This is a genomic window from Pseudomonas sp. TJI-51 (assembly GCF_000190455.2).
Lineage (GTDB): Bacteria > Pseudomonadota > Gammaproteobacteria > Pseudomonadales > Pseudomonadaceae > Aquipseudomonas > Aquipseudomonas juntendi.
On sequence record NZ_AEWE02000062.1, the window covers coordinates 1 to 43723 of the forward strand.

At 59.9% G+C, this 43723-nt stretch carries 48 protein-coding genes, 6 tRNA genes and 1 pseudogene; 31 read left to right on the plus strand and 24 right to left on the minus strand.

What is annotated here, in order from left to right:
- Nucleotides 1-335: 335 nt before the first annotated feature.
- From ltrA to G1E_RS13920, 8 genes and pseudogenes are all read right to left on the minus strand, one after another.
- Nucleotides 336-1886, minus strand: coding sequence for a group II intron reverse transcriptase/maturase (gene ltrA / locus G1E_RS13890; RefSeq protein WP_342782918.1), 1551 nt, complete (start codon nt 1884-1886; stop codon nt 336-338).
- A gap of 349 nt (nt 1887-2235) precedes the next feature.
- Nucleotides 2236-3771, minus strand: a complete 1536-nt coding sequence (locus G1E_RS13895) for an IS66 family transposase (RefSeq protein WP_009682539.1) — start codon at nt 3769-3771, stop codon at nt 2236-2238.
- A 153-nt stretch (nt 3772-3924) separates the two neighbouring features.
- A complete protein-coding gene (tnpB, locus tag G1E_RS13900; protein WP_009681691.1) occupies nt 3925-4149 on the minus strand; it encodes an IS66 family insertion sequence element accessory protein TnpB in 225 nt (74 codons plus the stop codon).
- Nucleotides 4150-4428: 279 nt separating this feature from the next.
- Complete coding sequence (locus tag G1E_RS28320) at nt 4429-5268, minus strand: hypothetical protein (RefSeq protein WP_141744302.1); 840 nt, start codon at nt 5266-5268, stop codon at nt 4429-4431.
- Nucleotides 5265-6572, minus strand: a complete 1308-nt coding sequence (locus tag G1E_RS13905) for an AAA family ATPase (protein WP_009681514.1) — start codon at nt 6570-6572, stop codon at nt 5265-5267. Before G1E_RS13905 ends, G1E_RS28320 begins: the two co-directional genes overlap by 4 nt.
- A 274-nt stretch (nt 6573-6846) precedes the next feature.
- Entirely contained in the window at nt 6847-7122 is a 276-nt protein-coding gene (locus G1E_RS13910) for a hypothetical protein (RefSeq protein WP_009682971.1), read from the minus strand.
- The gene (locus G1E_RS13915; RefSeq protein WP_033690440.1) at nt 7119-8099 is read right to left on the minus strand and encodes an integrase domain-containing protein; all 981 of its coding nucleotides are present in this window, start codon (nt 8097-8099) and stop codon (nt 7119-7121) included. The genes G1E_RS13910 and G1E_RS13915 overlap by 4 nt, the downstream gene beginning before the upstream one ends.
- Before the next feature lie 901 nt (nt 8100-9000).
- Nucleotides 9001-10330 (minus strand): annotated as a pseudogene (locus G1E_RS13920) (tyrosine-type recombinase/integrase).
- 515 nt (nt 10331-10845) lie between these two features.
- Between G1E_RS13920 and G1E_RS13925 the strand changes: the two are divergent.
- On the plus strand, nt 10846-12054 hold the full coding sequence (locus G1E_RS13925; RefSeq protein ID WP_009682974.1) for a site-specific integrase: 1209 nt from the start codon (nt 10846-10848) through the stop codon (nt 12052-12054).
- Here the strand turns inward: G1E_RS13925 and G1E_RS13930 are convergent.
- Nucleotides 12051-12539 carry a hypothetical protein gene (locus G1E_RS13930; RefSeq protein WP_009682975.1) on the minus strand — a complete coding sequence of 163 codons (489 nt, stop codon included), beginning with the start codon at nt 12537-12539 and terminating at the stop codon, nt 12051-12053. The two genes, G1E_RS13925 and G1E_RS13930, sit on opposite strands and share 4 nt — an antisense overlap.
- A gap of 184 nt (nt 12540-12723) precedes the next feature.
- Here G1E_RS13930 and G1E_RS13935 point away from each other — a divergent pair, with 184 nt between their 5' ends.
- From G1E_RS13935 to G1E_RS13950, 4 genes are all read left to right on the plus strand, one after another.
- Nucleotides 12724-12924 carry a helix-turn-helix domain-containing protein gene (locus G1E_RS13935; protein WP_009682977.1) on the plus strand — a complete coding sequence of 67 codons (201 nt, stop codon included), beginning with the start codon at nt 12724-12726 and terminating at the stop codon, nt 12922-12924.
- Nucleotides 12924-13295: a hypothetical protein gene (locus tag G1E_RS13940; RefSeq protein ID WP_009682978.1), complete on the plus strand. Its 372-nt coding sequence runs from the start codon at nt 12924-12926 to the stop codon at nt 13293-13295. The genes G1E_RS13935 and G1E_RS13940 overlap by 1 nt, the downstream gene beginning before the upstream one ends.
- An 83-nt stretch (nt 13296-13378) precedes the next feature.
- Nucleotides 13379-13648, plus strand: a complete 270-nt coding sequence (locus tag G1E_RS13945) for a helix-turn-helix domain-containing protein (RefSeq protein WP_009682979.1) — start codon at nt 13379-13381, stop codon at nt 13646-13648.
- Between the two features lie 59 nt (nt 13649-13707).
- Complete coding sequence (locus tag G1E_RS13950; RefSeq protein ID WP_009682980.1) at nt 13708-14109, plus strand: hypothetical protein; 402 nt, start codon at nt 13708-13710, stop codon at nt 14107-14109.
- 540 nt (nt 14110-14649) lie between these two features.
- Here G1E_RS13950 and G1E_RS13960 read toward each other — a convergent pair.
- From G1E_RS13960 to G1E_RS28695, 3 genes are all read right to left on the minus strand, one after another.
- Nucleotides 14650-15351 carry a hypothetical protein gene (locus G1E_RS13960; protein ID WP_009682982.1) on the minus strand — a complete coding sequence of 234 codons (702 nt, stop codon included), beginning with the start codon at nt 15349-15351 and terminating at the stop codon, nt 14650-14652.
- Nucleotides 15348-15698: a hypothetical protein gene (locus G1E_RS13965; RefSeq protein ID WP_009682983.1), complete on the minus strand. Its 351-nt coding sequence runs from the start codon at nt 15696-15698 to the stop codon at nt 15348-15350. The genes G1E_RS13960 and G1E_RS13965 overlap by 4 nt, the downstream gene beginning before the upstream one ends.
- Before the next feature lie 90 nt (nt 15699-15788).
- Nucleotides 15789-15965, minus strand: coding sequence for a hypothetical protein (locus G1E_RS28695; protein WP_009682984.1), 177 nt, complete (start codon nt 15963-15965; stop codon nt 15789-15791).
- Nucleotides 15966-17247: 1282 nt separating this feature from the next.
- Here G1E_RS28695 and G1E_RS28700 point away from each other — a divergent pair.
- From G1E_RS28700 to G1E_RS14015, 10 genes are all read left to right on the plus strand, one after another.
- Nucleotides 17248-17415, plus strand: a complete 168-nt coding sequence (locus G1E_RS28700) for a hypothetical protein (RefSeq protein WP_009682986.1) — start codon at nt 17248-17250, stop codon at nt 17413-17415.
- A gap of 19 nt (nt 17416-17434) precedes the next feature.
- Nucleotides 17435-18145 carry a hypothetical protein gene (locus tag G1E_RS13975; RefSeq protein WP_009682987.1) on the plus strand — a complete coding sequence of 237 codons (711 nt, stop codon included), beginning with the start codon at nt 17435-17437 and terminating at the stop codon, nt 18143-18145.
- A 10-nt stretch (nt 18146-18155) separates the two neighbouring features.
- Nucleotides 18156-18611, plus strand: coding sequence for a DUF5681 domain-containing protein (locus tag G1E_RS13980; protein WP_009682988.1), 456 nt, complete (start codon nt 18156-18158; stop codon nt 18609-18611).
- Complete coding sequence (locus tag G1E_RS13985) at nt 18608-19033, plus strand: hypothetical protein (RefSeq protein ID WP_009682989.1); 426 nt, start codon at nt 18608-18610, stop codon at nt 19031-19033. The genes G1E_RS13980 and G1E_RS13985 overlap by 4 nt, the downstream gene beginning before the upstream one ends.
- Nucleotides 19011-19223: a hypothetical protein gene (locus G1E_RS13990; protein ID WP_009682990.1), complete on the plus strand. Its 213-nt coding sequence runs from the start codon at nt 19011-19013 to the stop codon at nt 19221-19223. The genes G1E_RS13985 and G1E_RS13990 overlap by 23 nt, the downstream gene beginning before the upstream one ends.
- Nucleotides 19214-20059: a hypothetical protein gene (locus tag G1E_RS13995; protein ID WP_009682991.1), complete on the plus strand. Its 846-nt coding sequence runs from the start codon at nt 19214-19216 to the stop codon at nt 20057-20059. Before G1E_RS13990 ends, G1E_RS13995 begins: the two co-directional genes overlap by 10 nt.
- On the plus strand, nt 20059-20400 hold the full coding sequence (locus tag G1E_RS14000; RefSeq protein WP_009682992.1) for a hypothetical protein: 342 nt from the start codon (nt 20059-20061) through the stop codon (nt 20398-20400). Before G1E_RS13995 ends, G1E_RS14000 begins: the two co-directional genes overlap by 1 nt.
- Entirely contained in the window at nt 20400-20984 is a 585-nt protein-coding gene (locus G1E_RS14005; RefSeq protein WP_009682993.1) for a tail assembly protein, read from the plus strand. Before G1E_RS14000 ends, G1E_RS14005 begins: the two co-directional genes overlap by 1 nt.
- Before the next feature lie 97 nt (nt 20985-21081).
- Nucleotides 21082-21513 carry a hypothetical protein gene (locus G1E_RS14010; protein WP_009682994.1) on the plus strand — a complete coding sequence of 144 codons (432 nt, stop codon included), beginning with the start codon at nt 21082-21084 and terminating at the stop codon, nt 21511-21513.
- A 121-nt stretch (nt 21514-21634) separates the two neighbouring features.
- On the plus strand, nt 21635-22258 hold the full coding sequence (locus tag G1E_RS14015; RefSeq protein ID WP_009682995.1) for a recombinase family protein: 624 nt from the start codon (nt 21635-21637) through the stop codon (nt 22256-22258).
- Here the strand turns inward: G1E_RS14015 and G1E_RS14020 are convergent.
- The 3 genes from G1E_RS14020 to G1E_RS14030 all read right to left on the minus strand — a co-directional run bounded on the left by G1E_RS14020 (nt 22248) and on the right by G1E_RS14030 (nt 23836).
- Nucleotides 22248-23207 carry an FRG domain-containing protein gene (locus G1E_RS14020; protein ID WP_256220445.1) on the minus strand — a complete coding sequence of 320 codons (960 nt, stop codon included), beginning with the start codon at nt 23205-23207 and terminating at the stop codon, nt 22248-22250. The two genes, G1E_RS14015 and G1E_RS14020, sit on opposite strands and share 11 nt — an antisense overlap.
- A 71-nt stretch (nt 23208-23278) precedes the next feature.
- Nucleotides 23279-23354 (minus strand) — tRNA-Thr (locus G1E_RS14025).
- 71 nt (nt 23355-23425) lie between these two features.
- Nucleotides 23426-23836: a pilin gene (locus tag G1E_RS14030; protein WP_009682997.1), complete on the minus strand. Its 411-nt coding sequence runs from the start codon at nt 23834-23836 to the stop codon at nt 23426-23428.
- A gap of 215 nt (nt 23837-24051) precedes the next feature.
- Between G1E_RS14030 and G1E_RS14035 the strand changes: the two genes are divergently transcribed.
- From G1E_RS14035 to yacG, 4 genes are read left to right on the plus strand one after another with little or no spacing between them, the layout of a single operon-like run.
- The gene (locus tag G1E_RS14035) at nt 24052-25260 is read left to right on the plus strand and encodes a type II secretion system F family protein (RefSeq protein WP_009682998.1); all 1209 of its coding nucleotides are present in this window, start codon (nt 24052-24054) and stop codon (nt 25258-25260) included.
- 2 nt (nt 25261-25262) lie between these two features.
- Entirely contained in the window at nt 25263-26129 is an 867-nt protein-coding gene (locus G1E_RS14040) for an A24 family peptidase (RefSeq protein WP_033690441.1), read from the plus strand.
- A complete protein-coding gene (gene coaE / locus G1E_RS14045; RefSeq protein WP_009683000.1) occupies nt 26129-26752 on the plus strand; it encodes a dephospho-CoA kinase in 624 nt (207 codons plus the stop codon). Before G1E_RS14040 ends, coaE begins: the two co-directional genes overlap by 1 nt.
- Nucleotides 26749-26949 carry a DNA gyrase inhibitor YacG gene (yacG, locus tag G1E_RS14050; RefSeq protein WP_009683001.1) on the plus strand — a complete coding sequence of 67 codons (201 nt, stop codon included), beginning with the start codon at nt 26749-26751 and terminating at the stop codon, nt 26947-26949. The genes coaE and yacG overlap by 4 nt, the downstream gene beginning before the upstream one ends.
- Before the next feature lie 51 nt (nt 26950-27000).
- On the opposite strand, the gene G1E_RS14055 is transcribed toward yacG, so the two are convergent.
- Nucleotides 27001-27684, minus strand: coding sequence for an energy-coupling factor ABC transporter permease (locus G1E_RS14055; RefSeq protein ID WP_009683002.1), 684 nt, complete (start codon nt 27682-27684; stop codon nt 27001-27003).
- A 132-nt stretch (nt 27685-27816) separates the two neighbouring features.
- Here G1E_RS14055 and G1E_RS14060 point away from each other — a divergent pair, with 132 nt between their 5' ends.
- The 3 genes from G1E_RS14060 to G1E_RS14070 all read left to right on the plus strand — a co-directional run bounded on the left by G1E_RS14060 (nt 27817) and on the right by G1E_RS14070 (nt 30133).
- Nucleotides 27817-28446: a DUF1780 domain-containing protein gene (locus tag G1E_RS14060; protein WP_009683003.1), complete on the plus strand. Its 630-nt coding sequence runs from the start codon at nt 27817-27819 to the stop codon at nt 28444-28446.
- Nucleotides 28447-28579: 133 nt separating this feature from the next.
- Nucleotides 28580-28753 carry a DUF3094 family protein gene (locus tag G1E_RS14065; protein ID WP_033744188.1) on the plus strand — a complete coding sequence of 58 codons (174 nt, stop codon included), beginning with the start codon at nt 28580-28582 and terminating at the stop codon, nt 28751-28753.
- A gap of 84 nt (nt 28754-28837) precedes the next feature.
- Nucleotides 28838-30133, plus strand: a complete 1296-nt coding sequence (locus tag G1E_RS14070) for an NAD(P)/FAD-dependent oxidoreductase (RefSeq protein WP_009683004.1) — start codon at nt 28838-28840, stop codon at nt 30131-30133.
- 185 nt (nt 30134-30318) lie between these two features.
- On the opposite strand, the gene G1E_RS14075 is transcribed toward G1E_RS14070, so the two are convergent.
- From G1E_RS14075 to rluD, 8 genes are all read right to left on the minus strand, one after another.
- A tRNA-Lys gene (locus G1E_RS14075) sits at nt 30319-30394 on the minus strand.
- A 5-nt stretch (nt 30395-30399) separates the two neighbouring features.
- A tRNA-Pro gene (locus G1E_RS14080) sits at nt 30400-30476 on the minus strand.
- Nucleotides 30477-30523: 47 nt separating this feature from the next.
- Nucleotides 30524-30599 (minus strand) — tRNA-Lys (locus tag G1E_RS14085).
- A 6-nt stretch (nt 30600-30605) separates the two neighbouring features.
- Nucleotides 30606-30682, minus strand: a tRNA-Pro gene (locus G1E_RS14090).
- Nucleotides 30683-30685: 3 nt separating this feature from the next.
- Nucleotides 30686-30761 (minus strand) — tRNA-Asn (locus tag G1E_RS14095).
- A gap of 462 nt (nt 30762-31223) precedes the next feature.
- Entirely contained in the window at nt 31224-33788 is a 2565-nt protein-coding gene (gene clpB, locus G1E_RS14100) for an ATP-dependent chaperone ClpB (RefSeq protein WP_009683005.1), read from the minus strand.
- 172 nt (nt 33789-33960) lie between these two features.
- Nucleotides 33961-34701, minus strand: coding sequence for a peptidoglycan editing factor PgeF (pgeF, locus tag G1E_RS14105; RefSeq protein ID WP_009683006.1), 741 nt, complete (start codon nt 34699-34701; stop codon nt 33961-33963).
- Nucleotides 34698-35660 (minus strand): 23S rRNA pseudouridine(1911/1915/1917) synthase RluD, encoded by a 963-nt coding sequence (rluD, locus tag G1E_RS14110; protein ID WP_009683007.1) that lies wholly within the window; start codon nt 35658-35660, stop codon nt 34698-34700. Before rluD ends, pgeF begins: the two co-directional genes overlap by 4 nt.
- Nucleotides 35661-35807: 147 nt before the next feature.
- On the opposite strand from rluD, the gene G1E_RS14115 reads away from it, so the two are divergent.
- From G1E_RS14115 to G1E_RS14155, 9 genes are all read left to right on the plus strand, one after another.
- Nucleotides 35808-36827 (plus strand): outer membrane protein assembly factor BamD, encoded by a 1020-nt coding sequence (locus G1E_RS14115; protein WP_009683008.1) that lies wholly within the window; start codon nt 35808-35810, stop codon nt 36825-36827.
- Nucleotides 36828-36921: 94 nt separating this feature from the next.
- Nucleotides 36922-37152, plus strand: coding sequence for a PP0621 family protein (locus tag G1E_RS14120; protein WP_009683009.1), 231 nt, complete (start codon nt 36922-36924; stop codon nt 37150-37152).
- 183 nt (nt 37153-37335) lie between these two features.
- Nucleotides 37336-38100 carry a FadR/GntR family transcriptional regulator gene (locus G1E_RS14125; protein WP_009683010.1) on the plus strand — a complete coding sequence of 255 codons (765 nt, stop codon included), beginning with the start codon at nt 37336-37338 and terminating at the stop codon, nt 38098-38100.
- 90 nt (nt 38101-38190) lie between these two features.
- Nucleotides 38191-39393: an ABC transporter substrate-binding protein gene (locus G1E_RS14130; protein WP_009683011.1), complete on the plus strand. Its 1203-nt coding sequence runs from the start codon at nt 38191-38193 to the stop codon at nt 39391-39393.
- 65 nt (nt 39394-39458) lie between these two features.
- Nucleotides 39459-40319: a branched-chain amino acid ABC transporter permease gene (locus tag G1E_RS14135; RefSeq protein WP_029887332.1), complete on the plus strand. Its 861-nt coding sequence runs from the start codon at nt 39459-39461 to the stop codon at nt 40317-40319.
- 1 nt (nt 40320) lies between these two features.
- Nucleotides 40321-41340, plus strand: a complete 1020-nt coding sequence (locus tag G1E_RS14140; RefSeq protein ID WP_009683013.1) for a branched-chain amino acid ABC transporter permease — start codon at nt 40321-40323, stop codon at nt 41338-41340.
- Nucleotides 41340-42092 (plus strand): ABC transporter ATP-binding protein, encoded by a 753-nt coding sequence (locus G1E_RS14145; protein WP_009683014.1) that lies wholly within the window; start codon nt 41340-41342, stop codon nt 42090-42092. Before G1E_RS14140 ends, G1E_RS14145 begins: the two co-directional genes overlap by 1 nt.
- Entirely contained in the window at nt 42092-42787 is a 696-nt protein-coding gene (locus tag G1E_RS14150; RefSeq protein WP_009683015.1) for an ABC transporter ATP-binding protein, read from the plus strand. The genes G1E_RS14145 and G1E_RS14150 overlap by 1 nt, the downstream gene beginning before the upstream one ends.
- A 116-nt stretch (nt 42788-42903) precedes the next feature.
- Nucleotides 42904-43723 (plus strand): hydantoinase/carbamoylase family amidase (locus tag G1E_RS14155; protein ID WP_047149892.1); only part of this gene is annotated, 820 nt, incomplete at its 3' end.

The following is a 43723-nucleotide window of genomic DNA, read 5'->3' on the forward strand; positions in this document are numbered from 1 at the left end:
GTTGATCGGAGCATCCTTAGATCGCTCTAGCACATCATCTCGCTGCAGCTCTCTGGCTGAAGGACCGAAACCTGGAATCAATAACCTTGACAGTGCCATACCGGCTCCACCTCGATGACGATTGGCGGCCAGGATCCGAGCGCCCACGACTAAGAGTTGCTCAGCCAAGTGATTCCACTCATCTCCGAGAGCTAGCTCCATAGTAGCCAAAGCTGCGCTCTGCGCCTCCTTCCCTCGCTTCTGAGCATGTGCGATCTGAGCGTCGAGCGAGTCAATCGGTCGCGGTAGGAATGGCAGTCACCTGCCACCCCCCGCACAGATCCGTACGTGCAGAATTACCGCATACGGCTCCTGCCTTGGGTTTTGACGCCGAAACGGGTCATGGGATAAGGATGCATGGGTAGTTCTCGTGGATAGGGAATGAACAACCTTGCCAGTGCAATCATGCGTTCCCAGTTCAGGCGGTGTCTCTGACTCCGTCGTTTGAGGGCATGCCTCCATGCACCGATAACTTCACGGCGAAACGCATCAAGCCGCTTCGTGTTACCAGGTACGTGGTAGTAATTGCAGTAACCTGTGAACAGGCGATTCAGCCACTTTCCGATCACAGCAACCGGTTCGTGCCTACGCTTGTACAGTTGTCCGCGTATCTCTTGGAGTGTTGCTCTCATACGCTTGGCGATGGTCACCCGTCCGACCTCGAACATCCCATTCTTGGCTTGACTACAGAAATGCGTGAACCCGAGGAAGTCGAATGTTTCTGGTTTTCCTTCCCCACGCTTCTGGCGATCTTCCACCGCGAACCAGCCAAACCGCAGTAAACGAGTTTTCTCTGGATGTAGCGTCAGGTTGAATTGAGCGAGTCGAAACTCCAATGCATGGCGAAAACTCCATGCATCTTCACGCTTTTCAAAACCAATCACACTGTCGTCTGCATACCGCACGGCAATCATCTCACCCTTAGCGGTACGCCCACGCCATTGCCTGACCCATAAGTCCATCACGTAGTGCAGGTAGATATTGGCCAGCAACGGTGAAATGGGCGCACCTTGTGGTGTGCCCTGCTTTGCAGGAATTCGCTTTCCGTTTTCGAGAACACCTGTGCGCAGCCATCGTGCTATCAGTGCTAACACTCGTCTATCCGCAATTCGGTGTTGCAGGAAGCACATCATCCACTCGTGATCGATGGTGTCAAAGAACGCACGAATATCCACGTCCAATATCCACCGGATTCGAGCAGTCTGCACTCCTACCGATAAAGCATCCAATGCATCGTGTTGCCCTCGACCAGGGCGAAACCCATACGAGAGTCCAAGGAAGTTCGGCTCATAGATAGCGTTGAGCACTTGCACGACTGCGGCTTGGACGATCTTGTCCTCCAAAGCCGTTACACCCAGCGGACGCTCGCTGCCATCTGCCTTTGGGATAAATACCCGCCGAACAGGTTTGGCTCGATAGCAGCCACTGTGCACTTTGTCATGCAAGGCTTTCAGCTTCTCCTGAAGATCTTGCTCATACTCTCGCCACGATATTCCATCCACACCACAAGCCGCGTCTCGCTTGAGATTATGGAAACTCTCGCGCAATAGCTCGACCGTTACGTGGTGCAGCAGACTCGTGAACTTGACCCGGCGATCAAGCCGGGCTGCTTGACGTACAGCGAGCAACCCTGACAACGCACTTGTCCGGCTCTGCGTCCGGGATGCGGAAGGCTGTTCACTGTTCCCCTTGGCTAACTCCCTTTCCTCCATCACCTCCGCCGGGGCAAGCCCATTGTTCGGCAACTTCTCAGGTACTACGGAGCTATCCGACTTCTCATCCGCGTGGACGGCAGACTTTTGGCGTGTGGCCTTTCCTGCCCCGTCTGGCTTGTCACGACCAGACACGAATGAGATCTCCCAGCTTCCGTGCAGTTGACTTCCCAGCATGCTCAGGGTCTACGACCGCGCAGGGCATGATGCATGACTTGCGATTATCGTCATGTCCACTGTGGCCTTCCGCTTCGCATAATAGCGTCGGCGCCCCGGACTCATGTTTTCGCGGCTCAATGGCTGGCCTGCTGGTTTCCCCTGCCAACACTTCACCGTACACCTCACGGGGCACAGCGCATGACTCGGGGTCGAGGTGTTTCGCCATAACTTCTCTCGTAGGGACTTTCACCCTTTATCAACTGCCAGCTTTGCTGGCGTACTAAGCGCTCCATGAACCCCACCTATCACAGGATGGGGCAACCGGTTACCGTCGCATCTCTGGCGAGCAGTTCCACGGCAGCAGCGCTTCGTAGTCCTCTAACGACGAGGCATACGTCAACCGCTCCAAAACGTGGCGCAGCCACGTATAGGGCTCCTGGCCGTTGGCCTTCGCGGTCTCGACCAAGCTGTAGATCTGCGCACTGGCAGTCGCGGCCTTGGGCGTGTCGCTGAACATCCACGCCTTGCGCCCGATCACAAATGGCTTGATCGCACGCTCTGCCAAGTTATTGTCGATCGGTAAATGGCCGGCCTCGACGTAGCGTTCCAACCGGCTCCAGTTGTTTGCCAGATAGTGCACAGCCTTGCCCAGCACGCTTTGCGGTGTGACTTGTGACTGCGTCTTGTCCAGCCAGCTTTTCAACTGGCCGAGGACCGGCAGGCTTCTTTCCTGGCGACCGATGAACCGCTGCTCATCGCTGACATCCTTGAGTTCACGCTCAATGCCGTACAGCTTGTTAATCATCGCCAACGCCACATCGGCCCGTCCCGTCTTGCCCTTGGGCTGCACTTTCTGCGCTTCGACGAACTTACGCCGGGCATGCGCCATGCACGCCAACCGTTCAACGCCGGGCTGTAACGCCAATGCGTTGTAACCGGCGTAATCATCGGTCATGACATAACCGCGATAGCCCTCCAGCAGGCGCAACGGCACCTCCTGCGCACGGCTGGTGGTGTAGTCGAACAACACGACTTGTCGATCAGGTGGCCCACTGGCCTGCACCCACATCCAGGACTGGCTGGTCGGGTCACGATCCGGTTCCTTGAGCACCTGCACCCGCGTTTCATCGCAGTGAATCACGGGGTTTTCCAACAACCGCTCACGCATCAGGTTCAACAACGGCTGGAAGTGCTCGCTGCACTGGATCACCCTGCGGGCCAGGGTTTGTCGAGGGATCTCGATACCGTGCCGGGACAGCACGCTTTCAAAACGGTGTAGCGGCAAGCCATCGACGTACTTGGTAGTCAGCAGCATGGCCAGCACGCTGGGGCTGGCCATGCTTTTTTCGATCAACTGGGCCGGCTTGTCGGCGGTGACCGGCGCCGTTTCACAACCACGGCAACAGTAGACCTTGCGCACATGCTTGAGCACACGGATCTGCATCGGCACGATATCGAGCTGCTCGCTGGTTTCCTCGCCGATGACATGCTTGCGGCAACCGCAGGCGCAAGTCAGTTCGTGCTCGGGCAAGTCATGGATGACTTCGATACGTGGCAGATCAGCCGACAACGGTTTGCGTTTGCCACCATGTCTGACTGGGGTAACGACTTCTTCGTCCGAATCCTCAACCACAGCCAACAACAGCTCGCTTTCCGGTTCGTTGAACATTGCCAGTTGCGGTGTATTGGGATCGACCGTTTGCTCGGATTTGCGGTTGAACAGCCGATCACGCAACAGCTTGATCTGTTCTTTCAGGTCGACGATGTGGTCCTTGTCGACCGTGCGCTCGGCCAGCAACTGCGCAAGCAGTTGCTTGAGCACGGCAGGGTCATCAGGAAGATCATCGGGCGCTGGAATCATGGCCCGGATTATACCGGGTCAGGCGACGAAGCGGGGTGTCAGAACCTGATGTGGACGGTTGCGCCAGAGGTCGAAGCCGTCGAGTAACCAGTTAAGTTCCTGGACGGTCAGGACGATGGCTTCGTCGGTCGCGTCGGGGGAAGTTTTGAAACGTTAGGCTTCGAGGCGCTTGAGCCACAGGCAGAAGCCGTTGCGCTCCCAATAGAGGATCTTCACGCGATTGCGCGGCTTGTTGAGGAACACGAAAAGAACCGGGTCGAACACGGCCACCTTGATATCCAGTTCAACCAAGGCTGCGAGGCCATCGATGGATTTTCGGAAGTCGACGGGCTTGGGGTAGAGATAGACTTTTTCGACTTTGGCGTCGGGGCGCATCATCGTCGGCAGGCTCCAAAAAGAAATCGGGAGCACAGCATCGGGGATCAGGTAAGCGCTTTGAATGTGGGGTTTATGGAGCGATTACGCGGTGCACATCACCCGTCCACCTTCCAATAAGGAGACCTAAGGCGTAGTAACTGTTCGCTATGGGTCGGTAGTGCCTGTCACGACTGGCAAGCTGCCCTTCACCACGGGCAGCTAAGGCCTGAAGTAGCTACTCATCTGAGGCTGTATCCACCCCATGTCGGCTACTAATCCAGGCTAATAAAATACGTATTACTAGATCAGGCGCTGCCGCCTCATAGCCAATAATTCGGAATAACTCATCCCCAACTTTTCCTTTACAAAGCATCGCGCAACCGCTGCGTAAGGCTCTTTACTACGGCATTCGTCCAGCATGGATCTCAATGCATTATTTTGCGCGGCGATATTGTTGTGCTTTAAAGCAACGACAAACTCTTTGAATCTTCTGTGCAACTTAGCTCCCTTGGTGGCTCGCTGCACCTCTAAAGATTTACGGTCAAGTCCGCAGACATCGATTGTAGCAACACCTTGTGGTGTCAGCCCGCGAATTTGCCCAGTATGTGCATCGAACTCAAAGTGGCGCTCTGGGTTTAACTTAAAAGGATTGATAAGTAAGGCATTTTCAGTAGACAGTTTAGCACTACGAGTCGCCCTTGTACCTGCCACAGGAAATTGGTTTTTCTTCCATATAGAATTGCACCGATTACAGCTCAGAAGATAATTGCTCCACTTATATGCCAGCCACCAATATCCTTCGGTCGCAGGTCCAACTTTGATCCTGCCCGGGGGCTGCCCTCCAAAGTCATCATGATTTTTCGCGGGGCTGAGCGATTGACAATACGCTTTGGGGCGGAAATGCTCTACATCACCAGGACTGCCGGAAATAGTAGGCGTTTCGCAGTAAGCACACTTTCCGTTGTACTGTGGCAAAATGAAATGGTGCTTGTATTTTCCCCAATGATTCGGAAAGTCTTCTTCTTTGTATATTGATACGGCTTTGGGTATGGCTCGCGCCAGGAGAGCCTTGACAGCGGTCTCACTTGATTTTACCAGGCAAGCTGGCTCCACTGGGTGCCGCCCCTTCAAGGCAATCATTTCTGTTTACTCATTTTTTTGAGACGCTTGCTCATCGCATCCGCTACCAGCTTTTTTTCTTCTGCTGGAGGTACAGAGTCAACCTGTGATGCGCGGCGCATGTCCAAGTCAGCTTGCGCTATGTCGTCGAGCTGAGATGGTAGGAAAGACTTTATGCGTTGGCGTACCTTAGGCTCCAATTCCTTAAGCAGTTTCTTATCGCCATGCTGAAAGGCCTTGCGATACCGATTTAGCAGTCTTTCGCTAGCGCTGTCTAGCGTAGAAGCCAAACCGAACCACTCGCCAAGAAGAAGTTCATTCGCTCCTCGACCATCCGGCGATGGCAATGCATCAGGAATTAACTCAGCGACTGCGTTATGCAGTCTAGTGGCAAAAAGCTCACCGGGTTTCGTATTGACTATCGCTAATGGTGAATGTGTGGTTGCAATGAACTGAATGTTTGGCAAGAGGCGTCGCAGGGTGGAAATAAGTGTTCTTTGCCATCTCGGATGTAAGTGCTCATCCATCTCGTCGAGCAACACGATGCCAGCCAACTTCTGCGAAGCGTTCCAGCGACCAGCTTTTACGCAGTTTCCCATGAGGTCAAGTAACCAGCTACCGGTTCCCCTATAGCCATCACCCAAAGCGTGAAATGGCATCCCACCCCAAGGCCCGTGGATAACCACCTGCTCAGCCGTAATGTCCAAAGCGTGATTTGGGTTGAGCCCCCATAACTTCCAGAGATAGCCTTTCATCTCTCTCAATGGGTCATCTGCACTTTCTTTTCTCTGTGCAGCCATCAAAGCAAAATCTCGAAGTATAGACTCCGGCTCCAATAACCCTGCTCTGTCATTGAATAGCGTCATTAGAGAATTTCGCAGAGCATACTGACTATGCATACGTCCGCCAATCCCTCGATTGGAACCGTAGCCGCAGACAAATATATCATTCCACTTAAAACCAGAGTCGCTTACATCTTTACTAATACTTACTCCACCGTGCTCGTCCGGTTTCAGCTCGGTGGTGATAGTAATCTGTTTCGAACTGCTATCCCGCAAAGTGATAATGATCTTGCTTGACGGTGCGTAAATCCCTCTTTTGTTCATTCGGATAAATTTTCCGGGTAACAGCGCCAAGAGCTCGCTAGAGGTCACCTCATCACCTAGCCCAAGTGCTATCGCCCGGAGTATCGTGGTCTTACCGTGTCCATTGTCGCCGATGAAAACGGTCCACTGTCGGTGCTTCTTTCCTTCCTCAAAGGACAGCGAAAAGTCTTTGAAGCCCCGAATATTGCTGAACTGAATGCTGGAGAGGTATAGGGCCACGAAAGCTCCTTTAGGTGGTGCACTGTGGTTCGTCAAAGACGAAATTTCGCGCAGCGAAGTTTACTGGCATCATGGGTGTAAACGCCATACAAACACATTTCTTCTCGACACATCGACAAAGTGCTTCCTACTTATCACTTTAGACTGAACCGACCACCAAGCCACATAGGTGGGCCTCTGGTTGAGTGTTCGCTTCTGGCCGTCAGCTACCCTCCGCCAACGGCAGCTTCGGGTCGATTGCTGCCAGTCGTGCATATCAAGAGCAGTACCTCGCTCAGAGGTTGAACACCCATGCTTTTTGCAAACGACGGACGAGCAGCCGCACAGTCAGCAGATAGTAATACCGTATCGCCTCGCTGCGTAGATTTAGGCGATGCTCAAAAAACCAATCCACATGCTTATTCTGCCAAGCCCAAGGCGTCTGTCGCTGCCAACGCTCTGAGATTTCTGCTTGGATGACTCTCGCTTGCCGCAAATGGCGTTGTTGTGTGGAGTGCGATCCGGTCAGCACCGCAGCCAAGAACAGCTCCATATCGAATACCTTATTCATCTGCGACCTCCTACATAGGCAGCGACAACGTCGATCCGACCGTGCCCCAGCTCATAGCTGATTTGCCGCCGAGCCTTGCGATCAAGGTGCTGATTTATCTGGCAGCATTGGCCGCCGTTGATGGGCGCACGGTGCTGGGTGATTTGCTCGTAGCGCTCACATGCGTACGCCGCTCGTAGCTCATGGAAGCCTCTGAGGTTGTGTGCATGCAGGATGGCCCGCGCAGGGCGAATGGCTACTTGCAGAACATTCAGATAGCTTTCGTGTGGCGCAATTAGGTTGCGGCTAGCTGCAGGCGACACTTGCCGTGCGAATCCAAGTGCACCTCGAACATGGTCGTCCACCGCAATCCAACGTGGTGCCGAGGCGCCGGCGCGGCCGCCTTTGGTGCCATCCTGAATGTTGATCCTGCCTAGGTCCGCAGCCTCACGGCTCAGCCGTGGCAGGTCAGCCAAGATGGCCTCACGTAAGCGCATGCCGGTGGCTCGCGCCAACAGAACGACCGCGGCGGCCCGCAGTTGATGATGGCGGCAGAGCACATCGACGATCTGTTTAACTTGTTCGCGGCCTTGGCCCTGCGGCACCGTCTGGCGAACCCCAGTGCGCTGCATACTCAACGCCTTGCTCGGACTTGGTAACTTCACGTATTGATCACCGCGAAGCGCCGCCATGGTCCTGTTAACGCTGGATAGCCGGTTTTGCGCGGTGCTGACGGCGAGATTGCCGCGCTTAACAATGTCGCGCAGATACGCCGCGTAGTCGGCCAATACCTTCCGATCAATCTCCCGCGCATCATTGATACCGGACCCTTGTTCGGAGCGGCACCACTTTACGAATGCCAACCACCGGTCACAGCGCGCCTTGACCGTGCCGTAGTGGCCGCCGCCGAACATGTCTTTCAGCGCTTGTGGACCTGCATAGCTCAGTTGCCTGCCGTACCCAAAATTGCGGCCATCCCGCCTACCTACCAATGCCATGTCGATCACCTCATCTGCTGTTCTCCGATCCTCGCCCCACGTTATCCCGCCAAGAATGTTGAGTGTTATCAGGGATCAAGGCCCCTGCGACCTGTGGGGAATATCCTCTACGCGGGACTGGCGGCTCCTTACGTCCGGGAGCAAGGGCATCTCATGATCTGGCCTCCTGAACACCGTTGCCGGTGGGCGGGTGGAGGCAGTGCTGGCTGACTAAACCAGCGCCTGAAGATCCTGAGCCGGGTGAACGCAGCAATGCGATGACCGGGGCATGCCTGACTGTCAGTTAGGTGCAGTCCATCCCTTGGTCTGCGGCACCATCATCTACAAGGCTGTTGCTGGTGACATCTGCGTTTGTCACGCCGATTGTCACGAGGGGGAATGCCGCAAAGCCTTGTGCGATCAGGGCTGCAGCAGTGGTAGAAGTGCCCGTCTCTTTCCAGAAGAAAGAGACGGGCACAAGTTGGCGCAATATTCGGCCAAGCGGATAGGTTGCTGCAGGGCAGCGAGGTACGAGGTGTTGTCTGGCGCACAAGGGCCATGATCAGAAGTAGGCATCCATCACCGGGGAGGTGACCGGGCGAGCTGCCGGACGCGAATCGCCATTTGGGGGAGAACCACCGCGGGAGCGGAGTGACCTTGAAGGTTCGGGTCACCTGGGGTGCTGTCATCGACAGCGCTTGCACGGCCAGTTCTACGCCTGTGGGTAAACCCGGTCAAGGGTCGTAATTCATCGTTAATAGGGATGTGAAAAGCGGTTATCCACCGGTGGAATTCCGTGGCAACCCCCGGACAACGTCGTAGCTTTTAGCTTTGCAAAATGAGGTCCATCCAAACAGGGCGGCTTTGCAGCCCTGTTTGGATGGACCCGCGTGAAAGAATAGCCAGCGCCGATCTTGCAGGCTCACCCGCGATTGAATGCGCCATGATCATTTGGCAAGGCGGTGACGTTGTCGCCTACCGGATGGGCAAACTCATGCGGGGTGATATGGCCCGATCTGTTGGCATCGATGTAGTTACTCCACCACGCCATGATCAACCGACGCTGCTCCAGAAATTGGGCCTTGTGGATATACGCGGCGCGCACGCGGTTACGCTCCTGATGGCTCATCTGCCGCTCAATCGCCGCGTCCGTCCACAGCCCTGACTCGAGCAAGGCACTGCAAGCCATGGCCCTGAATCCATGCCCGCACACATCCTTGGTGGTGTCGTACCCCATATTGCGCAGCACCTGGTTAACCGTGTTCTCCGACAAGGGCTTCCAGTACCTGTGATCACCGGGCAACACCAGTTCAGAGAAGCGATTCAAGCTGCGCAGCCGTTCAAGTATCTCGATGACTTGAGGCGACAGCGGCACTATCTGAATGTCACCACTCATCTTGGTCCCGCGTGTGGAATAGCGGACGCCTTCAATCGGCTTGCGGGTATCGGGGATCTCCCACATCGCCCGTTGCAGGTCGAATTCATCCCACCGGGCGAAGCGCAATTCACTGGACCGCACGAACACATGCAGCGTCAGCAGCACTGCGAGCCGAGTCAGTTCGCGACCGGTGTAGTTGTCGATTCGATCCAACAGTTCAGGAAGGCGGTTTAGCGAAAGTGCAGGACGGTGCACGGTACGCGGCGCTTGAATCGAGCCGGCCAGATCGAGCGCCGGGTTTTGAGTGATCTGCCGCGCCCGCTTCGCTCCCCGCATGATCGTGGATAGATAGTTCTGCACACGCAGCGCAACATCCATCGTGCCGCGATCCTTAATTCGCTGGGTGACCTCAAGCAGATCATGGGTATCGAGTTCAGCGATAGGCCGCTGGCCGATCAGTGGAAATACATGCGTGCGCAACCTGCTAAGCACCGTCTTGGCATGGCTCTCAGTCCACCGTCGGGACATTTCGACGTGCCACTCCAGGGCAACGGTTTCAAAGAGAAGGCTCGCCCGCTGGGCAGCAATCTTGGCCTTCTGCTTTTCTTCCATCGGATCAAGGTTGTCGAGCAACAGAGCCTTGGCCTCATCGCGCTTGGCCCTCGCGACGACCAATGAAACGATGGGGTACTTGCCGATGATCAGCGTGCCTTCCTTGCCGTTGGGTTTGAAATACCGCAGCCGCCAAGTCTTCGAACCACTGGGTGCGACTTAAAGGTACATGCCCCCCGCCGTCGAACAGTTTGTAGGCCCGATCACGCGGTTTGGCCGTGCGGCATTTGAGGTCGCTGAGCGGGATGGATAGGCGTGCCATAGGGGCACGTTCTCCACTCAGGAAAGACGCTGTACCCCAAAAAACACCCTCGGTTATTGGGGATTTAGTTGGTTCCCGACGGAGGGTCTTGGAGACGAAAAACCGGCCAGAAGGGTAATGCCTGTCAGTTGAGCGTTACTGGGGCTGCTTTGCAGCCCTTCGCGGGCATGCCCGCTCCCACACGTTTGGCGGTGAACGCAAGAAATGCGCGACCCCTGTGGGAGCGGGCGTGCCCGCGAAGGGTCGCAAAGCGGCCCCAAATTACTTAACTGACTGGCATTAGCCATAAGGCCGGTTTAGAGGGCTTCCAAAGCATTCAGCGCAATGCAGTGGAGCTGGATGTGGTGCCGGAGACAGGAATCGAACCTGCGACCTTCGCGTTACGAGTGCGTTATGACGCCCAGCAATTACAGGGCAAACCCAGCATTCATTGGGGCATATCGTCCAGTTGAGTCCGCCGAGACAGGTCCGTATAGTCATTTTTGCTGTCACCCTGCTGTCACGGACGCCAACCCATGAAAACCAAGATCACCGCCAAAGTCCTCTCCAGCATCCAGCCCCAGGAGAAGGCCTACCGCATCCACGACACCGCTCAGCCAGGCCTGTCGATCAGAGTTCTGCCCAGTGGCCACGCCAGCTATATGGTGACCTGGGGCCGGAACCAGGCCGCCACCCTGGGCCGGGTTGGAATGATGACCTTGGACCAGGCGCGCACCGAGGCTGCTCGCTGGCTTGCTGAGGCCCACGCCCACGGCGCGCCGCTGGTGGCAGCCAAGAGCAAGCGCCGCGCCGCTCACACTCTCCAGAGCTATCTAGAGGAAAGCTACTACCCGTGGCTGGAGACCCACCACAAGGCCCACCAGAAGACGCGACACGCAATAGAGTACAGCTTCGGCGCATTGATGCGTAAACCGCTGGCAGAAATCACCCAGCGCGATCTGGAGGCTATGCGCGTGAAGTGGCTGGCTGCCGGCCTGAGGGATGCCACCGCCAACAGGAAGCTAGCGGCGCTGCGCGGCGCGCTTTCCAAGGCTGTCGAGTGGGGCGCGCTCGAGCAGCACCCGATGACCAAACTGAAGCCGATGCGGCTCGACACCCGCGCCCGGGTTCGATTCCTATCCTCGGAAGAGAACCGGCGACTGCGCCAGGCGCTGGACGACCGTGAGGAGCGCATCAGGGACGAGCGTGACAGCGCCAACCGGTGGCGTAGGGAACGGAAAAAGGCCGAACTGCCGGACCTGCGAAAGGTGGCGTTTGCTGATCACCTGAAGCCAATGGCCATCATCAGCCTCAATACCGGCCTGCGCCGAGGCGAGTTATTTAATTTAACTTGGGCTGATATCGATCTTGGGCAGAAGACACTGACAGTGGTTGGCGAGGGTGCCAAGTCCGACCAAACTAGGCACATTCCACTGAACAAGGAAGCTCTACAAGTTATCAAAGGGTGGAAGGCCCAGTCTAATGGCCTCCCCCTGCTCTTCCCAAGCCAAACCGGGGGAGTAATGGATAACGTCAAAAAGTCTTGGGATGGAGTACTGAAAGAATCGAAAATAAGTTCATTCCGATGGCACGATCTACGCCACACCTTCGCGTCCAATCTGGCTATGAAGGGCGTGCCGCTGAATACGATCAGGGATCTGCTGGGGCACGCCGATCTCAAAATGACGCTGCGCTATGCCCATCTTGCTCCGGATAGCAAGGCGGCGGCAGTGGAATTGATCTAAAATACTACGTCCAGATCTTTGGTTCCCATGGGCACAATCGTAGATGCCCCTTTGTGTTTCTCTACGAACCGTAAAAGTTCATCCCACATAAATCTCAGATTATCCGAATGAATCATCTTAGGGTCATCACCAAATGATCCATCTGGATACAGATTCCAGAACATTTCACTGACTTTAATAGTTTCCCAAATACGAAGCTCGTCGTAAGTAAGCGCTTCAGGCAAGTATTGCGCCATATTTACTAATCTAATCGAGTCATCTGTTGACCAGATCGCGTCAAGTGCCGTACCAAGATCGAGGGCCTTAGAGTCGATTTTTTGATTCGCTATCGCCTGAGAGATCGACCACTCGATAACGGCGGTAAGGGACCTCTTCTGAAGTCTCCCCATAATATCCAAAGCAAACTTAATTTTAGGGTCAATTCGAATCCCCACACTTACGGTCGTACTTGTCTCGCCAGTGCGCTTGCTTGTCTTGGTTGCCATTCCACACCTAAACCCTATCGATTTTGGTCAGATCAGCTGACCTGATGACCATAGCTTGCGTGACGCGAAATTCCATGTCAATCCGAGCGAATTTGCAATCGTCTAGCATTTGCTTGCACGTTAGAATTAAGCGATGTAGCCTAGCGATACCTGGCAGCAGCCAGCTAGCACCTTGGAGACAGGTATGGAACAAGCACAACAGGTTGCCCCGCTCTCAGTGGGAGTGGAGGAAGCTGGTCGAATCCTGGGGATTTCCCGATCGGCAACTTATGAGTTCATCGCATCAGGCGAGCTCAAGACTTTCAAGATCGGTCGCCGCCGCCTGGCGCTGATGTCCGAGCTGAAAGCGTTCATTGAGCGCGCGGCAAAGGAAGGTGAGCGCTGATGGCTCGGGACAAGCAAACGCCAAAACTGGCGCTAGTGAAGAATGGTGCCGAGCCAGTGTTAGAGGCACTGGCCCAGCGTGCCGCAAAGCAATTTGGAAACCACTCGCAGCGCCTCGATTCTACCCATCCGCCCGCATCGGGCGCCACCCCTTACCGACCCACCTATGACGACTTGCGCGAAGCCGTAGACGAAGCTCACGCAATGCTCAGCCTTTTGGCTGCGGGTATGCGGATGATCGCCAGCGGTTACGGCAGTGCGCAGGAAGTCAGAAAGTTGGCCGGCTCAACGGCGAAGGCAGCAGCTACCAGCCAGCATTACTTGGGGCGCCTGCTTGAGGGTATTGCCGCATCTGAAGGGAACGCCAGTTAGGCGGAGGGAGAGCGGGGATATCAAGTAATGGCCCAAGGCGGTGCACCACCACCACCTGGGCCCAACCCCTAAAAGGAGTCGATATGACGACCGAAACTATCGCAGATGCAGATCTGCCTGACAATCACTCTACGGCGGCTCAGGCCAAGCGGATGATCGCCGCCTTGCGCCAAGGCCCTGTCTCGTCCATCGAGGCGGCTCAGAAGCTGGATATAGTCCACCCCCCGTCGACGATCCGGCATCTGCGCCGCAAGAGTTGGGGCATCCTGACCCAGTGGTGCTACCAAGCAGCAGGCCCGGGGCTACCACCTCACCGGGTTGGGCAATACGTCCTGACCAAAGAAATCGACTAACCCAATAGCCCGGGGCGCGGATAAGCACCGCGCCTCGGCGCTTGTGCGTGAGCTTGTGAATGGCCAAGAAGAAGACAAGGCGCGACTCCGACTGGGGAGGGCGTGGCGCGTACATGATCCCCAGGCTGCTCGGGGAGCACTCGGACTGGATGACCATGACAGGCTCCGAGTATCGCGTCATGTTCCTGCTGATAGCGCAATACCGAGGTAACAACAACGGCGACCTGGCCGCCACCGAGAGCATGATGGAAGCCCGCGGAGGAATGGCGAAGAACACGCTGCGCGCCGCTCTTGAGGGACTGCAGGAGCGGAATTTGATCATCAAGACGCGTAACAACTACCGAGGCGAAAGCGGCATGAACCCTTCTCTTTACGCCCTAACGTGGATACGTATTCATGAGTGCCCCGGAAAGCATCTTGAGATTGGCCCGACTGAACGACCGCTGAGGAGCCTGGCGTGAATTCGATTTTGGCACGGTCAATTTTTGATCCGTGTAGGGTCAATTTTTGAACCCTTTATTTCCGGTTTCATCCGGTTGTGTTTCAGGATTTCTTGGAAGGGATCAGTTTTTGATCCGTTCCCCAGTGTTTCGACCACTTGAACGGGTCAATAACTGATCCCCTTTATAACTATTACCACCACCAGGAAACAGAATGAGCCAGATCAGCACAGCACTCGTACGGTGCCGGTGGCAGGCTGACCACCAATGCAAGAAGGCTGGAGGGTACGCATTCTTAGTCTTCGACTGGCTTCCATGGACCACGAAGGGTATGTGTCGCGAGTGCGCCAGGTTCGCCGCACCGCAGCTCATCACCCAGGCGGCGTTTCGCGTGCAGGGCGCCCTGCAGCTGGTGATAGACAACAGTCAGAGAGCAGCCTGATGATCCAGATCTGGACCATCTTCCCCACAACGAAAAGGGCACCACCCCGGATCAGGGTAGTGCCCGCAGCGACGATGATCACTGAGCTGAGGTTTCAGCCGAGCCTAAAGCTCTTTGGTCTACCTTGCGCGGACCCGACTGTCTCGACGGCGGATGCGTTGACGCTCGATCACTGCCGGTGACACGTTTGGCCCGACGAATGCTGCCAAGTCAACGCTGCACAGCATAGACGCCGGAATTGACGTGTATTGGCCACCGGGCAGAACTCGGGGAGACCTACGGATTCGCGGTGTGTGTTTGTTGAGCAGCTCCAGGTCAGCTTGCATCTCGTCCTGCATACGCTTGCCTGCCTCCCCCAATGGCACTGCCTCGCCTGGCCGCACCTGAGCCCAGGCATAACGGTCGGCCAACATCTCGTTGACGCGGGTGAACACTTGGTGGCACCGGTCGCGCACTTCTGGATCGGGGATGGCGAAGATGTCCCACACCCTAAAGTTGTCGAGGTGGTGCCCAATCTCATGGTGAAAGACGAACGAATAAATCTCGTCGTCTTCCAGGGCCGCCCAGTCCAGTTCGGGCCTGATCGCTGAGCGTAGTACTGCAGCGTTTATACTGGTGGCCAGCTTGATGACAATTCGCTCGTCATACGACTGCTGCTCAGCCGCGGCGGCATCGCGCACGATCGACTGCGCCCAGCAGCTGTACAAACCCCAGCTCTCGCCCATATTGGTGAAGGTGTCCAGCGCAAGGCCAACACCGTTCTGCTTGGCCTGCTCGGCGAACTGGCGATACTGCTTCCGAGTGATTCGCAAGATGCTCATACCACACCCCCGTCAACGGCAATTTCACCAACTACGCCGTGCGATGCGCCCAGGCGTCTGTGCGTCCAGCAATAGTTGCTGCTGAAGGTCTGGATTTGCTCAAGGTGTCGCGCAATATCGCTGGCCATTGGGTTTTGATAGCCACCCATAGCAGGGATCACGAATCGGAGCAGGATCTTTGCCAGCTTTGCGTGCTCCTGCCGGGCGAAGTTCATATAGGCCATATCGCGCGCATCTATGACCGCCTCGCCCAAGACCTCACCTTCAATCACTACCGACTTTGGGAGTCGGCTGGCATTCTGATGTTGGCCTTGTCGCGTGCTACTGGTATCTTGTTTACGTTGCATGACGTGTCCCTCAAAGGTCGTCGTGTGATAGGCCCTCCCGGTGTTCGAGCACCGGGTTGGCCACCTTCAAATGTGGGGAAATCCCACCCTTTACTGCTTGCCAGCCTCTTTCTCTTTGACCTCAAGCCCCGTCTGCACCAGGGCTTTCATGGCCGCCGTTCTGCTCACCTCTACCCCCGTCTGCTTGGCGACTCTTGCGGCGTATGCGTCTATCCGCTCGATCAACTCAGGGGGGAGCCTCATCGTTACCGTTGGCGTGTTGGCCATCTAGCACCTCTCTCGTTTCGTTGAGACAACTGTAAGACAGTGTCTTACACATGACAAGGGGTAGGGTGAAGTTTTTTTGCACCCCTCTCGATGGGGTGACCAAAGTGACGCAGCCTCACTCTGTCCGGGCGAGATAACCCAAAGGCTCGGGACACCTGCCCTACCGATCTGGGAGGCCAGGCAACGCCGGGCGACTCTTCCTCAAATTGAGGATGTATCCATTTCTGGATGGACCAGGCCGATGCGTCCAAAGCGGGACAGATCTCTGCGGGAGCGGGCCGCCGAGATGTGAGCAAAGGTCCGCGCATCTTCGTAGGAGCGAGGTATGGTGATAATCACCACACCTGCCGCGGTGAGTTGTGCTCAAACCTGAGCACATCCCCAGCCCGGCGAAATGCCCTCAGATTTCAGGACATTTCCCAAGGCTGGCCAACAACCTCCGCGAAACTACCAATATCGATCGACTCGACGAGCGCCAGTGTGTGGAAAGCGACACGCTGTGTAGAAATCGACACGGTGGCATTCGGCTGAAAATTCAGCCGATCCCCTTTCGTGACCTTCTCGTAAAAGACCTGGGCGGGAATTCCCGCTTTGAAGTCCGGTCCTCGGACCACCAGCCGAGGCAGACCATTTCGTCTGTTTCGGACCTCCAGGCCTGACTGGTGCTTCCTGCCCCTGACAGCAGGCTGGAGCAGGTAATTGTGACGGTGGATCACTTTTGAGCCATGGGGGTCATCGAAGTGCGACCCCCCTTTCAAGTCTGCTGCTGGGCAGAGTTGGCCGATGTATGGGTGGCGTTTCACCACCCCATAGGCCGATGTGAGGAAATCCCACTTCGCTGCAGCAGGCCGGGTGCGGGGCGCGATTTCAAATCGAACCCCTCCTGCTCGCCGGGTATTCCCCCGTTGGGGGTGAACGATTCGTTCACCTGGTGGCCGGGGGTGTCCTCAAAAATGAGGAGCCGATAACTACCCAGCTATTGGGTAGTTCGCGCGCCACAAAATGGAGAGGTTCGGTTTCGTGGCGCGATGTTTCCACCGGCGGTGTGAACCTGGCCATACCTCGAAAATTTCGTAGTTTGGCGGGTCGTATCACTTAGGGTTTGCGCAATATAGTGCAACGAAAATTGCCCTTTCAGAGGCCTGGAAATCAGGCTTGTTTGTCCCGTTCTGTCCCGTTGCGTGTATCACCCTAGGTGTACCCATAAAGCACTGGATAGAAAGCCAGATACGGCCTAATTTGACCTCTGCAAGGCTTTCAACAGCTATCAGAGGAATGCCCCATGACAGCCCCCACCAAGGCCCGCGGCCAGCAGATCAAGCCAACCATCGCCGAAGTGAATGCGGCCTGGGCACGCCTGCGCGCTGCCGCTGGGAAAGGTGACGTGCACGCCAATGCACTGCTGATCGCGCTCACTGAGCAGCGACCAGTAATGAGCCTCCCGGCCTGACCTCACCAAGGAGAACCATATGTTCGAGAAGATCACCACCATCGTGAACGGCAGGGACCGAATCCTAGCCATCTGGCAGGGCGACCAGACCAGCGAGCTCTACAACATCGCCAAGGCTGCAGGGCGCGAGGTTGAGCACACCGCCCTGCGCCTCGGCCGGATCACCAGCGACACCCGCCTGAGCGCCGAAGCGAAGCGCGATGACCGCAAATCAGCTGGCGTGGATAGCCTGCGCAGCCTGGCCAAGTTCTCGACGCGCCTGGAGGCGCTGCGAGGCGACTATCAGCAACGGATGAATCGCCTGCTGGCCGTGACCCCATATCGCGATGGCGACACTGCTACCCCGCTGATCGATATGGAAATTGCTCGCAAGCTGAGCTCCATGGACGACGCGAGCGCGCGCCGCTTGGTGCTGCTCACTGGCGAGCAGCCGCGACTCACCGATGCCGTTTTGCGCCTTCCTCCCTTCCTGTCTGGGCTGAGTGACGCTGAGCACCGCCGCATCGCCAACGTCACTCTGGAGCGTGCAAACCCAAAAGCGTTTGCCCTGATCACCCAGGAAGGCGAAGACCTCGACTCAGCAACCAAGGCAGTTAACAAGGCATTCCGCTTAGTCGTAGAGGTCACTGGTGCAGAACTAGTGGCACAGATCGAGGCAGCAGGTGATCGAGCTGAGTTCTTGGTCAACGCCGCTCCTGAGGTAATTCGCGGCCTGAGCGGCGCAGCGTAGGGAGCGCGCATTGAGCCAGAACGACGAAGGCCTGGACGCTCTGCCAAAGCCCGCGCGGCGCCGAGGAGACGGCACTTTCGCGCCAGGCCACAGCGGCAACCCAGGCGGCCGCTCAGGCCAGACACAAGCCATCCGGGCACGCCTCGCGGAGGGCGCTGAGGCGGTGACCAAGAAGGTGATGGCCGCTGCCAAGAAAGGTGATATGCAGGCGTGCCGGTTGATCCTTGAACGCCTGGTGCCGCCAATCAAAGCCATTGCTGAGCCCGTGCTGTTCGACCTGGATGACTCCGACCTGCCCAGCGCGGCGAAATCCATCCTGCGGGCCATCGCTTCCGGCGAGTTGCCGCCGGATCAAGGGCGGCACCTGATCGAAGCCCTCAGCTCCGTTGCCAAGGTGATTGAAGTGGAGGAGCTGCAGAAAGCCGTCGAAGAGCTGCGGGAGCAGATTGAGGAGATGCAGCGATGAATGCGCGCAGCCTTCGTTCCGAGGTGAAACGCCTGGCAGCAATCGTTGGAGCAGATGAGGAGCCGGTACACCTGGTGACGCTGACCGTTGTGGATGCATCCGCCGAGCAGATGGATTTCCCTGATGACACGGGCCACGTCCTGGCATATCGCGTCCAGGGGCGTCCCGCATCGTTCTTCTTCCCCTTCTCGGCGATGAGCAGCGCTCAGGCAGAGGAGCTAGCCCTGGCGATTGTCCAGCACGCCCGAAAGACCGAGCGGCTGGGTCGCAGGAGCCCGGCCGGACTTCTCGATATGACATTCCCCACACCTGGAGCAGTTACGGCCGAACAGCTCCCGGCAGGCGTCTCCATTCCCGATTACGCGGCAGCCCTCTATCAACAAGCCATCGAGGCACGACATGAGCACGCGCAAGCGCATTGATGGCCTGCGCAGGCAGGTCTCCACCCTGAGCGAGGACCAGACCGTGATGGAAATCAGCAAGATCATGGATGAGCTCAGCGCCGCGGCCGCCGGCGGAAGCGCCGCCAAGACGAACGACCTAGCAACCCTGTTCTCCGATCTGGAGGCAGAGCAGAAAGCCACCCCAAAAGGAATCGAACCATGCAACTGAATCACGCTGTAGGCACCCTCACCCGCATCGGCGGCGCGAGCGCCTTCGTAAACGACTTCGTCCAGTATCAAGGCCAGAACCTGCCAGGCACCAAGTGGGCGCTCTGGCCGAACGTCGGCCCACTCATGCGCCTACAGAACCTGATCATGGATCAGCACGGGACCGCGCTCGCCAAGGCTCAGCGAGTCCGGGAGAACGTCGATCTGACGACCGCGGCCAAGGCCCGCCAGTCGCTCGACGTATACACCCTCTTCGCCGACGCGGCTAAAGCGGCTCTGCCCAGCATCGCCGAAACAGCGACCAACCTTCACACCTTCGCATCCACCCAGTTGCTGCCCGTTCAGCCACTGGCGACGACTGACGCAGCGGGCGCGGCGATGGATGCCGAGTGCAGGGCCTATGTCTATGACCTGAACTCGAAGGACCGTAGTGACCTGATGGCCGAAATGCGCCAGGGCCGGGAGCAGCGCATCACCGCAGCAATCCTGCGCGGCCCCGCACGTCTCAGCGGTTTCTCCAATCAACAGCTGATCCAGCTCGGCGCCGCCGGCATTGCTGTCCATCACGCTGATGCCGTGCTGACGCTGGGCCGCCTGGCGGGTGGTATGCGCGACCTTCTGCACATGGTGCAGACCCTGGGCAATGACGTCATCCGGGCCGGGGTAGAGCTGGACAGCAAAACAGCAGAGATCGGCTCTCTGACCAGAATCAGCCAGGGCCTGGTGGACCTGATCGAATGGCTTAAGCCGATTCCGCTGGAACTGCCAAGCAATACCCCTCTTCCGCTTGAGATGGCTGAGCGGATGAAGCAGCAGGCCTCTGTGGAGGCGGCCTGATGAGCTACAAAGATCGATTCAGCGAAGCGTGTAAGATCGCCGACTTCGCCGTCAATCCCATAGCTGTGAGCGGCTATGACGTCTGGAATGTGCAATGCGTGCAGCGTGGTCGCCACGTCGACATAGACGGCCCATTTTTCACCGAAGAAGAGGCGCGCATCTCGGCCGACCTACTGCGCGGGTCTTACCGCGGGGTGAAGGCGGTATCGGCCTGCCACTGCGCCGCCTGGAACCCTGACCCTGCCCGTGAGAAGGCTATCCGCATCCAGGGCCTGCAGAGCCGCGAGATGCTAGCTCGCCGCCTGGGCGTCTGCTTACCAATGCCACAGGAGAACGTCTGATGGCTGCTATCGCGATCAACCCGATCAGAACGACAGTAGAAATGTCCGGCCCCTTGGGCAAACGGTTTCCAGGCGAGCGGCAGTACCAGCTGGACACCGGATCTACCAACGAGGTTTTCAGCGCGCTTCGGGCAACGCTCGACGGGTTTGCCGAGGAAATCAAGCGCCTCGATGCGCTTGGTATGAGGTTCGCAATCTACCGTAACGGCAAGAACATTGGCGAAGGCGAACTCGGAAGGGGCGGTACTCGCCGATTGCGGATCGTGCCAGTGATCGCTGGCAGCAAGCGCGCTGGACTGCTGCAAACCATCGTGGGTATCGCCCTGCTAATCGCTGGCCCGTTCACCGGCGGCGCCACGTATGGCCCAGGTATTGCGCTCGTCGCCGGCGGCGTCATCCAGATGCTCAGCCCCCAAGCCAAGGGCCTGTCTCAAAGCGCCGCCCCCGAGAACCTGTCGTCGTACGCCTTCGGTAGCGCCAAGAACACCACCGCCAGCGGCAACCCCGTCCCGATCTGCATCGGCGAGCGCCGCTGGGGTGGCGCGATCATTTCGGCCTCCATCGAGGCACAGGACAAGGCCTAGGGCCGATTCAGCTTACAGACCGCCTTCGGGCGGTTCTTTTTGCCCGCGAAATGCGGGATTGGTTCGTATAATGCCCTCTCCAGCAAGAGGACGAGAAATGCACAGGATCATGCTAGCGGTCGCCGCAACCGCGCTCATCACCGGATGCACCAGCGACCCCGTTGACCCGGCCAAAGCAAAGGTAGTTCCGCATCAACGGCTCTACTCCCACCAAGTCAAGGTTGAGTCAGGCGCCAAGCTGGTGATCACTCGGGATAGCGGCTACTGGGCATCTGGCGGATGTATCGCGCAAGTGCTCATCGATGGCAAGAAGGCGGCACGGATGGATACCGGAGAGGTTGCGACGTTTGAGGTCAGACCTGGCCGTCATTTCATCGGCATAGATGGTGACGATGAGGGTAGCGGCCTGTGCGCAATGCAGATCGGACAGCAGCTCAAGGAGATCACCACCGAGATTTCCGCCGGCGAGGTGCAGCGCTTTCGGATCACCGGCCAGAACGGTGTCGACATTAGGCCAAGCTCGATCTGACCTTATGGGTATGCCTAGGCTGATACGGGCAATTTGACCCTTTATCAGCCTTTTCGCTTGAAAAGTAACACCCAAAATGCAACAGTATTAGGACAACACCCTAACTGATACAGGTTGCACTATGTTCATCCGCGCCTACCTCCGAGCATCCACTGACGAGCAGGATGCCGGCCGCGCCCGGGCCTCCCTGGAAAAGTTCGCCAGCGACCATAACAAGGTCATCGCCTGCGAGTACCTGGAAAACGCCAGCGGCGCCGCTGCGGATCGACCTGAGCTGCTTCGCCTTCTGAAGGATGCCCGTAAGGGAGACGTGCTGCTGGTCGAATCCATCGACCGCCTCTCCCGCCTACCCGCTGATGACTGGGCAAAGCTCAAGGGGGCGATCGACGCCAAGGGCCTGCGAATCGTCGCGCTCGATCTGCCCACCAGCCATCAGGGTATGCGAGACACACAGGGCGACGAGTTCACCGGCCGGATGTTGGCCGCGATCAACTCGATGCTGGTGGAGATGATGGCGGCGATCGCCCGGAAGGACTACGAGCAGCGCCGTGAGCGCCAGGCCCAGGGTATCCAGAAGGCCAGGGCGGCAGGCAAGTACCAGGGCCGCCCGGTGGACGAGGAGTTGCATAAGCGGGTAAAGGAACTGCTTGGCGCCGGCCTGGGCATTCGGGCCACAGCTCGGCACGCGAACTGCTCCACCACTACGGTGCTACGAATCAGAGACGCGAAGCACATTATCGCATGACGATAGTTTCCGCATTCCATCGCTCGTATGCAGCATCGCGAAAAAGATCATCTACCACCGCGCGCCCGGCCCCATCGGCAGAAGGGTAGATATTCGCTGCGCTGAATCCCGCTTTGGCGCACAGTTGCATCAACCGCCCCGACTCGAGGACAGGGATAGTCAATTTCACGAGAGGGATGGTGGCTATATCTTCCAAAAATCCCTCCAGACCATTCGCAGCGTCTAGCGCTGGGCTCGCTGTATGCGGATGGACGGTAAAAAGTCCCTTCTGGGCAGCCAAGTTCGGGCTCACGGCTCCGGGCGAACGATGGATTACAATATTCGGATGCAAGCCAGCCTGGCTACGATTCAGCGCCCACACAGCCAGCCTGTCATCAGGGGACCAAGTCTTGTACAAAGCTAGCGCGCCGCTTGCGGCAAAATAGGCGGCGGTGAAGGCCTTTTGCGTCCAATCGAGAAGACGCGTTGGCACTCCATGATGCTGAGCGAGGGCCATGAGATCCAAGATCTCCGCTGAAGGCCACTTCGACGGGCAACGCCGGTACTCGGTAGCTGCTCCGGGATCTAGAACGACATTCCTAAGATATTGGGAATCTCCGCTGATCTGGATGCCTACGCTATCGCAATGGTTGGCGAAGCGACGAAGAATCGCAATTTCATGAAAGAGCAGATCCTTCCCAGTCTCCAAGGCATCGCTTGAACCCACCGGCGGATTAGCTCTAGATCGGAGCAAAGAAGGTATCAACATCCAGCTTGAATCAGCTTGCCCCCGATAAATGTAAGAACCATTGGGGAGTAAGGTGCTGGTAGGAGACAAGGCGAGCCACAGATCATCAGCAGTCTCAAGCTGAATCTCTCTGAACGAAGGGTGCTTCCTGCTCAATTGGTGATTCTCCCTCAGCAACTCACAGTGATCTGTAGGCCCTGAAAAAAGTGGAGAAACACCCATCACTTGCTGTCATCCTGCTGTCACAGCCTAAATGATGATGCTTCGAAAAGAGTGCAACCCCTTGATTTTACTGGTGCCGGAGACAGGAATCGAACCTGCGACCTTCGCGTTACGAGTGCGCTGCTCTACCGACTGAGCTACACCGGCGTGTAGCGCAACGTACCACTGCTCGCACCTGTTACGCAAACCCCTGTTTCCACTACTTTATTGCCCTGCCCTCAGACCCCCTTGCAGCCCTTCGGCGCCAGGTCTTCTTCGATGTCGGTGGTGCACGCCCAGCCCGTTGCCGAGCGGGTCAACGTCAGGGCCTTGCCCAGCACGGTGGCCGGTGCGTCCACCAGGGTGCACACCAGGCTGCCGCTGCTATCGGCCGCCTTGCCGTTGGCGGTGATCGCGCAATGGGCCGTTGCCGGCTGGCCGCCCAGTTCGGCTACGCCGGCTACATTCTTGCCGTCGTTCAGGCGCAGGTCCATCGCCGTTTTCAGGGCGCTGATTTCCAGCAAGCCAGCCGCAGCCTTGGAGCGGGCCTGGTGGTTGGTGTACATCGGTAAGGCGATGGTCGCCAGAATGCCGATGATCGCCACAACGATCATCAGTTCGATCAGGGTGATACCGCGTTGCCCTTTCATGAACAGTTTCCTTTTTGATACGCGTACTCGTTAGGGTCAATCTCGCCCCAAGCGACAGCGGCGCAGTAGGCCTGAACAGTCACCTTTTGTCACCCCTGCCTGCTTGGGCTTCATCATCGCTGAACTACTCTAGTGAGCATCATGGACGCGCGCCCTGGCATAGGCGCGGCAAGCTGTTTCCAGGCTTGTCGCACGGGCAACAAAAGGACCTTCGCATGACCACTACCACCCCCCTCTACAGCTGGCACGGCACCGACGCCAATGGCGCGCCGGTCAGTGGCCAAACGCCTGGGCCCAGCCCGGCCCATGTACGTGCCGGGTTGATTCGCCAAGGCATCAACGTGGCCAGTTTGCGGCCGGCCAGCGGGCTTGGCCTCAAGCTGCCAAAGCGCCGGGAAAAGGCCGACCCGGCAGGTTTCAGCCGGCAGTTGGCGACCTTGCTCAAGGCCGGGGTGCCGCTGTTGCAGGCGTTCGAGGTGATGGGGCGCAGTGGCTGTAGTGCCGCCCTGGCTGCGCTGCTGGTTAGATTGAAACAGGATGTAGCTGCGGGCCTGGGGCTGGCGAATGCATTGCAACGCCACCCGGGCTGGTTCGATGCGCTGTACTGCAACCTGGTACGGGTGGGCGAACAGTCGGGCACGCTGGACCGGCAACTGGAGCAGCTGGCAGGCATGCTGGAACAGCGGCGGGCGCTGCAGAAGAAGGTGCGCAAGGCGATGGTCTACCCGTTGCTGCTGTTGCTGACCGGGTTGGGCGTGTCGGCGGTGTTGTTGCTGGAGGTAATACCCAGGTTCGAGGACATGTTCGCAGGCATGGGCGCGCAATTGCCGGCATTTACCCAGTGGGTGATCGACTTGTCCACAGGGTTCGGCCGGTTTGCGCCGATGTTGCTGGCGCTGGGCCTGGTGCTAGGTTTTGCCGGGCGCCAGCTGTGCCGCCGGCATGCGCCTGCGCGGTTGTGGCTCGGGCGCCTGGTGTTGGGCTTGCCGGTATTCGGCACGCTGCTGGGGCAGGCGGCGTTGGCGCGCTTTGCGCGTAGCCTGGCAACCGCTTATGCGGCCGGGGTGCCCTTGCTGGATGCCCTGGGTACGGTGGCGCGGGTAACCGGGGGCCAGTTGCATGAACAGGCGGTGCTGCGCTTGCGCCAGGGTATGGCCAATGGGCAGGGGCTGAACCAGGCGATGGCGGGTGAGCCGCTGTTTCCACCCTTGCTGGTGCAACTGACGGCCATCGGTGAAGCCAGCGGCACGCTGGACACGATGCTGGACAAAGCCGCCAGCCATTATGAGGAACAGGTCAGCCAGGCGCTGGACCAGTTGACCAGCTTGCTGGAGCCGGCCATCGTGCTGGTCCTGGGCTTGCTGGTGGGTGGCCTGGTAGTGGCGATGTACCTGCCGATCTTCCAGTTGGGTAGCTTGATCTGAACATGACTTTATGGACCTTGCTGGCTGAACAGCCGGCGTACTTCTACACCCTGGCGAGCGTGCTCGGCCTGCTGGTAGGCAGCTTTCTGAATGTGCTGGTGTACCGCCTGCCGATCATGCTGGAGCGCCAATGGCAGCGTGAAGCGCAGCAGGTTCTGGGGCTGCCGACTACGCAGCACCCGCGCTTCGACCTGTGCCTGCCCGCTTCGCGCTGCCCGCAGTGCGCACACCCGATTCGCCCGTGGCAGAACATTCCAGTGCTCAGCTACCTGGCCTTGCGTGGGCGCTGCTCTGCCTGCAAGGCCCGCATCAGCCCGCGTTACCCACTGGTGGAAGTGGCCAGTGCGCTGCTGTCGCTGCTGGTGGCCTGGCGTTTTGGTGCGTCAGCCGAGGCATTGCTGGCATTGCCCTTGACCTGGTGCCTGCTGGCCCTGAGCCTGATCGATGCCGATCACCAGCTGTTGCCGGACGTACTGGTGCTGCCGATGCTGTGGCTGGGGCTGATCGTCAACGCCTTTGCCGTGTATGTGCCGCTGGGCAGTGCGGTATGGGGGGCGGTGGCGGGTTACCTCTGCCTGTGGTCGGTGTACTGGCTGTTCAAGCTGGTCACCGGCAAGGAAGGCATGGGTTATGGCGACTTCAAGCTGATGGCGCTGATCGGCGCCTGGGGTGGCTGGCAGGTGCTGCCGTTGACGCTGCTGTTGTCGTCGGTGGTCGGGGCGCTGGTTGGCCTGTGCTTGTTGCATTTGCACCGGCACGCACTAGGCGCGGCGATGCCGTTTGGCCCTTATCTGGCCATTGCGGGGTGGATTGCCGTGCTCTGGGGTGATGAAATATACGCCTCTTACCTGCAACTGCTGGGATACTGATGACCACTGCGGCGTTTACCCCCTGGATTCTCGGGCTGACTGGCGGCATTGGCAGCGGCAAAAGCGCCGCCGCCGAGCGCTTCGTCGAGCTTGGCGTGCACCTGGTCGACGCCGACCAGGCTGCGCGCTGGGTGGTCGAGCCCGGCCGCCCGGCCCTGGCCAGCATTGTCGAGCGCTTTGGCGCGGGGGTGCTGCAGGCCGATGGCCAGCTCGACCGTGCCGCGCTGCGCCAGCTGATTTTCGCCGACCCCGCGCAGCGCAAATGGTTGGAGCAACTGCTGCACCCGCTGATCGGGCAAGAGATTTTCAGCTACCTGGCCAAGGCAGAGTCGCCGTATGCGATCTACGTGTCGCCGCTGCTGATCGAGTCGGGGCAGCACCACAAGACCCAGCGCGTGCTGGTGATCGATGCGCCGCAGGCGCTGCAAGTGGCGCGTACCCTGGCCCGGGACAACACCAGTACCGAGCAGGTGCAGGCGATCCTGAAGGCCCAACTGGCCCGTGAGGAACGCTTGCGCCATGCCGACGATGTGCTGGTCAATGACGGCGACCTCGCCGCGCTGCATGAGCAGATTGACCGCCTGCACCACTTTTACCTGACTTTGAAAGGAGGCCAGCCATGAGCCAGCCATTGACCGTCGATTGCCCGACCTGTGGCGCACCTGTGGAATGGACCGAGAAAAGCGCGTTCCGGCCGTTCTGCTCAGACCGCTGCAAGCTGATCGACCTGGGTGCCTGGGCTGCGGAGGAACACAAGATTCCTGGGGCGCAGGAGTCCGAGGACGAGCTGTATTCAGGTGACCTGGAGTCGCGGCATTGAACTGATCCACCTGCCGGGCCAGGCGATGATGCACCGGCCTAGCCTGCGGGCTCAGTGCTCATCGTCCTTCCACGGCGCCTGCAAATACCGCGTGCGGTTGAAGGTTTCCAGCCAGTCCGGGCAAAACACCACCAGCGCACTGATCACCATGCCGTTGATGAACGCTTCGGGGAACATCATCAGCCACAGGTAACCAACAAAGTCGCCAAGCCACTCTGGCAGCGCAAAGCGCCCGTCCAGCCACAATAGCCCCAGCGCCACCGGCACGCAGACCAGCACCGTGAGTGCGGCAGGGAAAAACCCTGAGCAGAAGATGTAGACGAACAGGTTTCGCGGTTGTGCCCGCTCCACTACAAGGGCGCACACCTCGGTGATCAGCACCGGCAAACCCACCAGCAACAGACCATTGACCCCCAACGCCGCCAGGTCCTGGCGCCCCAGCACCAGCAGGCCCAGCTGGGCCATGAAACCGCCCAGCACGGCCAGTGGCCAGTCCAGCAACAGGGTAACCGCCGTCATGCCGATGAAGTGGTACGCCACGCCGGTATCGAAATCGCGCCTTACCAGCCACAACGCGAACAGGCAGAACACCGTGCCAAACAGCAGGTGCTGGCGGCGCCGGTCGGTAAGCAGTTCCACCCAGCGAACCTGGCTGGCGGCCCAGGCCAGCAGCGGCACGTAACCCAGCCAGCCAAGGCTCAGGGTGGTGCCAGACAACACCTGTGCGCTGATCACCTGAATAATGCCCCCTGCCGGCCTGTGGATAAGGGCAGTGTACACGCAAACTTCCCGGCCCCTTTGCGGCGGATGGCCTGCGGCCGCATGCGTGCCTCTTGCTGTCATCGATTAACGGCTAAGCTTGTGTGCATGGATGACTCCGACTACCTGCGCCTGCTGACCATTCAGGCCGAACAAGCCAATGCCTTCCTCTCCAACGCCCGCAAGTGGGAGCGGGAGCGGTGGGTGTGCCAGCGCCTGTTGCAGGGGCTGAACATTCCCTACCGCAGCGAAGACTTCACCCCGGCCGGGCAAGAGCCGCCCGACGTGCTGTTTCGCGACGCCGCCTTCGAGGTGTTTTTCGTGCTCGACGAGGGCCGCCGCCTGAATGATGAATGGCGCGAGGAGCTGCAGCGCCGGCGCAGTGCATTTTCCCTGGCGCAGCTGGTGCGCCGCGAAGCCCGCCCACGGCGCATCAGTGCCACCGAACTGCTCGGGCGGCTGGCGCCCACCTTGCGCAAGAAGGCGCGCAACTATCGCGAGCGCGGGCTGGAGCTGAACGAGCTGGACATCATTGCGTTTTCCAGCCTCAAGCGCGAGGTGCTGGACCTGAACACCCACTTCCCGCCGCCCACCGAATACCTGCGCCAGGGCTGGCGCTCGCTGTCGCTGGTCGGGCCAACCTTTGCCCGCGTGCTGTTCGCCCACCCCGATGCGCCGGATTTCCTGCGCAGCAACCTGGGGCGCAGCATCGTCTTCGACGTTGGCATCAGTCTTTGATCCAGTGCAGCGAGTGTTTGCGATGGCGTACACTCGGCGCCAGGGATAGAAAGCATTATCATTTGTTTCAAGCGCTTGCACGAACGCTGTAGCGTTTGTGCAGTCTCTTACGTCTACCTGACGAGGCCCTACCATGACCAGCCGCCTGAACCCGGAAGATCAGCGTCGTGTCGATGAGTATCTGCGAGCCCCTCAGCACCAAGTCGAGCGCCGGCCCTTCCGGCCATGGCTGCTCCTTGTGCTGGTGGTGGCCGTGACCATCGGGTTGGGCCTTGTCAGCCGCCTGCTGAGTGGACTGGTGCTATGAGCTGCCTTGCGCTCGCCCTCCCCTCGTGCAGTTTGCGGCCGCCCCCAAAGGGCAAGCATTCCGTAAACCTTATGAGATATCCCCATGACTCATCGCATCGTGATTGTCGGCGGCGGCGCCGGCGGCCTGGAACTGGCGACCCGCCTGGGTAAAACCCTGGGCAAGCGCAAGCAGGCCGATGTCACCCTGGTCGACACCAACCTCACGCACATCTGGAAGCCATTGCTGCACGAAGTGGCCGCCGGCTCGCTGAACTCCTCGGAAGACGAACTGAACTACGTGGCCCAGGCCAAGTGGAACCACTTCAACTTCCAGCTGGGGCGCATGAGCGGCCTGGACCGTGAAGGCAAGCAGATCCAACTGGCCGCCACCCTGGACGAAGAGGGCCGCGAGCTGTTGCCTGCACGTACCCTGGGTTACGACACTCTGGTCATTGCCGTGGGCTCCAATACCAACGACTTCGGCACCCTGGGCGCGGCGCAGCACTGCCTGTTCCTGGACACCCGCAAGCAAGCCGAGCGCTTCCACCAGCAACTGCTCAACCACTACCTGCGTGCCCACGCCGGCGACGTGGCCAGCGAGAAAATCAGCGTAGCCATTGTGGGTGCGGGCGCCACCGGTGTGGAGCTGGCGGCCGAGCTGCACCACGCGGCCCACGAGCTGGCGGCCTATGGCCTGGACCGCATCCAGCCCAAGGACATGCACATCACCATCATTGAGGCCGGCCCGCGCGTTCTGCCGGCGCTACCGGAGCGCATCAGCGTACCGGTGCACAAGACCCTGGAAAAACTCGGGGTCAAGGTAATGACCAATGCCGCTGTCAGCGAAGTCACCGAAGACGGCCTGAAAACCAAGGACGGCGAGGTGATCCAGGCCAGTTTGAAGGTGTGGGCGGCCGGTATCCGTGCGCCCGGTTTCCTCAAGGACATCGATGGCCTGGAAACCAACCGCATCAACCAGCTGGTGGTACGCCCTACCCTGCAAACCACCCGCGACGACAACATTTTCGCCTTTGGCGACTGTGCGGCGTGCCCGCAGCCAGACAGCGACCGCAATGTACCGCCACGCGCGCAAGCAGCGCACCAGCAGGCGTCGATGCTGGCGCAAAGCCTTAAAGCACGGCTGGAGAACAAGCCGCTGCCCACGTATGCCTACAAGGACTACGGCTCGCTGGTTTCACTGTCGCGTTTCTCGGCGGTGGGCAACCTGATGGGTAACCTGATGGGCAGCGTGAAGCTGGAAGGCTGGCTGGCGCGGATGTTCTATGTGTCGCTGTACCGCATGCACCAGATGGCGTTGTACGGGTTCTTCCGTACGGCATTGATGATGTTGGGCAGCAAGATTGGCCGGGGTACCGAGCCGCGGTTGAAGTTGCACTGACACACATGCAATAGAGGCTGCCTGTACAGGCCTCATCGCCGGCCAGCCCCCCCCAGAGGCTGCAACAGGCTCAAGGCCTTGATTTGCCCCTTGTTGGATCGGGTTTTACCCGCTCCAACAAGGCAAGGGTGCATTTTCCCGAGGCAAAGAAAAAGGGCATCTCGTAGGAGATGCCCTTTTTTGCATGGTGGGTCGTGTAGGATTCGAACCTACGACCAATTGGTTAAAAGCCAACTGCTCTACCAACTGAGCTAACGACCCAAAAATGGTCGGGGTGAGGGGATTCGAACTCCTGACATCCTGCTCCCAAAGCAGGCGCGCTACCGGACTGCGCTACACCCCGAGGTCTTTCAAAAAAAAGGGCATCTCTTTGAGATGCCCTTCTTTACATGGTGGGTCGTGTAGGATTCGAACCTACGACCAATTGGTTAAAAGCCAACTGCTCTACCAACTGAGCTAACGACCCGGAAAATGGTCGGGGTGAGGGGATTCGAACTCCTGACATCCTGCTCCCAAAGCAGGCGCGCTACCGGACTGCGCTACACCCCGAGATGGCTCCGCGACCTGGACTCGAACCAGGGACCCAATGATTAACAGTCATTTGCTCTACCGACTGAGCTATCGCGGAACTGAACTTCGGTACTACTTTCCGATTTGCTACTCCGAAGACCGTGTTCGCTTCGGACTCTTGAGCTTCGCTGCTTTCGCGTTGTAGCTGCTGAGGCCGGCTATTCTACATTCTTCGTTTTGCTTGTCAACCACTTTTTTTCATTCAACTTACTGATTTGTAAGTTGTTTTGCGGCCATCGTTACTGCTGATGATTCGCTTAGTGCCTGACAACGCGGCGTATATTAGGGGCACTCGTTTATTGATGCAAGCAAAAATTTCAAAAATTTCAGCGGGTTATCCAGACAGGCTGGGAAAGCCCGAATTTGCTGGGGCGGTGCCGGCTTCTTCGCGGGTGAACCCGCTCCTCCAGGGTTATGCGCAGGCTTCAAGGCTGCAGGTAAACGTATGACCCCCTAACAGGCCAGCGCAGGCAGCCAGGAAAAAAAAGCCCCGCAAACGCGGGGCTCATGGTGAAGCAGGTCAGCCAAAGACGATTTCGTCGCCTTCCACCTTGGCAGTGATCGCGGTCCCCGGCATGAACTTGCCTGCCAGGATCAATTGCGCCAGCGGGTTTTCGATCCAGCGCTGGATCGCCCGTTTCAGCGGGCGGGCACCGTAGACAGGGTCGTAACCCACGGCGATCAGCTTGTCCAACGCTTCCGGGCTCAGGCTCAGCGACAACTCGCGCTCCAGCAGGCGGCTGCGCAGGCGGCCCAGCTGTATCTCGGTAATGCCGGCGATCTGCTCGCGGCCCAGCGGCTCGAACACCACCACTTCGTCGATACGGTTGATGAACTCCGGACGGAAGTGCGCCCCTACTGCATCCATCACTGCCGCACGCTGTGCCTCGCGGTCGCCGACCAGCTCCTGGATCTGTGCCGAGCCCAGGTTGGAGGTCATCACGATCACCGTATTGCGGAAGTCCACGGTGCGCCCGTGGCTGTCGGTCAGGCGGCCGTCTTCCAGCACCTGCAGCAACACGTTGAACACATCCGGGTGGGCCTTCTCCACCTCGTCCAGCAGCACCACCGAGTAGGGCTTGCGCCGTACCGCCTCGGTCAGGTAACCGCCCTCTTCGTACCCTACGTACCCGGGTGGCGCACCAATCAGGCGAGCCACGGAGTGTTTCTCCATGAATTCGGACATGTCGATGCGGACCATGGCCTCTTCAGTGTCGAACAGGAACTCGGCCAGTGCCTTGCACAGCTCGGTCTTGCCCACACCGGTAGGGCCCAGGAACAGGAACGAACCACTTGGCCGGTTGGGGTCGGACAACCCGGCACGTGAGCGGCGCACAGCGTTGGCCACGGCGGTTACCGCTTCGCCCTGCCCGATCACGCGCTGGTGCAGCAACGCTTCCATTTTCAGCAGTTTTTCGCGCTCGCCCTCCAGCATCTTGGATACCGGAATACCGGTCCACTTCGACACCACCTCGGCAATCTCTTCCTCGGTCACCTTGTTGCGCAGCAACTGGTTCTCGGTCTTGCCGTGCTGGTCGACCATCTGCAGGCTGCGCTCCAGGTCCGGGATTACCCCGTACTGCAGCTCGGCCATGCGGCTCAGGTCGCCCTTGCGGCGGGCAGCTTCCAGCTCCTGGCGGGCCTGCTCGATCTTTTGCTGGATCTGCGCCGAGCCCTGTACTTCGGCTTTCTCCGAAGCCCAGATTTCTTCCAGGTCGGAATACTCGCGCTCCAGCCGTTCGATTTCTTCGGTCAGCTTCTCCAGGCGCTTCTTCGCTGCCTCGTCTTCTTCCTTCTTCAGCGCCTGCGATTCCACTTTCAACTGGATCAGCCGGCGATCGAGGCGGTCGAGCACTTCCGGCTTGGAGTCGATCTCCATGCGGATGCGGCTGGCCGCTTCGTCGATCAGGTCAATGGCCTTGTCCGGCAACTGACGGTCGGTGATGTAGCGGTGGCTGAGTTTGGCCGCAGCGATAATGGCACCGTCGGTGATGGCCACCTTGTGGTGCACTTCGTAGCGTTCTTTCAGGCCACGCAGGATGGCGATGGTGTCTTCTTCGCTCGGTTCCTCTACCAGCACTTTCTGGAAGCGGCGCTCCAGGGCGGCGTCTTTCTCGATGAACTGGCGGTACTCGTTCAGCGTAGTGGCGCCCACGCAGTGCAGTTCGCCACGGGCCAGGGCCGGCTTGAGCATGTTGCCTGCGTCCATGGCACCCTCGCCCTTGCCGGCGCCAACCATGGTGTGCAGTTCGTCGATGAACAGAATGATCTGGCCTTCCTGCTTGGACAGCTCGTTCAGCAGCCCTTTCAGGCGCTCCTCGAACTCACCGCGGTACTTGGCACCCGCAATCAGCGCGCCCATGTCCAGCGCCAGCAGGCGTTTGCCTTTCAGGCCGTCGGGCACTTCGCCATTGATGATGCGCTGGGCCAGGCCCTCGGCGATGGCGGTCTTGCCCACGCCGGGTTCGCCGATCAGCACCGGATTATTCTTGGTACGGCGTTGCAGCACTTGGACCGTACGGCGGATTTCGTCGTCACGGCCAATGACCGGGTCCAGCTTGCCTTCTTCGGCACGCTTGGTCAGGTCGACGGTGTACTTGTCCAGCGCCTGGCGCGACTCTTCGGCGTTGGCGTCATTCACCGCCGCGCCACCGCGCAGGTTGTTGATGGCATTTTCCAGGGCCTTTTTGCTGACACCCTGGCTGAGCAGCAACTTGCCCAGCTTGCTGTTCTCGTCCATGGCGGCCAGCAACACCAGCTCGCTGGAAATGAACTGGTCGCCCTTTTGCTGGGCCAGGCGGTCGGCCTGGTTGAGCAGGCGCGCCAGGTCCTGCGACATGTTCACGTCGCCGGTGGGGTTCTGGATTTTCGGCAGCTGGTCGAGTTCTTTCACCAGTGCCTGGCGCAGGCTATTGATATCGAAGCCCACTTGCATCAGCAGTGGCTTGATCGAGCCGCCCTGCTGTTCGAGCAATGCCTGCAACAGGTGCACGGGCTCGATGGCAGGGTGGTCCATGCCTACGGCCAGGGATTGGGCATCGGATATTGCAAGTTGCAGCTTGCTGGTCAAACGGTCTATTCGCATGGTGTACCTTCCTTTAAAGGGCAGGTCGGAGCGATGGACAGCGCCTGTTTATAAAGAAACCTGCCTGAGATGCCTTTATAGATAAGGCTGATTCTGGAAGATTCAAGCGTAGCGGGGTTGACCGGGATCAACGGGTTGGATTAGCGCTTGGGGCAGGCGGTGCCCATCAAGGCTAGAGCGGCTGCAACCACACCAGCGAAGCGAAGCGGCCACCCTGCGGCGTACGGCGGTAGGAGAAAAACCGCTCGTCACTGACCGTGCACCAGCCACCGCCATAAACAGCCGATACCCCACGGGCCGCCAGGCGAATGCGCGCCAATTCGTAGATGTCTGCCATCAGCTTGCCTGGCCGCTCGCCCTCGACAAAAGCCCGGGCGGCTTCAGGGTGCACGGCAGTAAAGGCATCGCGCACTTCCAGCCCCACTTCGAAGGCCTTGGGCCCGATCGCCGGCCCCAGCCACACCAGCACCTCCTGGGGCGCCAGCGCCAGGCGGTCGAGGGTGGCTTCCAGCACGCCACCCGCCAGCCCGCGCCAGCCCGCATGCGCCGCCGCCACGCGGGTGCCCGCACGGTCACAGAACAGTACAGGCAGGCAGTCGGCCGTCATCACGGTGCAGGCAATGCCGGGCTGGCTGGTGCAGCTGGCATCGGCCTCGGCTACCACGGCCGGGTTGGCATCCGCCACCTCCAGCCCATGCACCTGCTTGAGCCAGGCTGGCTGGATGGCGAACTGCTCGCGCAGGCGGCGACGGTTTTCGGCAACCGCGGCAGGGTCATCCCCCACATGGTCACCCAGGTTGAACGTGGCGTAGGGCGGCAGGCTCACACCGCCCTGACGGGTGGTGACACAGGCGCGTACCGAGGCCGGGGCTGGCCAGTCGGGAAACAGCAGCGTCTGCGCCAGGTCACTCATCCGATGAAGCTCTCACGGTCCTGGTTGAGCAGCGACAGCAACCAGACGAAGTCGTCGGGCAGTGGCGACTCCCACTTCATGACTTCACCGGTGATCGGGTGGGCCAGGGCAAGGAACCGCGCGTGCAGCGCCTGGCGCGGGAAGCTTTTCACTGCCTCGACCATGGTTGGGCTGGCAGCCGGCGGAATGCGGAAGCGGCCACCGTAGGTCTGGTCGCCGACCAGCGGAAAGCCCACATGAGCCATGTGCACGCGGATCTGGTGGGTGCGGCCGGTTTCCAGCTTGACCCGTACATGGGTGTGCGAGCGGAAGCGCTTGAGCACCCGGTAGTGGCTGACGGCTGGCTTGCCGCCGTCGGTGACCGCCATGCGCTGGCGCATGCCGCCGTGGCGACCGATCGGGGCGTCGATCTTGCCACCGGCGGTGACCACGCCGATGACGATGCACTCATAAATGCGGCTGACCTTGCGCGCCTGCATCTGCTCGACCAGCTTGGTCTGCGCCTGCAGGGTCTTGGCCACCACCATCAGCCCGGTGGTGTCCTTGTCCAGGCGATGAACGATACCCGCACGCGGTACGTTGACGATGTCTGGCACGTGGTGCAGCAGCGCATTGAGCAGGGTGCCGCTGGCGTGCCCGGCAGCCGGGTGCACGACCAGCCCGGCGGGCTTGTTGATGACCATGATGTGGTCGTCTTCGTAGACGATATCCAGTTCGATATCTTCTGCTACCCACTCACCCTGGGCTTCCTGTTCGGCCTGCAGGGCAAGCTGGGAGCCACCGTGAACGAGGTCGCGAGGGCGCACGACGGCACCATCGACCGTCAGGCGGCCCTCTTTGATCCACGAAGTTAGCCGCGAACGCGAGTACTCGGCGAACAATTGGGCGGCGACCTGGTCGAGGCGTTGGCCGCCCAATTCGGACGGGACCTCTGCGCTAAGTTGAATGATCTCGGACATGCTCGATTCGGCGGGCGCACAGCCTTTGGTTTCGGCTGCGAGCTTGTGGTTAAATACGGCTTCTTTTGTCCCGGGGTTGGCCGGGGCGCTCATCATAACAGGACGGCACCGCCCAAAACAGCGGCCGTCAAAGGGACGCAAGCCGCCATGCAAGTGAAACACCTGCTGCTGATCGCCATCCTTGGGCTCACCGCGGCCTGTTCCTCGAATAAGGAAGTCATCGACGAGAACCTCAGCGAGGCCGAGCTGTACCAGCAGGCCCAGGCTGATCTGGACAACTCCAGCTACACCAGCGCCGTGAACAAGCTCAAGGCCCTGGAGTCGCGCTACCCGTTCGGCCGTTATGCCGACCAGGCGCAGCTCGAGCTGATCTACGCCAACTACAAGAACGCCGAGCCCGAGGCGGCCAAGTCGGCTGCCGAGCGCTTCATTCGCCTGCACCCGCAGCACCCGAATGTGGACTACGCCTACTACCTCAAGGGCCTGACCTCGTTCGACCAGGACCGTGGCCTGCTGGCGCGCTTCCTGCCGCTGGACATGACCAAGCGTGACCCGGGTGCTGCCCGCGACTCGTACAACGAGTTCGCCCAGCTGACCAGCCGCTTCCCCAACAGCCGCTACGCGCCCGATGCCAAGCAGCGCATGATCTACCTGCGCAACCTGCTGGCGTCGTACGAAATCCACGTGGCCGACTACTACCTGAGCCGCCAGGCTTACGTGGCTGCCGCCAACCGTGGCCGCTACGTGGTCGAGAACTTCCAGGAAACGCCTTCGGTCGGCGACGGCCTGGCGGTAATGGTCGAGTCGTACCAGAAGATGCACCTGGACGAACTGGCCGCCACCAGCCTGGAAACCCTCAAGCTCAACTACCCGGACCACCCAAGCCTGGTCGATGGCGAGTTCCAGCCCAAGCAGACCGAGTCTGACGGCCGCGGCTGGCTGTCCAAGGCCACCCTGGGCCTGATCGAGACCGACACGCCGCTGCCGCCGGGTGAAACCCGCGCCAATCAGGACGTGGTCAAGCAGTTCCAGGACGCGCGCGACGAGATGCCGCAAGAGCTGCTGCCCAAGGATGAAAACGGCGACCCGATCGTGCCCGAGGGCCCGAAAGAGGCCGAGAAAGACCGCTCTTGGTTCAGCTACATGACCTTTGGTCTGTTCGATTGACCGACCGCGGTAAATGAAAGGGAGGCCTTGGGCCTCCCTTTTTTATTGGCTGCATCCTAGACTGTCGGCTTCTTCCATCAACAAGCTGGACACCATGGTTCGCCTACTTTTCTGGATCGCCCTGATCGCCGCCGCGTTCTGGCTGTGGCGCAAATTCAAAATCAGCCAGCAGTCGCGCCCCGACGCCAAGCTCGATGCGCCACTGACGATGGTGCGCTGCGCCCATTGCGGCGTGCACCTGCCCAATGATCGGGCGCTGCAGCAGGGCAACGAGTGGTATTGCAGCCAGGCCCACCTGCAGCAAGGTCCTGGCCGCCAAGGCTGAACAAAGAGCCCTGTGGGAGCAGGTTTACCCGCACCCACAGGGTCTGCAGTCCATACACCTCTTCACATATCCCTCCCCGACCCTTTCACACCAAATACGACCCCTCCCCCTCCCCCAGCATTGACCCACCCCGGCAAAATTCGCTAAATCCTATTTATCCGCATAAATATGAAAAATAGCGAAATGCTCAAACCCAAACGCAGGCGCCAAAAGCTGTCGGATGTGATCGTCGAATCGGTCAAGCGCTCGATCGTCACCGAAGCGCTGCACCCCGGCGACCGCCTGCCCACCGAGCGTGAACTGATGGAACACTTCGAGTGCTCCAAGGGCACTGCCCGCGAGGCACTCAAGGCTCTTGAGGTCGAAGGCCTGGTCAGCACCCGCACCGGCCCTGCCGGTGGTGCCTACCTGGCCGAGGTCGGCACCGAGCCCGCCAGCCGAGCGCTGCGCAACTACCTGCACTTTCAGCACCTGGACGGCGAGCAGGTGTACCAGCTGCGCAAAGTCATCGAGGTCGAGTTGGCAGTGTCGGTAATGGGCCAGCTGAGCGAAGCGGACTATGCCGCGCTTGAGGCCAACATCGATTTCTGCAGTGCGCCGGAAGACAGCGAAGAGGGCCAGCGCGAACAGCGCCTGGCGGAGCTGGAGTTCCACACCCTGCTGGCCCACCGCTGCCCCAACCCGTTGCTGCGCTTTATGGCGGTGTTCCTCAACGACCTGCTGCGCGACCTGGTGGTGCTGAAAAAGGCCTACCTGCCCAAGCGCCAGCAGTTCGCCGCAGCCAACATCGACTACCACAAACAACTGCTGAGCGCCCTGCGCGCCAGTGACGAGCCCAGCGTACGCCGGCTGATGCACGAGCACATGTGCGACGCCGAACACCACATGACCGCACTGGAGGGCGAGGTCGCCCGCCACTTCCTGCTGGAGTTCAACCACCACCACTGATCCGCCTGGAAAGAGGCCTGCTCACAGGCCCGGCCGTACCCGCTTTGTCATTGCCACTCCTGCCTAATAACCACAACCAAGGAGTTACCCATGCAAAGACGTACCCTGCTCAAGGCAGGCCTTGCCCTGGGTGCCTTCGGTAGCCTCCCCTTGGGAGCACACCGGGCATTCGCCGATCAACCGTTGACCTTCTATGGGCTCAAGTCCATGTCGGGTGCCTTCGCCAGCTACGGCAAGTACGCCGACATGGGCTCGCGCCTGGCCATCGCCGAATACCCGCAGTTGCTGGGGCGCCCGCTCAAGTACAAAGTCATCGACACCGAAGGCAACGCCGGTAAGGCCGTGCGCAAGGTACAGGAAGCCATTGGCCAGGATGGCGCCCGCTTCTTCCAGGGCTGCACCTTGTCGTCTTCGGCGCTGGCGGTTTCCAAGGAAATACACAAGGCCGGTGGCGTGTTCATGACCCCGGTGGGCGCCGACGAAATCACCGGCAAGGACTGCAACGCCTCGACCTTCCGCTGGTCGGTGCCGACCTACGGCGCCATCCGCGAAACCCTGGTGCCGATGATTCGCCAACTCCCGCAGGCCAAGCGCTGGTACACCATCACCCCGCAATACGTGTTCGGCGACGCGCTGCTGGACAACGCCCGCAAAGTCTTCGCCGAGCAGGGCGTGGAACATATCGGCAACAGCTATCACTCGCTGCAAGAGCAGGAATTCTCGGGTTACCTCACCAATGCCATCGCGGCCAAACCCGACGTGCTGGTGCTGCTCAACTTCGGCAGCCAGGCCTCCAACGCGCTGCGCCAGGCGGTCAACTTCGGCATCAAGGACCGTATGAAAGTGCTGATGGTGTGGTCAGCCGGCCTCGACCAGTTCCAGGAACTGGGCAGCGACGTGCTCGAAGGCGTGTACCTGGGCGCGCAGTACTGGCACCAGGTGGATACGCCGCTGAACCAGCAACTGGTTGCCGCCACCCGCAAGGCCTACGGCATCAACCCCAACTACCCGCTGGCCGCCGACTACATCGGCACCAAGGTCATGCTCGAAGCCATCGTCAAGGCCGGCAGCCTGGACGGGGCCGCCGTCTCTGCAGCACTGCAGGGCATGCGTTTCCAGGGGCCGACCGGCGACGAGCTGATCCGCCCGGGCGACCACCAGGTGCTCAAGGATTACTACCTGCTGCGCGGCAAGCCCCAAGGGCAGATGCGCGACGAAGACGACCTGGCCGAAGTCATCAGCTCGGGCCGCTCGTTCGTCGAGCCCGACCACACCGGTTGCGCCTTGGCCTGAAGCCGCGGCGTTAGTCACTCACACTCGTACAGGCAGCCGCGCCGCGCGCTGTCGAGGGCACGCTCATGCTCGATTTGTACCTGTTCCAACTGCTCAACGGCCTGGGCCTGGGGATGATCTACTTCCTCATCGCCGTAGGCCTGACGATCATTTTCGGCTTGCTCAACTTCGTCAACTTCGCCCATGGTGCGTTCTTTCTGCTTGGCGCCTACCTGTGCTACACCGCCGTGGCCATCACCGGCAGCTTCTGGCTGGCGCTGCTGATCGCCCCTCTGGTGGTGGCCGCCCTGGCCTGGGCGGTCGAGCGCCTGTTGATCAAACGCATCTATCACCTGCCACACACCTTCCAGATCCTCGTTACCCTTGGCATCGCCCTGATCATTCAGGAAGCCTCGGTGCTGATCTGGGGCCCGGTGGGCAAGAACATCGCCGTGCCGCCCGAGCTGCGAGGGGTGTTGATCCTGGGTGACTTCATCTACCCGTACTACCGCCTGTTCCTGATCGGTTTTGCCGCACTGATCGGCGTTGGCCTGTGGCTGCTACTGGAACGCACCCGCTTCGGCGCCCTGGTGCGGGCCGGCAGCGAGAGCACCGAAACCGTGTCGCTGCTGGGTACCAATATATTCCGCCTGTTCTCCCTGACATTCGCCCTGGGCGTAGGCCTGGCCGGCGTGGCCGGTGTGCTGTTCGCGCCGCTGCGCGGTGCCCAGCCCTTCGTCGGCCCGGAAATCCTCGGCATCGCCTTCGTGGTGGTGGTGATCGGCGGCATGGGCTCGTTTGGCGGTGCGCTGGTCGGCGGCCTGTTGGTGGGTGTGGTGCAAAGCATGATGACCAGCCTATGGCCACAAGGCGCCAGCCTGATGATCTACGGCGCCATGGCGGCGGTGATCCTGGTGCGTCCGTATGGCCTGTTCGGGAGAGCCTGAGATGAGTGAAAAAAACCCTTTGCCAGTCGCCAGGGGCCGTGCCCCGGCACTGCTGTTGCTGGTGGTCGCCAGCCTGGTGGCGCTGCCGTTGCTGCTGCCATCAGCCACCCTGGCCACTGAAATCCTGATCTTTGCCCTGGCCGCGCTGGCTTGCAACCTGTTGCTGGGCTACACCGGCCTGCTGTCGTTCGGCCAAGGCATCTTCTTTGGTGTGGGCGCCTATGGCGCGGCATTGCTGATGATCCACCTGCAGTGGGGCATGTTCGCCGCGCTGCTTGGCGCCGCTGTATTCGGCGCCTTCCTCGCGCTGCTGGTGGGCGCCCTGGCCATACGCCGCACGGGCATCTACTTCGTCATGCTGACCTTGGCCTTCAGCCAGATGGCCTACTTCCTGGCCTATACCCTCAGTGGCTGGACCGGCGGCGACAACGGCCTGCTCGACGTACCACGGCCGAACATCGAGATCGCCGGCCATATGCTGGTCGACCTGGCCGACCCGCGGCACTTCTATGTGTTTGTCGCCGTGCTGTTCCTGCTGATCTTCGCCGGCGCCCTGCGGGTCATTCGCTCGCCGTTCGGCAGCACCCTGCTGGCCATCCGCGAGAACGAGACCCGCGCTGCTGCCATCGGCTATGACACCCGCCATTTCAAGATCCTGGTGTTCATGCTGTCGGGCGCCATCACCGGGATTGCCGGGGCGCTGTACGCCATGCTGCTGCATTTTGCGCCGCTGTCGAACATCGACCTGATGATGAGCGAGAACATTCTGATCATGACCATTGTCGGCGGTACCGGCTCGCTGTTCGGCTCGCTGCTGGGGGCCGGTGCCATCGTGCTGTTGGGCGATGTGCTGTCCGAACTGTGGCCACGCTGGCTGATGCTGCTTGGGGTGATCCTGATCCTGGTCGTGGTGTTCATGCGCGGTGGCCTGTGGGGCGGCCTGGCCGAACTGGCCAAGCGCCTGCTCGCTAGCCGTGCCTCCCACGACAAACCCCAGGCCAAGACCAAGGAGACCTTGTGATGAGCGACTACCTCCTGCAAACCCGCCAGCTGGAGTTGGCATACGGGCCGTTCAAGGCGGTCGCGGGCGTGGACCTCAACGTGCGCGCCGGCACCATTCACACCGTTATCGGGCCCAACGGCGCCGGCAAGACCAGCCTGTTCCACTGCCTGACCGGTGAGCGCCAGGCCACCGCCGGCAAGATCCTGTTCAATGGCCAGGACATCGTCCGCAAGCCGTCCCACGGCCGTGTGGCACTGGGCATGGCGCGTTCGTTTCAGCTCACCAGCCTGTTCCAGAACCTGTCGGTACGCGAGAACCTGCGCCTGGCGGCCCAGGGCCGCGATGGCCTGGGCGCGCTGAACTTCTGGCGTAGCGTCGAGCATAAGCGCAGCCACTGGAACACCGCCGACCAGGTACTGGAGCGCCTGCAGCTGACTGGCCGCGCCAACACCCTCGCCGGCGAGCTGTCGCACGGCCAGCAACGTGTGCTGGAAGTGGGCATGTCCATCTGCGCCAAGCCGACCCTGCTGATGCTCGACGAACCCACCTCGGGCATGGGCATTGATGACATCCCGGTCATGACCGACCTGATCAGCGACCTGGGCCGTGACCATACCGTGCTGTTGATCGAGCACAACATGAGCATCGTCATGTCGATCAGCCAGCGCATCACGGTAATGAGCCACGGCCAGATCCTGGTCGAGGGTACCCCTGAACAGGTGCGCAACGACGAACGCGTGCGCACTGCATACCTTGGTGAGGCCGCCTGATGCTCAACGTCGATTCGATCCATTCCTACTACGACAAGAGCCATGTGCTCGAAGGCGTCTCGCTCAAGGTCGAGGCAGGCGAACTGGTCACACTGCTTGGGCGCAACGGTGCCGGCAAGACCACCACCTTGCGCAGCATTCTTGGCATCGTTCGCCCTCGGCAGGGGCAGATCAGCTTCAACGGCCAACAGTTGGTCGGCCGTGAAATCTTCGACATTGCCCGGCTGGGCATTGCCCTGGTGCCAGAGCACCGCGGCATTTTCCGCCAGCTCAGTGTCGAGGAGAACCTGAAGATCGCCGTGCGCAAGACCAGTCGCTGGCAGCTGGAGGACGTGTACAGCATGTTTCCGCGGCTGAAGGAGCGGCGCCGTAACGGTGGCTTCGCGCTGTCCGGTGGCGAGCAGCAGATGCTGGCCATCGCCCGCGCGCTGCTCAACGGGCCCAAGCTGCTGATCCTCGATGAACCGACTGAAGGTCTGGCGCCGGTGATTGTCGACGAGCTGGTGAAGATTCTGCGGCGCATCAAGGACGAAGGGCTGTCGATCCTGCTGGTGGAGCAGAACCTGATGGTCTGCGATGCCCTTGCAGACCGCCACTACGTGCTGGAGCAGGGTCGGGTTGCCTACCAGGGCAGTGCGGCGCAGTTCCGTGAGGACCCGAGTATCAAGAACCGTTATCTGGCCCTGAGTGCCTGACCCAGACCTGCTTTTCTGTACCGGCCTCTTCCAAGGACTATGCAGGACCTGTGGGAGCGGGCAAGCCCGCGAAGAGGCCGGTACCAGCAACCCGATACTTTCAGGAGAGATGAACCATGAACACCCGCATCGATCCCCCGCAGCACCTGCTTGCCCAAGGCCCGCTGGTCAGCCGCGAACGCCTCTGGCAATCGCTGATGGACCTGGCCCGGCTCGGCGCCACCGCCAAGGGCGGCGTGTGCCGCCTGGCCCTGACCGACCTTGACCGCCAGGCCCGCGACCTGTTCGTACGCTGGTGCGAAGAAGCCGGCTGCACCGTCAGCGTCGACGCCATCGGCAACATTTTTGCCCGCCGCCCCGGCCGCAACCCGGCCCTGCCGCCTGTCATGACCGGCAGCCACATCGACACCCAGCCCACCGGTGGCAAGTTCGATGGCTGCTACGGGGTCATGGCCGGCCTGGAAGTCATGCGTACCCTCAACGACTTGAAGCTGACCACCGAAGCCCCACTGGAAGTGGTGGTGTGGACCAATGAAGAAGGCTCGCGCTTTCCACCGTGCATGATGGGTTCTGGGGTATTCGCCGGTAAGTTCGACCTGCAGCAGACCCTGGACAAGGTCGATGACCAGGGCCTGTCGGTGGGGGCCGAGCTGCAGCGCATCGGCTATGCCGGCCCGCGCGTACCTACCGGGCATGCCGTGGGTGCCTACTTCGAAGCGCATATCGAGCAAGGCCCGATACTGGAAGACCAGCGCACGACCATCGGCGTGGTACAGGGCTGCCTGGGGCAGAAATGGTTCGACCTGGTGCTGACCGGTGTAGAAGCACATGCAGGCCCCACCCCCATGCACTTGCGCAAGGATGCGCTGGTCGGTGCCGCCGAGGTCGTGGCTGCGGTCAACCGTGTTGCCCACGCCCACCAGCCGCATGCCTGCG

What these genes read in the sequence shown, in the direction of transcription:
- G1E_RS13895 (WP_009682539.1), bottom strand. Translation starts at nt 3,771, where the DNA reads ATGATTCCAGCGCCCGATGATCTTCCTGATGACCCTGCCGTGCTCAAG.
- tnpB (WP_009681691.1), bottom strand. Translation starts at nt 4,149, where the DNA reads ATGATGCGCCCCGACGCCAAAGTCGAAAAAGTCTATCTCTACCCCAAG.
- G1E_RS28320 (WP_141744302.1), bottom strand. Translation starts at nt 5,268, where the DNA reads ATGATTGCCTTGAAGGGGCGGCACCCAGTGGAGCCAGCTTGCCTGGTA.
- G1E_RS13910 (WP_009682971.1), bottom strand. Translation starts at nt 7,122, where the DNA reads ATGAATAAGGTATTCGATATGGAGCTGTTCTTGGCTGCGGTGCTGACC.
- G1E_RS13915 (WP_033690440.1), bottom strand. Translation starts at nt 8,099, where the DNA reads ATGGCATTGGTAGGTAGGCGGGATGGCCGCAATTTTGGGTACGGCAGG.
- G1E_RS13925 (WP_009682974.1), top strand. Translation starts at nt 10,846, where the DNA reads ATGAAAACCAAGATCACCGCCAAAGTCCTCTCCAGCATCCAGCCCCAG.
- G1E_RS13930 (WP_009682975.1), bottom strand. Translation starts at nt 12,539, where the DNA reads ATGGCAACCAAGACAAGCAAGCGCACTGGCGAGACAAGTACGACCGTA.
- G1E_RS13935 (WP_009682977.1), top strand. Translation starts at nt 12,724, where the DNA reads ATGGAACAAGCACAACAGGTTGCCCCGCTCTCAGTGGGAGTGGAGGAA.
- G1E_RS13940 (WP_009682978.1), top strand. Translation starts at nt 12,924, where the DNA reads ATGGCTCGGGACAAGCAAACGCCAAAACTGGCGCTAGTGAAGAATGGT.
- G1E_RS13945 (WP_009682979.1), top strand. Translation starts at nt 13,379, where the DNA reads ATGACGACCGAAACTATCGCAGATGCAGATCTGCCTGACAATCACTCT.
- G1E_RS13950 (WP_009682980.1), top strand. Translation starts at nt 13,708, where the DNA reads ATGGCCAAGAAGAAGACAAGGCGCGACTCCGACTGGGGAGGGCGTGGC.
- G1E_RS13960 (WP_009682982.1), bottom strand. Translation starts at nt 15,351, where the DNA reads ATGAGCATCTTGCGAATCACTCGGAAGCAGTATCGCCAGTTCGCCGAG.
- G1E_RS13965 (WP_009682983.1), bottom strand. Translation starts at nt 15,698, where the DNA reads ATGCAACGTAAACAAGATACCAGTAGCACGCGACAAGGCCAACATCAG.
- G1E_RS28695 (WP_009682984.1), bottom strand. Translation starts at nt 15,965, where the DNA reads ATGGCCAACACGCCAACGGTAACGATGAGGCTCCCCCCTGAGTTGATC.
- G1E_RS28700 (WP_009682986.1), top strand. Translation starts at nt 17,248, where the DNA reads ATGACAGCCCCCACCAAGGCCCGCGGCCAGCAGATCAAGCCAACCATC.
- G1E_RS13975 (WP_009682987.1), top strand. Translation starts at nt 17,435, where the DNA reads ATGTTCGAGAAGATCACCACCATCGTGAACGGCAGGGACCGAATCCTA.
- G1E_RS13985 (WP_009682989.1), top strand. Translation starts at nt 18,608, where the DNA reads ATGAATGCGCGCAGCCTTCGTTCCGAGGTGAAACGCCTGGCAGCAATC.
- G1E_RS13990 (WP_009682990.1), top strand. Translation starts at nt 19,011, where the DNA reads ATGAGCACGCGCAAGCGCATTGATGGCCTGCGCAGGCAGGTCTCCACC.
- G1E_RS13995 (WP_009682991.1), top strand. Translation starts at nt 19,214, where the DNA reads ATGCAACTGAATCACGCTGTAGGCACCCTCACCCGCATCGGCGGCGCG.
- G1E_RS14000 (WP_009682992.1), top strand. Translation starts at nt 20,059, where the DNA reads ATGAGCTACAAAGATCGATTCAGCGAAGCGTGTAAGATCGCCGACTTC.
- G1E_RS14005 (WP_009682993.1), top strand. Translation starts at nt 20,400, where the DNA reads ATGGCTGCTATCGCGATCAACCCGATCAGAACGACAGTAGAAATGTCC.
- G1E_RS14010 (WP_009682994.1), top strand. Translation starts at nt 21,082, where the DNA reads ATGCACAGGATCATGCTAGCGGTCGCCGCAACCGCGCTCATCACCGGA.
- G1E_RS14015 (WP_009682995.1), top strand. Translation starts at nt 21,635, where the DNA reads ATGTTCATCCGCGCCTACCTCCGAGCATCCACTGACGAGCAGGATGCC.
- G1E_RS14020 (WP_256220445.1), bottom strand. Translation starts at nt 23,207, where the DNA reads ATGGGTGTTTCTCCACTTTTTTCAGGGCCTACAGATCACTGTGAGTTG.
- G1E_RS14030 (WP_009682997.1), bottom strand. Translation starts at nt 23,836, where the DNA reads ATGAAAGGGCAACGCGGTATCACCCTGATCGAACTGATGATCGTTGTG.
- G1E_RS14035 (WP_009682998.1), top strand. Translation starts at nt 24,052, where the DNA reads ATGACCACTACCACCCCCCTCTACAGCTGGCACGGCACCGACGCCAAT.
- G1E_RS14040 (WP_033690441.1), top strand. Translation starts at nt 25,263, where the DNA reads ATGACTTTATGGACCTTGCTGGCTGAACAGCCGGCGTACTTCTACACC.
- coaE (WP_009683000.1), top strand. Translation starts at nt 26,129, where the DNA reads ATGACCACTGCGGCGTTTACCCCCTGGATTCTCGGGCTGACTGGCGGC.
- yacG (WP_009683001.1), top strand. Translation starts at nt 26,749, where the DNA reads ATGAGCCAGCCATTGACCGTCGATTGCCCGACCTGTGGCGCACCTGTG.
- G1E_RS14060 (WP_009683003.1), top strand. Translation starts at nt 27,817, where the DNA reads ATGGATGACTCCGACTACCTGCGCCTGCTGACCATTCAGGCCGAACAA.
- G1E_RS14065 (WP_033744188.1), top strand. Translation starts at nt 28,580, where the DNA reads ATGACCAGCCGCCTGAACCCGGAAGATCAGCGTCGTGTCGATGAGTAT.
- G1E_RS14070 (WP_009683004.1), top strand. Translation starts at nt 28,838, where the DNA reads ATGACTCATCGCATCGTGATTGTCGGCGGCGGCGCCGGCGGCCTGGAA.
- clpB (WP_009683005.1), bottom strand. Translation starts at nt 33,788, where the DNA reads ATGCGAATAGACCGTTTGACCAGCAAGCTGCAACTTGCAATATCCGAT.
- pgeF (WP_009683006.1), bottom strand. Translation starts at nt 34,701, where the DNA reads ATGAGTGACCTGGCGCAGACGCTGCTGTTTCCCGACTGGCCAGCCCCG.
- rluD (WP_009683007.1), bottom strand. Translation starts at nt 35,660, where the DNA reads ATGTCCGAGATCATTCAACTTAGCGCAGAGGTCCCGTCCGAATTGGGC.
- G1E_RS14115 (WP_009683008.1), top strand. Translation starts at nt 35,808, where the DNA reads ATGCAAGTGAAACACCTGCTGCTGATCGCCATCCTTGGGCTCACCGCG.
- G1E_RS14120 (WP_009683009.1), top strand. Translation starts at nt 36,922, where the DNA reads ATGGTTCGCCTACTTTTCTGGATCGCCCTGATCGCCGCCGCGTTCTGG.
- G1E_RS14125 (WP_009683010.1), top strand. Translation starts at nt 37,336, where the DNA reads ATGCTCAAACCCAAACGCAGGCGCCAAAAGCTGTCGGATGTGATCGTC.
- G1E_RS14130 (WP_009683011.1), top strand. Translation starts at nt 38,191, where the DNA reads ATGCAAAGACGTACCCTGCTCAAGGCAGGCCTTGCCCTGGGTGCCTTC.
- G1E_RS14135 (WP_029887332.1), top strand. Translation starts at nt 39,459, where the DNA reads ATGCTCGATTTGTACCTGTTCCAACTGCTCAACGGCCTGGGCCTGGGG.
- G1E_RS14140 (WP_009683013.1), top strand. Translation starts at nt 40,321, where the DNA reads ATGAGTGAAAAAAACCCTTTGCCAGTCGCCAGGGGCCGTGCCCCGGCA.
- G1E_RS14145 (WP_009683014.1), top strand. Translation starts at nt 41,340, where the DNA reads ATGAGCGACTACCTCCTGCAAACCCGCCAGCTGGAGTTGGCATACGGG.
- G1E_RS14150 (WP_009683015.1), top strand. Translation starts at nt 42,092, where the DNA reads ATGCTCAACGTCGATTCGATCCATTCCTACTACGACAAGAGCCATGTG.